Below are 57671 nucleotides of genomic sequence, written 5' to 3' on the forward strand. Positions count from 1 at the left end.
GATGGCACCAGTTTTTTTGTTAATTACCGGGTGGCACCTCTTATTGATGAAGGGCTGATCGCAGGTGCGGTTATTGCCTTCAGTGATATTACGAATGAGCGAGAAATCATTCGTGCCAAAGAATCAGCAGAGCAGGCAGCGCAAGCCAAATCTGATTTCTTAATGATGATGAGCCATGAAATTCGGACGCCGATGAACGGGATGATCGGAATGGCTGATCTATTGTTGGATACTGAGCTTGGAGAAGAGCAGCGAGGTTATGCCGAGATTTTACGCAGCAGTAGTTATACGTTATTGCAGATCTTGAATGACATTCTTGATTTCAGCAAAATGGAAGCAGGTAAAATGTCACTGCAATCCGAGAAGTTTGATCTCCGCGAAATGATCTCAGACGTCATTGATTTATTTGCACCGAAAGCGGAAGAGAAGAAGCTGGCATTACGGTGGTGGATGGATACTAGCGTTCCAACCATAATCATTGCTGATCCGATCCGCTTGCGGCAGATTGTCGTGAATCTGGTAGGCAATGCGCTGAAATTCACTGAACGTGGGAGCGTGACCCTATCGGTGAAGAACATTCCACTATCTGATGAACAAGAATTTTTGTTGGAATTTTCAGTGCGGGATACAGGTGTAGGAATTGCCGGTAACAAACTCAATCTGTTGTTTCAATCTTTCTCACAGCTGCATCCGTCCATAAACCGTAAATATGGAGGCACAGGTTTGGGACTGGCGATTTGCAAGCAGCTCGTTGAGCTGATGGGTGGGACGATCTTTGTAGAAAGTGAAGAGAATCAAGGTTCTACGTTTCGTTTTATGCTGCCTTGCAGAGCAGAAGATATAGAGCTGGAAGTAACTTCAAACTAGGGGGGGTTACACACAAATCTCCGGTCCATTTGCTTAAGAAGCAATGGCCGGAGATTTGTGTGTTATTAGTCCTGAAGCATATACATGAGACCTACAGTATGCGGCCCACAATGGCTGCCAATTACACAACCAGCATGGAGAATTGCTATTTCATTAACTTGAGTTTTCTCTCGTAGTGCTGACTCCAGATAGAGTGCATCTTCTTCCGCCAAGGTATGGACAACGATGAGCAACTCTTTATCCATTCGATCGATGTGAACCAAAGCGTTCTGGAGCATTTGTTCCACAGCTTTTTCCTTTTTGCCACGGATTTTGCTAGTAGGTATGATGCTTCCATCTACCAGTCTAAGAACAGGACGGATTTTGAGTAGACTACCGATGAAGTTCTGCATGCCTGAACAGCGTCCACCCATATATAAGTAATCTAGCGTATCCACAACGAATTCAGTTTCCACAAGGTTGCGGCTGTGCTCCAGCATGGCTGCAATCTCCACCGCAGTGTGGCCTTTTTTAGCAGCTCTGACAGCCTTCATAACAAGGAGGGCAATGCCTCCGCACAAGGTTTGCGAATCTATGACCTGTACGCGTCCCTCAGGAAATTCCCCGGCAGCCAAAAGTGCATTCTGATATGTAGAGGATAGTGAGGAGGAGAGACTGATATATACAATATCTTGTCCGCTACTAATCACGGGTTGAAATGCAGCAATGAAATCTGCTGGCGAAGGTGCTGCCGTTTTCGGCAATACTCCACTAGCGGCTACACGGCGATACACTTCCTCGGGTGTAATATCTTCACCATCTTTGTAGGTACCTTCTTCAAATACTACATAAAGAGGAACGATGCCGATGTCATAAGTATCCTTCCAGTTTTGAGGTAAATCGGAAGTGCTGTCTGAAAATATTTTTACAGTAGACATGAAATTCTCCTTCACCGATAATTCGGATGACAATAATCAATAATCATTATAGAACTATATAATCTATTTATTATACCAAGACTATGCCAATTCTCAAAATGAAATAGTAGGCAATCACAAGAAAAAAGACTATCGAGGTTTCGATAGTCTTTCTAGTTCTATTCTTTTTTCGTAACAGGGATCCATATCTCACAGCGATAGTCCTCTGCGTCTGGTCTCCCCGGAAGATATAGCTCAAACTCAGGCCGCCTGTATGCTCGTAGCCTGTGGAAGGGAACCACTCTTGGAAAATGCGTGCCCATACCTGCTGGATAGCATCAGGCATCGGCCCTACTGAGGTGAACACAGCCCAACTTGCAGCTGGGATTGTTGTAGAAGCAAAGCCCTGTGCATCAGTCTCTGGAGTAGCTTCGACAGCGATCCAATAGGAGAAGGTTTCTTTATCATGGTTCATGTCAGAGCAGATGCCTAATAAATCCTTATCTCCACCGAGCTCAATCAGCTTATCCGACGTACCATTTTCATTAGCTTCTATCCACAACTGAGGGATGCGGCGCAGATTCTCCCCATCTTTCGTTGTCATTTCCTCTACTAGTCCGATAACATTAAAGGCGTCTCTTTTCTCAATTCTGTAGTCCATTTCTTTATCTCCCTTCAGTGATAGATGGAAGGAGAGTCTAGGGAAAGCCTTGAGCTGTACCCCTGACTCCCGCGCAGCAGAAGGAGTAATTCCATGTGCCTTGCGGAATGCTTTGGCAAACGACTCGGGCGAGTCATATCCGTATTTCAGTGCAACATCCAGCACTTTAACTTTAGAAATAGCAAGCTCCTGTGCAGCCAGAGTTAATCTGCGCTTACGGATATAGTCTTTAATAGATACTCCGGTAAGCATATTGAACATGCGCTGGAAATGAAAGGGGGAGGAGTAAGCAACCTTGGCGATTTCTTCAATCGTCACAGATTCCTCCATCTTGCTCTCCATATAATCTAAAGCTTCTTTCATGCGGATAAGCCATTCCAAGTCCGTCATCTCCCTTTAAGTTCATACTATCAGGCTGCATTTGCAAAATCCTGTTATTCCGTGCTCTCTAATGACAGGTAGCAGGCAGAAGGATAATCTCATAAAAAATCATCCTAAATAGTATAACTCAGGAAGATAGACAAAGTTAGTCTTTCAATCGATACACTCTTGCTTCATAAGGTCGTAATAATTCCCGTGTGGGTGCATCATCAGGGTAATTTCCAATTATAAGTTCCGTAGCCTTACTTAGCTCTGCGGAAAGATCAACAGTCTGTGGAACCTCATTGAAATTGAGCAGCACCAGCCACTTCTCGTCATCCAGAGTACGCGTATAGGCATATATGTCCTCATGCTCTGGCAAAAGTAGCTTGTATTCGCCATAAGCCATGATCGGATTTTTTTTGCGCAAAGCAAGCAGCCTTTGGTAATAATAAAAGATAGAATCCGAATCAGCCAGCGCCTGCTCCACGTTAATTTCCTTGTAGTTCGGATTAACTTTGAGCCACGGCTCCCCTTCAGTAAAGCCGGCATTCGCAGAATCATCCCATTGCATCGGAGTGCGCGCATTATCACGGCCTTTGATATGAATAGCGTTTAGAACGCTGTTAGGATCAGCGCCGCCTTCGGTAACCTTTTCGCGATACATATTGAGGATTTCTATGTCTTTATAATGTTCAATGGCTGTGAACTTTACATTGGTCATCCCGATTTCTTCGCCTTGATAAATATAGGGCGTCCCTTTCAGCGTGTGCAGTAAGGTAGCGAGCATTTTGGCAGAGATCACGCGATACTTACCATCATCCCCGAATCTTGAGACCATACGTGGCTGGTCATGATTGTTAAGATAAAGACTATTCCAACCCTTATCCGCCAGACCCACTTGCCATTTATGAAGAATATCGCGCAGCTTCGACAACGTCCACGGGGCTACGTCCCATTTGCCGTCAGGACCCGAGTCCACATCCATATGCTCGAACTGGAATACCATTTGCAGCTCTTTGCGTTCCTCGTCCGTGTAAAGAATAGCATCTTCAACTGTAGCGCCAGGAGTTTCGCCGACAGTCATAATGTTATAGTTGGATAACACTTTGTCATTCATTTCATGTAAAAACTCATGAACACGTGGTCCATTCATATAATATTCGCCACCCCAGGCAAGTTCCCCGGGAGCGAGGCCGTCTCTATGGGAGGAAGGGAGACCTTCCACTTTGGAAATCATATTGATTACATCCATTCGTAGACCATCCACACCCTTGTCGAGCCAGAAGGTGATCATCTTGTATAACTCCTCACGCAGCTGCGGATTCTCCCAGTTGAGATCCGGTTGCTTGCGCGAAAACAGATGCAGATAGTATTCACCAGTAGTTTCATCCAGTTCCCAAGCCGGGCCGCTGAATACAGAACTCCAATTGTTGGGGCGCTCACCATCTGGTCCACCCGGACGCCAAATGTAGTAATCACGATATGGATTATCTTTTGAAGAACGGGATTCTACGAACCAAGGATGCTCATCTGAGGAATGATTGATTACAAGGTCCATCATCAGTTTTATGCCACGGGCGTGCAATCCAGTCAGTAATTCTTCCCAATCCTGCAATGTGCCGAACTCATCCATAATATCTTGATAATCGCTGATGTCATAACCGTTATCGTCATTTGGCGATTTATAGACAGGTGACAGCCAAACTACGTCGACACCTAGCTTTTGCAAATAATCCAGACGTGAAATGATTCCTTGCAGATCTCCAATCCCGTCACCATTGCTATCTTGAAAGCTGCGGGGATAGATTTGGTAGACAACGGCTTCTTTCCAAAAGGTTCTGTTCATTCATAATCACTCCTTTTATAAGTTAGCTTCCTAAAAAATAAAGAGACCCCAAAAGCTTTAAGCTTCAAGGGTCTCTTGGGTGTAAGTTTTATACTGTGACGGAATTGCTATCAGCAGTGATGCTGCTTAGTCCGTTTACGGTATATTCTTTGTCGTAGATAGTAATAGAAGCAGGGATATCAGTTTCATTCGTAACAGTAACTTGTGCATCCGTAACGCTTACTTTCAGACGGGAGCCGCGGAACATAATTTTAAAAGAGTAAGCAGTCCAGTGACCTGGGTTAGATGGGCTCAGTGTCAGTCTGCCGTCATGTACGCGGAGTCCGCCGAAACCATGTACGATCGACATCCAAGTACCAGCCATGCTAGTGCTGTGCAACCCGTCTTCTGTATCATTGTTATAGTTATCAAGATCCAGTCTTGAAGTACGCAAGTACATTTCATAGGCCTTATCCTTATATCCCAGCTCACTGGCTAGAATGGAGTGGATACAAGGGGAAAGGGAGGACTCATGAACAGTGATCGGTTCATAAAAGTCGAAGTTGCGTTTTTTTGTATCCAGATCGTAACGGTCACCCAGGAAATATAATCCCTGCAGAACGTCTGCTTGTTTAATGAAGCAAGAACGCAGGATACGGTCCCATGACCATTTTTGGTTAAGTGGCAGATGCTCACGTTCCAGATCTTTGACTTGAATGATCTCTTTGTCCAGGAAGCCATCTTGTTGTAAGAAGATACCCAGCTCTCCATCCGCAGGATAATACATCTTAGCAATGATGTCTTTCCATTTTGTAGTTTCGCTCTCTTGCAGCCCTAGTTTGTCAACTAGCTCTGCATAACGAGCAGGCTCATTCTCTTGCAAGTATGCCAGTGCTTCCATGGTGTATTCCATAGTCCACGAAGCCATACGGTTTGTATACCAGTTATTATTAACGTTATTCTCGTATTCATTCGGGCCCGTTACGCCGAGCATTACGTATTTGTCTTTACGTGATGCGTAGTGAACACGTTCTTCCCAGAAGCGGGAGATTTCCACGAGAACCTCTAGGCCATATTGTCCCAGATAAGCTTTGTCTCCGGTGTAGTTCACATAGTTGTAAATGGCGTAGGCAATGGCACCGTTCCGGTGAATTTCTTCAAATGTAATTTCCCACTCGTTGTGGCATTCTTCACCGTTCATGGTAACCATTGGGTACAGCGCACCTTTTTTGAATCCAAGCTTACGGGCATTTTCTTTAGCTTTCTCTAAGTGCTTGTAACGGTAGATCAACAAATTGCGGGCAATGGAGGAGTCCGCCGTACTGAGATAGAAGGGAACGCAATACGCCTCTGTATCCCAGTAGGTGCTGCCGCCGTATTTTTCACCGGTAAAGCCTTTAGGCCCAATGTTCAGGCGGTCATCTTCACCATTATAGGTTTGATTGAGTTGGAAAATATTAAAGCGAATCGCTTGCTGAGCCGAAACGTCACCTTCAATAATGATGTCGCTTTCTTTCCATTTTTCTCTCCAAGCTTCAATTTGTTCAGTCAAAAGGGTTACGAACCCAGCTTCCTTAGCAGCTTGCAGAGCAGTTTGGGCGGCGTCGACCAATTGTCCCAGACCGTGATTCCGAGAAGTAACATTGGCTACATATTTATAAATGACGATTTGATTGCCCGCTTGTGCGGTTACGTCCAGTTTGCTGGCTACATATTTCTCTTGTTCGATGACTTCTGCTTCGGCAGTTACCTTTTCACCATTGACAAGGATATCAAGAGCCATAGCAGAGGTGACATGGAAGTCGAGTTTCTTAGTCTTTAGGGTGAGATGTCCATGATCAGGTCCCGCTTGTTTCTCAACTTCATTCCAGAATTTCTCGTCATAGTTGGAATCCTTGTTCTTCACATCACCATCAAGATAAGGAGTAATCGTAATCTTGCCTGAGAAATTGACAGGAATGATGGAATAGCGAATCGCGCCGATTTCTTGACGAGTCATGCTTACGAACCGGATACTTTCTACTTTAACTTCCTTACCATCTTCGAGTGTTGCAGTGAAGCTACGGGAGAGCGTACCTTCTTTCATATTAAGTACACGGCGGAATTCGGAAACGGTGCACTTTGCCAGATCAAGGGGGGTACCCTCGATATCAATGTTAATACCGATCCAGTTCGTGCTGTTAAGTACTTTGGCAAAATATTCAGGATAGCCGTTTTTCCACCAGCCAACACGTGTTTTGTCAGGGTAGTAGACGCCAGCCATGTAGCTGCCTTGCAGGCTGTTACCGCTATATTGCTCTTCGAAATTGGCCCGGCCACCCATAAATCCGTTACCAAGACTAAATACGCTTTCAGAAATTTCTTGCGTCTGTGGATCAAAGGATTCCTCAATAATGGACCATTCATCAATTGTTAAATATTGTTTCACGATAACCGCTCCTTTAAATATGTTAGGGGGATATATAAAATGAACAAATCCCTTGTTAAACTTCCGGTGATATATAAGTGACTGCGCGGAATCTTTGGACTTTCGATCACATTTTGCGGATGAAATCTGATTATAAAGGCGAACGTTATGCTTCTATAGTTCCAAAATTCCTCTCCGTCACTTCATCACCAGAAGGCTAACGATTAATTATTAGTTCATTTAATCTTTGGTTGGAATGTCCACAACAACTCAAATCAGTACTATTTGAGTTAATTATGTTCAATAAACTTATGCAAAAGATTCTTTGAGCAGGGACACACTCATATGAGCAAGCGATGGGACAACAATATTCGCTGCACTCAGGGTTTCCGGCGAACCAATGCCAACACTGAACATACCGGCCCGGGTAGCGGCCTCAATTCCCGCTTCTGCATCTTCGAAGACTACACAATGTTCAGGTGCGGCATCCAGTGCTTTGGCTCCTAATAGGAACACTTCCGGATCTGGTTTAGCAGCACTAGTGTGTGTGCCGTCGATGATTGCATCAAAGTAAGGGGTTAATCCGGTATTATTCAAGATCGTCATAGCGTTTTTGCTGGCAGAACCGAGAGCAACTTTGATGCCATTCGCACGGCACTCTTTTAGGAAATCAAGCGCACCTGGCAGAATCTCAGAACTGTCCATTTTCGCAATATATTCGACATAACGATTATTTTTCTGTTCCGCAAGCTTAGCTTTCTCTTCTTCGTCAATCGTTAGTCCGCCGATTTCCAGCAAAATATTTAGTGAAGCCGTTCTGCTGACTCCCTTAAGGCGTTCGTTATCTTGTTCTGTGAATAGAAACCCCAGTCCATCTGCAAGCTCTTTCCAAGCAATATAATGGTATTTTGCTGTATCGACGATTACTCCGTCCAAGTCGAACAAGCAGGCTTTAATTTCCGACATTGTAGTACCTCCTAAAAGTTTTGACAGCGTCGTGATCCAGCGGATGCCGTATTAGAATCTTATTAAACCGTTTAAACTTTGATTAAGATGTGTAAGTTTATCCTAACCTAAGATCCTAGAAATCACCCATAAAGAACTGGATCAATAAGTATTGTATGATTTAGCGCAAACGTTTGTACAGATTTTCAAAAAATAAATGAAGCGGTTAAACGCTTCACTTATTCATTCGGTTTTATGCTTTGCCAGAGAGTGCATGGATGACTCTCTCACGATCAGACGATGGGGAATAACAAATCGGTTGGTATGACCTGAACCGTTATCCGGACTCTTGATATTTTGGATAAGTACTTGTGATGCGGTGTAGCCAAGATGATAAATTCCTATATCAATACTGCTGATCGGAGGACTAGATAATTCAGATAATGGAATATTGTTAAAGCTTACAATGGCGAGATCGTCTGGAACCTTGTATTTCAGTTCATTCAACCCGCGCAAAATTCCGAACGATACCATGTCATCCACCGCTACCAGCGCAGTGGGGCGATTCGGCAAATTCATGAAAAAGGACATCGCTCTATAGCCGCTATCCTGTAGAAATTCACCTTCTACAATCCATTCATCCCGCATTTCTAAACCGCTATTCTGCAATGCTTTACGATATCCGGCGAGACGGTCACGAGAAACGATTAGATTAGGTGGTCCACTTACGAAGCCAATACGTTTATGCCCCATGGAAATGAGGTGGTTCGTAGCATCGTACGCTGCCATCACATTATCATTATCGACTGATAAAATATTCTCATATTTATCACTTCGGCCAACAAGCACGAATGGATAATCGTTGCTCTCTAGAAAATCAATAACGGCATCATCCGTACGAGAGTAAAGCAGAATAACGCCGTCAACACGGCGACCCTTCAGAAGTCGTGAAACGGCTTCCAGTTCTTCTTTCTCGTTCGCTCCGGAGCTTATTAACACATCGTAACCGGAACGGCTGGCTTGTGTAACGATCCCGCGAATTAATTCCATAAAAAATAGATTAGAGAACAGCTCTTCAGCAGGTTTAGGAAGACTGAAGCAGATGCTGTTAGTAGTTTTCGACACCAAGCTCTTAGCCATCATGTTAGGGGTATAGCCCATATCCTCCATAATAGCTTTAACTTTGCGGGAAGTTTCCAGGCTGATTCTGGGATGGTTGGACAATACCCGGGATACCGTGGAGGGAGATACTCCCGCTTTCTTGGCCACATCCTTAATGGTAACTGTCATTGAAACCTCCTTATGGAACCGTTTGCTTTACACAGTAATATTAATCTAAGAGTTCTAAATTGTAAATAGATAAAGTCATTCAAAAGGGGGAAATTGCTACTTTTGGAAGGAACACAAGAAATTTCAATGTAATATTGTTGCTTTTCACCAAAAAAGTATGAATGATTCGGGAATTTTGATCTTAATATGTATAAATGCGGTCTGGATTTTGCGAAAAGAGTATTCGCTGAATGCAAACGTATGGCTTAAATGATGCAAGAACTTAGCTGAAAGGAAGGGAAGAACAAGTTTCGTTTTTATTGCGGCTTTAAATTGAGCTTTTATTTTAGAAAATACTGGTTGACAATACCGCAAATTCGGCATTAGTATGTAAATCAAAATACAGCAAGCGTTTTCATTGGGCGTTTTTAGGTTGAACCAGTTGCACTAACGAATGGGTTTTATGGACTAGTGTTTGTGCATAGCTTTTTGCAAACGATTGCACTAATTTCGACATGATGTATCAAGCTTTTACTTTGATAAAAGGATGGTGACAGCGTTGAATTGGCTTGACGAGCCATACATATAGACCTTCTCCAACTTTAGAAGGAATAGCATGATTTATAATCTCATAAATTGGTGGGGTTTGTGAAATCATGTATCCGCTTGCAAAAAGGGAATTCATAATTATGGGAGGTTTTGCAAAAATGAAAATAACTTTATGGGGGAAGAGGGCATTTGCGATCTTTATGATTATTGCTCTCGTGTTCTCTGGTCTTGGACTACATCCTGTTAATGTTACAGCAGCAACGACGAAGGTTGTATTGGTTGGGGATCTGCAGTCTAAATTTACATCGACAGGTGCGGAAACGCCGGGTAAGGATTGGGATGAGACATCAGTAGTTACCCAAATGACCTATTCAGATAATGGCCTATATTCTTTTACAGGCACTCTGCCGGCAGGAGAATATAACTACAAGGTTACTCTTAATGATTTATGGGACGAGAACTATGGATTCACAAGTTACACCAATCCTCAGGGAACAAATGATGGGGAGAATATCCATATCAAGCTGGAAACAGAGACTGCCGTAACCTTTTATTATAATGACTTAACTCATAAAATAGCTGATTCCACGTATTACACACCGATTGCTTCCGCTAAACTACCAAGATTGACAGGAAACCTGCCGGCAGAAGCACTTACCGTATTATCTGATCCTGATTTTGATGATGTTTACAGTACGGTGGCTACCCTTCCTAAGGGAGATTACACCTACCAAGTTTCTGTTCCAGGAGACGGTGAAGCCGGGGATCAATTGTATCCCGAAACTGCTAATAATCTGAGTCTTCCTTCAGATCTTCTGGTTACCTTTAAATTTAATCCACTGGATGGCAGTGTGACAGCAGAATATAAAATTCCTTCTGAACCTGTTGAGGTTACTCCTGTTCCGGCTGGACACATCCGTATTCACTACAATCGGACAGCTGGTGACTATGAAAATCAGGGATTATGGACATGGGATGATGCTCAATCCCCTTCCGCAAATTGGCCTACAGGTGCAACTCCATTTCCTGAAGGGCAAATCGATTCTTATGGTGCTTATGTTGACGTGCCAGTGAAGGATGGAGCTAAGAAAATTTCGTTCCTTGTGGTAAACCGAGTCACTCAGGCCAAGGATGAAGGGGATAAACTCTTTGCCATTAACACGCCTGAGGCGAATGAAATTTGGATCAAGCAGGGTTCAAATGATGTAACACCGTATGAACCAGTTACACTTGCTCCTAATACAGTGCGAATTCACTATACCAGAGCTGATACAAATCATGATCAATATGGACTGTGGCTGTGGGATGACGTCGTAGCCCCATCCGAAAATTGGCCGTCTGGAGCTACTCCTTTTGTAGCAGATCAAACAGATCGTTATGGTGCATATGTTGATGTTCCGCTTATTGAGAATGCGAAGAAAATCGGCTTTATTGTGATGAAACCTTCGAACGGTGATAAGGACGGTGACAATAAAACCTTTAGCCTGCTGGATCGATACAATCAGCTATGGGTTAAAGAAGGAGACAACAATGTTTATGTTTCTCCGTTTGGTGAGACACCTATTGGCTTAGTATCCGCAGAGGTGCTGTCGACGAGCAAAATCCTTCTCGGCTTCACACTGACTGACGGTTTGGATCCAGCAGCCTTAAAGACAGCAATTACAGTTAAGGATAAAGAGGGTGCTGCAATCCCGATTACTGCTGTAACCCTTACAAGTAAAACTTCAATCGAAGTGGATACAGAAGCATTTGATCTGGAAAAAGTTCCGCTTAGCGTTACCTATTCAGGTAAAACGGTCTCAGCCGCAAGTGGCTGGAGAATGCTTGATGAAATGTACAACTATACAGGAGACGATCTTGGAGCTACGTATAATGCTGACAAAACAGCCACATTGAAATTATGGGCACCTAAAGCAAGCTCGGTCGTTGTAAATCTTTACGATAAGAATGACTCTAACGTGCAAGTGGGCAGAGTTGCTTTAACGCTCGGCGAGCACGGGGTTTGGTCAGTCCAGCTGAAGCCAGCTGATTTGACAGGCACTACCACAAATGATGTAAGAGGATACTTTTATCAATACGAAGTAACGAATGACGGTGTAACCCATAAGGTTCTTGATCCTTATGCTAAATCAATGGCGGTATTTACTGTGGATACCACAGGTGCTGCTGGTGCTGGCGGGGATACAGTGGGCAAAGCGGCTATTGTTAATTTAAGCCAGACGAACCCAGATACCTTTGGGTATGCTGATATAAAAGGCTACGAAAAACGTGAGGACGCCATCATCTACGAAGTCCACGTGAGAGATTTTACATCGGATGTATCGATCGAGGATAGTCTGAGTGGGGAAAGATGGGGTTCTTATAGCGCTTTTGAAAAGAAACTTGATTATATTAAATCTCTTGGTGTAACGCATGTTCAGTTGCTTCCTGTGATGGCTTGGTATTACGGGGATGAGACGAAGATGGGGACTAGAGAGCCGGATTATTCCGCAAAAAACAATGAATACAACTGGGGTTATGATCCTCACAGCTATTTTTCACCGGACGGGGCCTATTCACAGAACCCTGCCGATCCAGAAGAGCGGATTAAAGAATTAAAAGGTTTGATTGATGCCGTGCATGAAGCTGGAATGGGTGTCATTCTGGACGTAGTGTATACTCATATGGCTAAAAAAGAATTTTTAAACGACATCGTACCTAATTACTATGCCTTCCAAGATGCAAACGGTAACTTTATCGGGGGGTTCGGCAACAATTTAGCCACCAACCATAAAATGGCTGAGAAGCTGATGGTTGATTCGGTAAAATACTGGTTTGAAGAGTACAAGATTGATGGAATGCGCTGGGATATGATGGGCGATGCGACAGCTGATGCTGTTCAGCATGCTTATGATGCCGCAGCAGCAGTGAATCCGAAGGCACTCTTTATTGGTGAAGGCTGGAGAACATTCGGCGGCGCCGCGGCTGATCCTTCTCTCGCTGGGCAAGGTGCAGATCAGGATTGGATGGACAAAACGGATAGTGTCGGTGTTTTCTCAGATGAATTCCGTAATGAATTGAAGTCTGGTTATGGTTCCGAAGGTCAGCCTAGATTTATTACAGGTGGAGCACGTCCGATCGCTACAATCCTAGACAATATCAAAGCTCAACCTTCGAATACACCAGCAGATGATCCGGGTGATATCGTCCCATATATCGAAGCTCATGATAATCTGACACTTCATGATGTCATAGTACAATCGATCAAGAAGGATCCGGATATTGCTGAGAATGAGCTTGAAATTCAGCAGCGGATCAGATTAGGAAATATGCTCGTATTAACTTCTCAAGGTACAGCCTTTATCCATGCCGGTCAGGAATATGGGCGGACTAAGCAGTGGAAGGGCACAACGGATCCTGAGGATAAATTCACAGAGATGTTCGACAACAACAACCAATCGTTTGGCTATTTCATTCATGATTCTTACGATTCATCGGATGCAGTTAACATGTTTGATTGGACCAAAGCAACAGATGAATCTAAGTTCCCAGTACAGAACACGACAAGAAAATATACGTCGGGTCTGATGGAGCTGAGAAAATCAACGGATGCCTTCCGATTGGGCGATAAGGATTTGGTTGACTCTAACATTAACCTGATCCCTGCTCCAGAAATGAAGGATAACGATCTTGTCATCGGCTATTCCAACAAAGCAACAGATGGCACTGGCATCTATTATGTCTTCATGAATGGTGACAGCACAACTAGAAAACTGACCTTATCTGAGGATTTGACGGGCGGTCAGGTGCTTGTGGACAACGATGAAGCTGGTGTTACAGCGATACCGGCTGCACAGCAGTCAGGTTTTATTTTGACAGCAAATTCAATTACACTAGAGCCTTTGACGGCCGTGATTATTCAAAAGGAAGCTGCACCAGTTACGCTGAACTCTTTGGAAACAGATAGTGCAAGCTACACGCTGGCAGCTGGAAATACGCATCAAACCGCTGTTTTTGCGAAATATGATGACAATAGCAGAAGTAATGTTACTAAGAAGGCTACTTACCTCTCCAATAAACCTGAAGTAGCTACAGTAACTGATAAAGGTCTAGTCAAAGCGGTTGGGCTAGGAACGGCAACCCTTACTATTTCTTATGAAGGTATTTCTACAACCGTCACTGTTAATGTTACTGACAAACGATATGTTCAATTCACTTATACCCGTAGCGATAAGGACTATAAGGATTGGAATATCTGGGTTTGGAACACTGGAGCTAAAAATGACCAGATTGATTTCACAACCTTTAAGAATGGCACAGCGAGCGTTCTGATTGAGGTTGCGGAGAATGCAACAAGCGTTGGATTTGTCCTGCGCAAAGGTACGGATTGGAACACGGGGAAACTAGACTACCCAGACGATCGTGTTATTCCGTTGACCCCTGGTGAACCGTTCACTAAGGTGTATGTAACCAGTATGGTTAAAGAGCTTGATATCAAACCAAGTATTAGCGGCCCTATTTTAAAAGATGGAACGATTACTTTCAGATACCGCGACGACGCTTTGTTCCGTAATGGAAATATGGACGCAATAACAGCTGCTAAAGTAAAAGTGAACGGCACTTCGTATCCAATGATCTATGATCCGGCTAACGAGTGGTTCACTTACACACTGGCTGATTTAAAAGAAGGTATGTATAAATATACTTTCTTGATTACAAAAGACGGCGTCACTACCGAAATTACAGATCCAAAGAATACGGTGAATGATGAATCTGTTATTGATTATCATCAACCTGTCGTTAAGATTGCGACATCCGTAAGTCCAGAGGCAGTCACATCCAATCAGAATGCTGTTGTAACCATCCACGCTTCCTCTTCGGAAGAAGTAACTTACTCTGAAGCATATATGGATTTAACTAATCTTGGGGGCCCTAGCAAAGTTAAGCTGGATACGGAACTCTTGCAACAAACGGTTGCTGTGGAAGACACGGTGTCAGCGGGCATCAAGGATATTCCGATTACGCTCGTAGACCAATACGGCAATGCACATAAGGAAAAGGCTACACTTGAGGTAAAAGCAAGAACCTATACAGGGGATAAGCTGGATTTTGATTGGGATGAGGCTCGAATTTATTTCGCGCTTACAGACCGATTTAAAGACGGTGACCCAACGAATAATGAGAATGTGAATAAAAATCATCTGGAAGCTTATCATGGTGGAGATTTCCGGGGGATGATCGACAATCTCGATTATTTGCAAGAGCTAGGAATTAACACGTTATGGATCACGCCAATCGTAGATAATATTGATTTTAACAAAGGCGTTGACTTTGGCAGCGAACAATATGGATACCATGGGTATTGGGCAAAAGATTTCACCAAGCTCGACGAGCATCTTGGCGATATGGCCACCTTCAAGGAGCTGATCGAAAAGGCGCATGACAAAGGGATCAAGATCATGGTTGACGTTGTACTCAATCATACGGGTTACGGTCTGAAAGCTGAGGATACCTATCCGACAATTACAGCTGAGGATAAAGCACGTTTCGAAGGGATGCTGCGCACGGATGGTGTATCCGCAGATACAGATCCAATTAAGGGTGAACTTGCCTTCCTGCCAGATTTCAAAACGGAAGATCCAGCCGTTCGTGAAAAAATTATCGCTTGGCAAACAGGCTGGTTAGACAACGCACGTACGGAACGTGGAGACACGATTGATTATTTCCGTGTGGATACGGTCAAACACGTGGACGATACGACTTGGAAAGCCTTTAAAAATGCACTGACAGCGATGGATCCAAACTTCAAAATGACCGGCGAATACTTCGGTGGAACCATTGATAACAATGGTGGAATGCTCGAAACTAGCCAGATGGATGGGCTGCTTGATTTTGGATTTAAAGATGCAGCCAGAGATTTTGCAAATGGTAAGGTAAACAGTGTGGATGCTTATCTGCAGGAACGTGAATTGAAGATCGACAATACGAAGATGATGGCTCAATTCCTGAGCAGTCATGATGAGAATGGTTTCTTGTCTGATTATGTGGGAGGCGATAAAGGCAAGCTGAAGATTGCTGCAGCTCTGCAAATTACCGCCAAAGGACAGCCAGTAATATACTACGGAGAAGAACTGGGTAATTCAGGCAGCAATGCTGGAAATATGTCTGAAGGTCAATTCAGTGAGAACCGTAAGGATATGCCTTGGGATCAATTGACGGCAGAGAAGCCACTACATGACCATTATCAAAAGCTGTTGAATATCCGTGCGAAGTACTCCAAAGTGTATTCCAAAGGTGCGCGCACGAAGCTCGCAGGTTCAGATGATTCAGGTTATTTGGCTTTCAACAAATCTTATGAAGATGAGAACGTAGTGACGGTAATCAATACTAAAACTAGTGAGAGTTCTGTAACGATTCCAGTACCGTTTGCTGCTAATTCATCGGTAACCGATGAATACAGCGGTAAAACATACATGGTTTCCGAGGATCAAAAGGTAAATATTGATCTGCCAGGTAGAGATGATGGAGGTACGGTTATTTTGGCTGAGGTATCGGATGTTATACCGACACCAACACCGACACCAACGTCGACACCAACACCAACGCCGACACCAACACCAACACCAACACCAACGTCGACACCAACACCAACGCCGACACCAACACCAACACCAACGCCGACACCAACACCAACACCGACACCAACACCAACGCCAACACCAACGTCGACGCCAACATCGACGCCAACATCGGCACCAGAAGTAACACCGTCGCCTGAGGTGACACCAACGCCAGAAGCCACAGCGGCACCAACCTCTGGAGTTGTTGTTAACCCTAGCCCTACACCGCCAGCGGATACTCAGGTTGTGAATGAGGATAGCTTGAAGAATGGTAAAGAAGGCAAGGTGCAAATTGATGTTGCTGCCGGTAAGACAGCGGTACGCTTACCTTTACAAGCTGCACAAATACTAGGAACTAATGATCTTGTATTTAAAATGGGAGATCTGTTAGTTACTATCCCTAGCCAGCTTTTAAGTACAATGCCAAGTTTAGCTTCAGGTATTGATGGGGTAGGTGCCCAAATCTTGCTTGAACTGAAGCCACTGGCGCAGTCTGCTGCGAAAGCCATAGTAGACGGTTTAAACAATGATAGTGCTCATGCTAGCTCTCTTTCCGATGTATTTGAATTCAGACTTAGCGTGCTGATGAAAGACGGTACTCGGATTGTAATTAAGCAGTTCGATGAGCCGATTACGATCTCATTTAAGATTAAAGGGCAATTCAACAAAGACTTAATCGGAATCTATTATTTAAGTGATAATGGCGGGTTAGAGTACGTGGGAGGACAGCTGAATGGAGAGGTGATCACGGCACAAGTCACACACTTCAGTAAGTATGCTGTGCTTGAAATCGATAAGTCGTTCAAAGATGTTCCTGCAACCTATTGGGCATTTAAGGCGATTCAATCACTTGCCGCCAAACAAATTGTGTCAGGGGTTACTACCTCTGAGTTTGATCCGAAAAGTAATGTTAGCCGTGCGGAATTTACAGCACTACTAGTACGTGCACTTGGCTTAAAAGCGGAAGGGCAGGTCCTGTTTACTGACATCAGGTCAGATGCATGGTATGCCTCATATGTAGCCACAGCTGCTAAGCTGGGTATTGTTAGTGGACGGAGTAATAATATTTTTGCGCCGAATGCATCAATTACCCGTGAGGAAATGGCTGTTATGGCGATCCGCGCACTTGAAGTGAAGTCTGGTAAGAAGCTTGAACCTGTAGCAGCCTCTACGGCATTTACTGACGCTTCAAGTATTAGCAAGTGGGCGGAAGCTTATGTGAAGACTGCAGCAGACTTAGGACTCCTGCAAGGCCGAGAGAACAATCGATTCGCTCCAAAAGCATGGATGACCCGCGCAGAAAGCGCACAGGTTATTTATACGCTGCTGAGCAAGTAGGCTAAACTAAGGTGTGCTGAACTCTGGCACCCTTTAGTTAGAGCAGCGGTTAGCATTTTAGTATTCTCCAAAAGAAAACAGGGTATCCCGAAGCGATTATCGCTTGCGAGATACCCTGTTTTGTTATGCTATATGGCTGAGCAGTGGGAAGAAAAGAAGTCTTTTAGATGATTGCCTTTAGGATTGCGAATCCATAGGCTGGCATCTTCACGTTCAGCTTGCTGCGTTCTGTGCGCAGTGTTTCGCCTGTAAACAAGTTCTCCCAATCCCGCTCGTCTACGTCAATACGGAAGGTCTGAGCGGTCTCTTCACTGTTGATTAGTACGACAATTGTCTGCAGATCCAGCCGGCGCTCATAGGCTAGCTTGCTGCCTTGTTGTCCTGCCTCAAGGAAGGTAAATGTACCTGTGCGGAGAGCAGGGTGATCGTTGCGTATTTGAATAAGCTGACGATAGAACTCGAAGAGCTCACGATCCTGCTTTTCAGGGTTCCACTCCATGCATTTGCGGCAACCAGGGTCACCTTCACCGTCCATGCCGATCTCGTCACCGTAATAGATGCAGGGAGTGCCCATAAAGGTGAATTGGAACAGTGCTGCTAATCGCATCTTGTTTTTGTCTCCAGCAGCCAGCGTAAGCAGTCGTGGAGTATCGTGGCTGTCCAGCAGATTAAAAGCAACTTCACTTGCCTGCAGCGGATAGCGCGATAACTGTTTGCCAATGGAATTAGCGAATTCTTCAGCATCAAGAGTGCCATGCACAAAGAAGTCAAGGACAGCGTCAGTGAAAGGATAGTTCATAACGGCATCAAATTTATCGCCTTCTAGCCAAGGTGCAGATTCATGCCAGATTTCTCCCAATATGTAAGCCTCAGGATTAGCACGTTTAACCACCTTGCGGAATTCCCGCCAGAAATCATGATCCACTTCATTGGCAACGTCCAGACGCCAGCCATCGATCCCAACTTCTTTGATCCAGTATTCTGCGACTTTCAGTAAGTATTGTTTAACTTCAGGATGTTCTGTGTTTAGCTTTGGCATTAGCGGTTCAAAAGCAAAGGTGTCATAAGTAGGGACACCGTTTTCAATTTGAAGTGGAAACTTGCGAATATGGAACCAATCTTTAAAGGCGGAAGCCTCTCCTTTTTCTTGAACATCCACAAAAGGGGCAAAGGTTCTGCCAGAATGATTGAATACGGCATCTAGCAGGACACGAATCCCACGTTTATGGCAGCTATCGACGAGCTTTTTTAAAGTCTCAATATCTCCAAAATGCGGATCGACTTTCATATAGTCTTCTGTATCGTATTTGTGATTAGTAGTTGCATCAAAGATAGGTGTGAAATAAATAGCAGTGATCCCAAGCTCGTTAAGATGATCTAAATGATCAATAACCCCTTGCAGGTCGCCGCCAAAAAAATTGGTTGGTGTTGGTTCGGAGCCCCATGGCTGAACATTTTCCGGATCAAGGCTCGGGTCACCATTTGCAAAGCGTTCTGGGAAGATCTGATAAAAAACAGCGTCCTTTACCCAGGCAGGCGGAGCAAATACATCAACGCGGTTAATGAAGGGGAATTCGAACAGCTTGTTTGGGTTTTCCGGCCGCACCGTTTGAAAGTCACTTTCGGTCATCCAAATTCGTTCGTTATCTTTTTGAAGTAAGAAGCCGTATTTCAAGCGGCGGTAGAGAGGTACTGAAGCACATTCCCAATAGTCAAACATAGCATCGGAGGTGAAGAGGGTCATGGGAATTAGCTCTTTTGTGGTATCCCAAGCATATTTATCTCCAGCAAAGGCGAACACTTCGGTTAAATCCCCTTTTTTAGCGCGTAGACGCAGGTGAATCGTACTTTCATTATAGGCATAAGACCAATTTAACCGCGGACGATGATACACTGCTTCCAGTAACATGATAAATCCTCCTAAAGTTTTGTTAGCGTTACTTCCTCGAACACTTCGGCAAAACCACATCGAAAGCATAGGCTAAGTTTTGTTAGCGTTACTTCCTCGAACACTTCGGCAAAACCACATCGAAAGCATAGGCTAAGTTTTGTTAGCGCTACTTCCTCGGACACTTCGGCAAAACCGCATCGAAAGCATAAACTATTCCCGGACGATACTCCACAGAGCGCGTGGAATGTAGAATGTCGCTATTGTTATTGGTTGCACAGTTTTTTATGCAACATGCACTAAATCAGTAGCAGAGTAGCACATAACAAAGAGGCACAGCCACCGCGAAATAGCTTGCCCGAGGTTGTACCTTTGATAAGTAACATTGCCTTTTAATTGTATAGAACAGGAGGCAGACAAGAGATGTTGTGCTTCATGCTGGACAGCCTCTTAACGTTTTGGATTATAGCATGGAATAAAAGGGCTTTCAATACTCTTGTTCAAACCATTGCACTAAATTTCACTAAAGTAAACGAGCATTGTGAACGTTAATTTATGAGAAATCTCTTGAAATAGAGAAAATGTGGCATATTAGGGGCAAATAAAATAGATATTCCAATATTAAACACATGAATTATCGACTAATTAAAAGATATCATGTGAAAAATGGAGATATATGCCTATAATGTATATCAATTAATGGAAAATGACCCAATACAGTATATGCAAACGTTTTTAAAAACAATCGTTACTGTTGTATGATGTACTCATGAATGAAGCGCTTTCGTACCTGTGAAATGCAGATACAGAAGGAGCAAGCTAAAAGAAGAACTTTTTTTTTAGCCTTTCTGAAATCGTTTGCGCAGATTGCAGCACTACTATTTTCCATCTTACGTTTTTAAAAATTGGGAGGGGTTAAAGTAATGAAATTGAAAAAAATGATGGTTATCACCGCAGCTTTCTCAATGGCTCTGTCCGTTACAGCATGCGGTTCGAACAACAACAGTACGAATAACGGGGGCAACAACGCAGCAAAAGCTACTAACAACGCTACTACAGAGACTGCAGCGCCAGAGAGCACAGATGCAGCAGTAACAGATGAAATCGTACCTGAAGATGGCGCAACTCTAGTGGTATGGGAAAGTAAAGAAGAAAGACCTTTTGCAGATGAGATTGCTAAACAGTTCACAGCAAAATATAACGTTCCAGTCAAGGTTGAAGAATTGGCACCCCCGGATCAAGTAACTAAGCTTACTCAAGATGGTCCTTCAGGATTAGCGGCAGACGTTATTCTTATCCCTCACGATAACTTAGGTAAAGCGGCAAGCGCGAGCTTGGTTCTTCCTAACGATGTCTTCGGTGAAGAAACAAAAGCTAACAATACTGAAGCTTCGATTATCGGATCTTCGTACGAAGGCGAATTGTATGGTTACCCAAGAGCAGCAGAAACTTATGCATTGTTCTACAATAAATCGCTTGTTAAAGAAGCACCTAAATCATTCGATGATGTTCTTGCATTCAGCAAAACATTCACGGATAAATCGAAAAATAGATATGGAATTATGTGGGAAGTAGGAAACGTGTACTTCAACTACATGTTTATCGCATCCGATGGCGGATACCTCTTCGGTAAGGATGGTACGGATAAAGATGATATCGGTCTTGCTAACGATGGCGCAATTGCAGGACTTAAAGAATTTGTGAAATTGAAGGAAGCATTGCCAATTAAGAGTGGTGATATCAACAGTGATATCAAACGCAGCTTGTTCAACTCTGGTGATGTAGCTATGGATATCACAGGTCCATGGGAGCTTGGAGGATACAAAGAAGCTCTTGGTGACAACCTTGGTATTGCTCCAATCCCTACAGTGAATGGCAAAACAGCAATTACATTCTCTGGTATTAAAATTTTCGCAGTTAACTCGTTTACTCAATATCCGAATGCTGCTAAATTGTATGCGAATTTTGCTTCAAGCAAAGACGCTCAGCTGTTACTGAACAAAACGATTGGTTCGGTTCCTACAAACAACGAGGCGCTTCTTGATCCACAGATCTCTAGCGATCCTTATGTGTCCGTTTTTGCAGAACAAGCTAAGAACTCCCAACCGATGCCTTCTATCCCTGAAATGGGTAACGTATGGAGTCCAGTAAATGCTGCCCTTCCAGAAATTTGGGATAAAAATGGGGATCCAAAAGCAGCAATGGACAAAGCTGTACAACAAATCAAAGATTTGAATAACAGTGCATCTCAATAAGGATCATAATTCACTGTCTTAACAGCATACAGTGAATCAAGCTGCCCGCCGCATGTTTAGCGGCTGGCAGCTTCTTATTTTCACTCGGAGAGGAGAACGGAAGCGAAATGCAACGACATCGCACGAGGGCCGCAATACTGTCGACGATTTTTATGGGATTGGGACAAATATATAACCGCCAATTCGTTAAAGGAATATTATATTTAGCCGTAGAAGCTGTAGCCGTTTTTTATTTTATTGAGAATCTTGCCAACTCCTTATGGGGCATTGTAACACTAGGAGAGAATCCGAGTCGTCTGGTTAAAGTGAAGGGGATCGCCAAGATGGTTACCGGTGATCACTCGATTTATATTATGATCCAAAGCTTGATCACCATCCTTATTCTTATTCTATTGATTATCGCGTGGTATTTGAATATCAGAGATGCTTACAAGATTGGAGAAAAACGTGATAACGGTCTTCAGGCAAACACTTTTAAACAAAGTGTTCGTTATATCCTGGATTACAAGTTTGCTCAAGCGTTTCTAGTCTTGCCGGGTATCGGTGTTCTATTCTTTACTATTATGCCTATTATCTTCATGATCCTGTTGGCCTTTACGAACTATTCCGCACCTGATCATCTTCCACCCGCCAAATTGGTGGACTGGGTTGGATTTCAGACCTTTCGTAATTTATTGGTCCTTAAGACATGGAGCCACACTTTTTATGGTGTATTAACATGGACAATTATATGGGCAGTTCTTTCAACCATTACTACATACTTCGGAGGACTGTTGGTCGCTTTGCTGGTGAGTCAGAAGGGCATTCGCTTCAAAGGAATGTGGAGAGTAATTCTGATTGTGCCTTACGCGGTGCCACAGTTAATCTCGCTTCTGCTCATGCGCAACTTATTTAACGGTCAATTCGGGCCTATCAATCAATACATGGGGTATTTTGGATTGGATGGATTACCGTGGCTGACTGACCCATTCTGGGCTAAGGTTACCGTAATTATCGTTAATATGTGGGTAGGTATTCCTGTTTCTATGCTGCTTATCATGGGCGTTCTGACTACTATCCCACGGGATATGTATGAAGCTGCTGAGGTGGATGGAGCATCGGGTTATCAGAAGTTCCGTATCGTAACGTTGCCGATGGTATTATTCTCCACAGCACCAACCTTGATTACGCAGTTTGCAGGTAACATCAACAACTTTAACGCAATCTTCCTATTAACTGGGGGTAGTCCGGTAAATGGTGACTATCAATATGCCGGTTCTACGGACTTGCTAGTAACCTGGTTATACAAATTAACGCTTGATCAGAATAAAAACAACATGGCTTCGGCAATAGGGATTATTATCTTTATCATTGTCGCTTCATTCTCCCTGTACAATTACCGCCGGACGAAGTCATTTAAAGAGGAGGATATGATCCAATGAGCAGAAAAGTCGCGAACATTATTCGCTTAGCAGGTAGTTATATTATCTTGATTGCTTTGTCGATAGCTGCACTCTATCCTGCCCTTTGGATTCTCTTAGCTTCCTTCCGACCTGGTAAATCATTGTACAGCAAAACGTTTATTCCCGAGCAATTCACTTTATCACATTACAGAGAATTGTTCACATCACCCAGCTATATGTTTGGGACTTGGTATGCCAATACCTTGAAAATAGCTGTGTTCTCGATGCTTATCGGGGTAGTTCTTACTTTGTTAACCAGTTATGCCGTATCCAGATTCCGGTTTAAAGCGCGTAAAACAGCGTTATCCACCGTATTGATTCTTGGTATGTTCCCTGGTTTTATGAGTATGATCGCTATTTATATGCTGCTTAAAGAGTTTAATTTGCTGGATACACATATTGCGTTAATTATCGTTTATGCGGCGGGGGCACCGCTGGGTGGGACCTTTATCGCTAAAGGGTTCCTGGATACGATTCCTCGTTCTTTGGATGAGGCGGCTCGAATAGATGGGGCGAGTAATTTCGGGATATTTATGCGGATCATCTTACCCTTGTCACGTCCTATGATCACTTACATGGCGCTGACTCAGTTTGTTGGTCCTTGGGTGGATTTCATTTTCGCCAGACTTATTTTGCGGACGAAGGAGAACTGGACGGTCGCAGTCGGAATGTGGGATATGGTTAACACGAACCAAAACACGAACTTTACCTTGTTCTCTGCGGGTGCGGTTTTGATCTCCATTCCAATTATGATTTTGTTTGTATTCTTGCAACGTCTGCTAGTAGATGGCTTGACAGCAGGAGCTAGTAAGGGGTAAACCCATTCGCTCGCTTCATGCTAATAAATGATCAGGGTACAGCCTTTATACAGAAATGGAGGGCTGTACCCTTATTTCGTCACGGGGAGTGAACTTAATGAAAAAGTCCTGGACTCTATATTTTAAATCTGTTGGAGTTAAACTGTTCGTTATTTTATTTAGTTCTATAGTTCTCTTATCCTCCGTGCTAGGATTGACTTCCTATTTTGCCGCTAAAAATATCATTACGAATGAGGTTGCTGCAGCCTCCACACAATCTGTAGTTCAGGCAGCGGACAAGCTGGATTTTGTGCTGGCAGAGTATGAGGCACTATCAAGGCAGTTTGCACTCGACTCTGTGTTAAAGGGTGATTTAGAAAAAATAAATAGTGGCGAGCTTACAACTGTGGACAAAGCCGGTGCTGAAGATCGGATTCGCAGAAAGCTGGACTTGGTAAAAGGGTCTGATGAGCGGATGTATGGCGTCAGGCTGGTATCCAAGAGCTTGGTAGACTCAGAATCTTATAAGTCTGCTGGCATAAGTGGGATTCGTAGTGATGAAGGCATTTCCGCAAGATTAGAGCAAATTGCCGCAGCTAAAGGAGAGCCAGTCTGGTTTCCCGTTCGTGAGAAAGGCTTTTTTGATGCTTATACTGAGCCATCCTTAACTATGGGGAGATTGCTACGTAATCTTTTACATCCCGAAGCGGAGTATTACATGCTAATCGAAGTGAAAGGGAAGGCCATGACTGAAATGCTGTCTAACCTTCAGATTGGGATGACCGGTGAAATTCGTATCTTGAGTGCGGATGGCAGCATTGTGTATGGTGCGGATCATGCCAAGCTGGGTCAATCCTCTTACATAAAAGTTTCAGAAGAACAAGGGAAAGAGCAAAATCATTCATTTACAGCGGAGGATGAGAACGGAAGTTCTCAGCTTGTTGTATACCAGCCCCTGGCGACTGCCAAGTGGATGCTTATGGGGTATGCTCCTGTCAGTGATTTTACTAAGTCTGCGGACAAGCTTTTATATATCACATTTTCTGTGGTGCTGGCGGCAGCCTTAATAGCACTGCTAATTGGTTATATTCTTGTTCGATTGGTAGGGCGCCCGCTGGGTAAGCTGGCAATCTTGATGGAGGAAGGAGAGCGTGGGAACCTACAGGTACGAACCAATTTCAAGGGCAAAGATGAGATTGGCCGCTTGGGTCAAAGCTTCAACAAAATGATGGAGCAGATCTCCTTACTTGCAAGGCAGAGCGGGAATTCGGCAGATGAGGTCCTCCTTACTTCGGAACAATTAGTACAAGCATCAAGTACAATCTCCCTCCATGCCAGAGAGGTTGCGACCGCTACCGGTGAGATTGCAGCGGGGTCAGCCAGCCTCGCTGTTGAAGCCGAACGCAGTTATCACAATGTTGAGATTATCGGCAACAAAATGAGTGAAGTGACGGAAATAAATACAGTGATGGACCATTCAGCAGAACGGGTCATTGAGGTTAGCAATCAAGGTACAGAGCTGATGAAGCTGCTGGTAGAGCAGAGTGAGTCTACGGTAGAGGTGATCAATCGAATTCAAGATAATTCTACTAAGCTCAGAGAAAGCACTCATTTAATTCGCAGTATACTCAGCCCTATGATTGCTGTGAATAAGCAGACCAATATTTTGGCACTAAATGCTACCATAGAAGCAGTTAGAGCAGGTGCGGCAGGTAGAGGGTTCATAGTGATTGCTGATGAAATCAGGCAGCTCGCTAACCAGTCGAATGAATCGATTCAATCGGTCTCCAAGATCACGGAAGAGATTGGTCTACATATCGAGAACACCGTTAAGGATATCAATGAAGCCGCTCCTAAGTTCCGTGAACAAATCTCTTCTGTAAGAGAGTCGTCAACGATATTCGCGAGTGTCAAAGAGGAAATGGAACATTTCATGAAACATATTAGTGAATCTTCTGCTTCTGTCCTCGAACTGATTGAGTTCCAGCGTCAACTCGGTGAATCCATGGCCAGCGTAAGCTCCATCGTCCAGCAAACCACTGCTTCGACGGAGGAGGTAGCTTCTATGTCATCTCAGCAATTCACGGTTAGTGAGGAATTGGTTGCCCTATCGGAAAAGCTGGAGGGCTTGGCAGCCGATCTTAAGCACTCTTTGGTTTCTTTTCAAGTATGACAATATTATTCTAATAGAGACGGGCAATTTTCCAATATAATGGAGAGTTGCTCGTTTTTGTTGATTTGATTGCTATCGGACGTTATCTTGTCTTCGAAGTGGCTAAAGAGATACACTTGTATTAAGTAATAAATGAAGAAAGTAGTGATCCATTGACGAACTTAAATCTGAGCCCCAGCGGGAGTCTTTTTCAGCAGGTTTTAATCGAGGGAGATTATAGTCCTCATTTTTTTGCTTACTATTATAAACAGTGGAATAACTACAATATGTCTTACCATCAGCATAATTCAACGGAAATCATGTATTTGATCTCAGGAAGTTGTATCGTAGATGTCCGTCCAAGCTCAGGAGGAGAAGAGAGAGTTCGGCTGAAGCGGGGAGAATTGATCATCCTAGACGCGAATGTTCCGCATAGGCTGATTGTTGAAGAGGGGGCACCTTGTCGGATGCTAAATGTGGAATTTGGCTTCATGGAATATAGAGGGGTTGCACCCTCTGTCGGCAAGCTAGCCCGTGAAGAAACGGCGCTCGCAGAAATGCTGCAGCTTCCTTTTTCCAGTTTAGTAATGCCTGATCCGGAGGAAATCTATCATGTTCTAAAGGGACTTGTGTTAGAGCTTGATCAGAGCGGCGGGAAGGGGGGGAGTATGGTTGATTTATTATTTTGTGAGCTTCTGTTGCGATTATCCAGACTTCGGCAAGAGCAGCTTCATACCAGCCAACAGCCCTCGCAGCTTTATGTGCGCCGGAGCATCGAATTTCTGCATCAGAACTATGACCAGAACATTCAGGTTAAGGACATCGCTGCCGCAGTAAATCTGCATCCCGGATATTTGCATCGAATTTTTAAGAGCCATACGGGTCGGACACTCAGCGATTACTTGAATATGCTGCGAATGGAGAAGGCGAAGATGCTGCTTGGGCAGAGCGACATCCCGATTGCTGAAATTGCAGATTACGTAGGAATTAGCAGCAGGCAATATTTTCACCTTCTTTTTAAAAAATACGCCGATTGCACGCCTGTAGAATTCCGCAATTCCATTGAGCGTCACGCCTGGAGTTATGAAGAGCATGATTTTTAGTAGATAGGTTAGGATTTTTGACACCTTCTTTCAAAAGAGGTCATGATATTGGTTACGCTTTCCTCAGGTCCCTTGCTACAATGGACAGGAACAACCAATTCATTACCGGAGGATGATAACCATGTCATTTAAAGTGTCTTTTATAGGGGCAGGCAGCATTGGATTTACCCGTGGATTGTTGCGGGACTTACTAACTGTACCGGAATTTAAAAATATCGAAGTCTCATTTATGGATATTAACAGCCACAATCTGGAGATGGTCACGGAGCTATGCCAGCGTGATATTAAGGAGAATGGTTTAAATATACAAATTCAGGCGACAACGGATCGCAGAGAAGCACTGAAGGATGCTAAGTACGTATTTTGTACTATTCGGATGGGTGGGCTTGAAGCCTTTGCTACGGATGTGGACATTCCCTTAAAATACGGAGTCGATCAGTGTGTGGGAGATACTCTGTGTGCGGGAGGTATCATGTACGGGCAACGCGGAATTGCGGAGATGCTGAATATTTGCCGTGATATTAGGGAGATGGCAGCACCGGATGTGCTTTTGCTTAACTATTCGAACCCGATGGCTATGCTGACCTGGGCCTGCAATAAATATGGTGGTGTTCGGACCATCGGTCTATGTCATGGTGTACAGCATGGGCACCAACAAATTGCGGATGTGTATGGGCTTAAGAAATCCGAAGTTGATATTATCTGTGCGGGCATCAATCACCAGACCTGGTATATTTCAGCAAGTCATGAGGGGAAGGATCTGACCGAAGGTCTTTTAGAGGCTTTTGAGAAACATCCGGAATTCAGCCGTACGGAAAAAGTGCGCATCGATATGCTTCGTCGCTTTGGATACTATAGTACAGAATCCAATGGACACTTAAGTGAGTACGTGCCATGGTATCGTAAACGCAGTGATGAAATTATGGATTGGATCGATCTGGGGAGCTGGATTAACGGAGAAACAGGCGGTTATCTGCGTGTCTGCACGGAAGGTCGGAATTGGTTCGAGACCGATTTTCCAAACTGGATGAAAGACCCGGCATTGGAGTATACGAAGGAGAATCGCGGGGAAGAGCACGGCTCTTATATTATAGAAGGATTGGAAACGGGACGAGTGTACCGGGGGCACTTTAATACAGTGAACAATGGCGTAATCTCTAATTTACCAGAGGACGCCATTATCGAAGCACCGGGATATGTAGACCGGAACGGGATCTCCATGCCATTGGTAGGTGAATTGCCGCTTGGGCCTGCCGCCGTATGTAACGTGAGCATTTCAGTGCAACGTCTGGCGGTTGAAGCAGCTGTACACGGCGATGATAAGCTGTTGCGTCAGGCATTTATGATGGACCCACTCGTTGGTGCTGTATGTAATCCAAAAGAAATCTGGCAGATGGTCGATGAGATGCTCGTCGCAGGGGAACAGTGGCTGCCTCAATACAGCGAAGCTATTGCTAGGGCCAAGGAACGTTTGGCTTCAGGAGAGCTTATCCCAACGAACGCTAACAACGAGGGCGCTGCTCGCCTGAAGGTGAAGACGGTGGATGAGATGATGCAGGACCGGGAAGCAGCGAACAAAAATGCTGGTGAGTCTGATAAAGGCAAGGATAGAGAGAAGGTTCATTAGGCTGTAGCGTTGAAAGCTTTTTAACTATAAATAACCTCCGCATTCCAGAGTTTGAGATTGGAGGTTATTTGCATGGTGGAAATCTAAGCGGGGAAAAACAAAACAGCAGTCATAGCTTACGATAACAAGCTGACATGGGTGGGGAGTACAAGTTTATCGGTGCCGATCCAAATTGTGAAATTAGGTGTATAGTAGGAGTTATTATGTAACTGAAAAAAGAAAGTTAGTTTAATTTCACTGGCTTATTTTTTAATCTATACCGTAGCGCCGAGCGCTACAGTAATCCCACACAGTTGCCCTACATACTATTCTGACGCATTCTTTGATATTTACGGACTCAGATGAGCAATTTGCCCATCCCCGATACTTACGGACCCAGATGACACTATTTAGCAATTTATCGCCTTTGGAGCATGATTTCGGACCCCAGTGCAGCTATTGCTCAGAATGAAGCTCGTTTTTGGTGTTTTTCATGCTAATAGTAGCTATGGGGTCCGATAGCAATCCAAATGTGCGCTAAAGCTACTTATAAGGTCATCTGTGTCCGAATGCGCCGATCCCCCAGTAATCCCAAAGTTGCCCTACATACTATTCTGCGTATCCCCTGATCTTGCGGACCCAGATGACGCTATTTGCCCATCCCCGATGCCTACGGACCCAGATGACGCAATTTACGAAGTTTGTTGTTTTGTTCAAGAAGGAGCAACGCCAAAAACGCGGATGTCCCATCAGCCATTCTTGGCTTTTGGGACACCCGCGTTTTGGAGTGGGGCATTAAGAATTAACCGTACCCTTTGGACTAAAGAAGGTCTTCAGCGCCTGATACACTTCTTTTTTGTCTTTAATGACATAATGCATGAATTGTTCATGTTTCAGGTGGCGATAAGCTGACATTAAGGTACTGCTACGATTGTATTGATTCACCTCACCGTAGCCGAACATATTGCTTCGTTTCAGCAGTTCTCCGATCAGCTTCACACAACGTTCGTTGTCGGAGGTGAGATTATCACCATCGGAGAAGTGAAATGGATAAATATTGTACTGTGCTGGCGGGTAGCGGCTATCGATAATTTCAATCGCTCGCTGATATGCTGAGGAACAAATCGTTCCCCCGCTTTCGCCACGGGTGAAGAAATCATGCTCACTGACTTCCTTAGCCTCCGTATGGTGGGCGAGAAAGACAATCTCTACCTTCTCATACTGGCGGCGCAGAAAACGGGTCATCCAGAAGAAGAAGCTGCGGGCGCAGTATTTTTCAAAAGAACCCATCGAACCTGACGTATCCATCATGGCAATAATGACCGCATTGGAATGAGGGGTTCTAATATCATCCCATGTTTTGTAGCGCAGATCATCTGGGCTGATACTGTGGATGCCGGGATTGCCGCTGCTTGCATTGCGCCGAAGATTCTCCAGCAGCGTACGTTTTTTATCGATGTTGGACATCATCCCTTTTTTACGAATATCGTTAAAAATAATGGATTTGACCTCGATCTCTTCCTTATTCTTAGGCTTCAAATGTGGTAATTCCATATCCTGAAATAGAATGTCCTCCAGGTCTTCCAGATTGACCTCTGCTTCCACGGTGTCTTGACCGGGCTGATCGCCTGCTTTTTCTCCTTTGCCTGGCTGTGCCGATTGTGAATCGCGCCCAAGCACATCTCCGACCTGGCTTTCTCCGTCCCCCTGTCCTACATGCTTCTGTTTACGGAAGTTATAAATAATCCGGTATTCATCCAGACTGCGAATCGGAACCTTCACAATCTGCTTACCGCCTGACAAAATAATATTCTCTTCGGTAACGAGGTCAGGCAAATTATCCTTGATGGCTTCTCTGACCTTTTGCTGATGGCGTTCCTGATCCTGATGACCTTTACGATGAAGGGACCAATCTTCTTTTGAGACTACGAAGGAAAAGGGACCGGATGATTGCGACAGGATGACCACCTCCCATGGAATATGAATGTTGATTGAAGGAATCTTTTGCAAAGTATATATTTGGATCCCCCGCAAAGTACCTGAGTACGCATAGAGAGCAAAGCCTCACCTTGTGGGGATGTTTTGGGGTTGTAACTAAAGTATATTCATGGGGATGAGGGATATGTGATTTCTTATTCACTGATCTCATCTACGGTCAGCACATAACTGTTAGATTGACTTTCGCCAGAGTAGTCACGTCCATCCATATTGAAAGAGTATTGAGCATTCACGGAGCCCTTAAGGAAACGACCCATTACCTGTTCACTCACCTGGATAAAATAATGAATGTTAACCATAGATGCAGCATTAACTATTCCCAGCGGCAAGGTGCCGGTAAATGAAGATTGTGGATTCGGAACTCCATCAATTACAATGCTGTTGGGATCAAGAAAACATTTTTCCGGGGTTAGACGATTCAGAGATATTTCCGCAGGCCAATTTCCGTTATTGGTTAGTGAGATCCAGCATTGGACTCGCTCACCTGCTTCTACAATAGTTGGTTTTGCATGGACTACCAGTGAAATGACAGGTGTGACTACTAGGGTGGTAACTGTATTGGAACGAGAGGTTTGTCGTACGGTCCGTCCGTCTGGAAGCACAAAGGTATACTGAACGCTAGCATGGTTTTGTACGGCTGCGATTTCATGTATGTTAATGGCTGCAGGTATACTCACTTGAAAAACTACAACTGCTGTAGTTCCGCCTCTTAAAGAACCTAACTGGATGCCTTCCGCTGGTCGTGCACCTTTTTGAAACACTCCATTTAAGAGAACACTATCCCATACGAAAAGAGCACCTGAAGGTATAGCATCTGTTAGGACTGCATTTACAGCCAGATTCCCGTTGTTGGTTACCGTAAGCTCATATCTCAAATTGTCGCCCGGAGCTGCTGTAACATGATCCACTTTTTTACTAATGGTGACCCCCGCTTGGACAAGTGAGACAACCGCAGTGTTACTTTCGGTCGTAATTGTATGCTCATCAACTGAATAGGTGACAATTGCACTATTGGTCAAGGCTAACGAGGGAGAAAACTCTGTTACCCGGACACGAAAAGTAATATCAACGCTTAGGTCTGTGTCCAGCGAACCGAGTAATATTCCTTTCGCCGGGTCTGCTTCTGGGTAATAAATCCCACCTGCAATGACACTGCCTGGAATAAACACTGTCCCGTCCGGAATAGAAATTGTTGCACTGATTTGAGTTAAGAGGCTGTTGCCTTCATTTGTAAGTCGCAAGGTGTAAGTTACTACATCCCCAATAAAAGAAGTCGGAGTACTTGCAGACAAAGAGGTCGAGAGCTGGTAGGAGCGTAAAGAAACCAGTACAGAGTTAGACGCAAGCTCACCCTTAACGGTTCTTCCCTCCGGAGTGGAAAAAGAAAAACGGCCTAGCGCTTTATTTTGCAGCACTAGGGAAGACGGCAGCGAAATGATGACGACTTGAAAGGCGATGCTCACTTGACTCTGCGGTGCAATAGAACCAAGGGGGATGCCTGAAGACGGTGTAGCCCCCGGAAGAGGCACACCGTCTCTGAGTACACTGTTGGAAATAAAGGATACACCTTCTGGAAGAATGTCAAACACCGTCAAAAAAGCATCTGTATTTCCATTATTACTGGCTTTAATGGTATACACCAAAGTGTCGCCTAAAGAGGCGTGGAGTTTATCTGTACTCTTCAGCAATGAAAGCACGGGGCCCACGACCGGGGTGTTAACGGTATTGGAATAGACAATTCCATCAACACCCGCTGCCGAATTGAAGAGTACCATGGATTGATTGGTTACGACAGGTTGGGTACGTGAGCCGGGAATCATAACGCTACTACCTGAACCTGGAAGGTAATGGTTGAAGAAGCACCTGCAGCAATTGTACCAATTGCGATTCCCGAAGCCGGACTGCCACTAGGACGAGGGGCTCCATCTACGGTAATGCTTCCCGTTACGAACTGGCTGCCAGCTGGAATAGGGTCAACCATGATGACGTTATTGACTGGTGAAATCCCTAAGTTGGTGACAACTATCGTATAGGTAATGATATCGCCAACAACCGCATCAATAGAAGTAGTGCTCTTAACAACACTTACGTCCGGAGAAGATACAGGGATAATGAGGACGTTTGAGACAGAGGAGCCCGTGAGTGAACGTCCATCTGGCGGTGTGAATGTGAAATTTGCTGTAGCTTGATTGACCAACTGCTGCGGTGAAGGCAGGGACGCAATAGTAACCTGTAAGGTAATCGTTACTGTTACTGTACTTCCCGGAGCTACCGACCCAATACTTAAGCCTGTAGACGGATCTGATCCTGGTTGTGGTACCCCATTCACGAGCACGCTGTTTGGAACAAAGACAGCTCCGTTAGGGATGGTATCGGTGATAACTACATTTGCGATGAGGTTACCAGTATTCGTCACATTCAAGGAGTAAGTAATCGTATCTCCGACAGTTGCGGCGGTTCTGTCCGCCCCTTTGACAACTACAATAATAGGTTGATATACCGGAATTACTAGTGTATTTGAGAATGAGGAGCCTGAAAATGCGCCAGAGGTGAAACTGACAGAAGCCTGATTACTAAGCGTTGCAGGATTAGGGAGCACATTGACAATTGTGTTGAATGAGACTTGGAAAGATGCGCCTGGCGCAAGCGTGCCGAGCGAGATGCCGCTCGCTGGATTGGCGCTAGGGCGTGGAGTGCCATCTACGGTCACACTGCCAGCGACAAAGGTAGAGCCCGCAGGTATTGGATCACTGAGGTTAACGTTACTGATATTTGCTATTCCGCTGTTGGTAACAGTGAGATTATAAGTGATGGTATCGCCAACAACGGCATCGGTAGCTGTCGAAGATTTAGTGATGACAACGTTCGGTGAGGATACTGATATTGTTGTCGTATTGGAATTGATCGAACTGTTAAATGTCCGTCCATCCGGAAGCGTATATGCAAACGCGACCGAAGCTTGATTGAGCAGCTGTTGGCTTGCCGGCAATGTTGTGATAAGAACTGAGAAGATCACAGACAGGCTTCCGTTCGCGGAGATTACACCCAGTGGTATGCCAGCAGCCGGGTCTGCTCCTGGAGCAGGAGCGCCTTGAATGAGTACACTGTTTGGAATAAACGTTGTACCCGCAGGAATGGTATCACTCAGGGTTGCTAAAGCACCGTAGTTACCTGTGTTGGTCACATTGATAGTATAAGTAATCGTATCCCCAACGGTAGCATTGACTGAATTGGAGCTTTTTACTGCTGCAAGGATAGGCAGATAGACAGGTGTGGAGACGATATTTGAGAAAGCTACATTCGAGACAACACCTGAGGTGAAACTGACCGTTGACTGATTGTTTAACAATCCGGTAGCCGGCAGTGAAACTACATTTACGGTAAAAGCAACAGTTACGGTTACACCAGGTGCTATGCTGCCTAAGGTTACTCCAGTAGATGGGCTAACTCCTGTACGAGGCACACCGTCCACAAGCACGCTGCCTGTCACAAATGTAGTACCAGCAGGAAGTGCGTCTGTGAAGACCACATTATTTACAGTGGCAATACCGTTATTAGTTAAAGCTATGGAATAGGTGATAGTGTCACCGACCGTAGTTGATGTTGTGGTTGTAGTTTTAACTACAGCAATATTAGGTGAGGAGACAGGAATAGTGACGGTGTTAGAGAGTGCAGACCCATTAAGTGTACGTCCGTCGGGTAAGGTGAAGCTGAATGCTGCGGTTCCTTGATTGACCAGTTGCTGAGGACTAGGCAATGAAGTGATGTCAACCGTGAAAATGACTACGGTGGTTCCTCCAGGCTGTATTATTCCAGCTGCAATTCCGGTGGAAGGATCCGCTTGCGCTAAAGGGAGGCCGTTGATGAGCACACTATTCGGAACGAAAGTGGTACCTGCAGGAATATTATCCGTCAGTGTTAAATTAGCAGCATAGTTTCCTGTGTTACTCACTGTCAGTGTGTAGCTAACTGAATCGCCAACCGTGGCATTGGCTGTACTAGCACTCTTGACTACGGCAATGTTCGGCTGGAACACAGGGACTGTAACAGTATTAGAAAAAGTGGAGCTTGAAATAACGCCTGAAGTGAAGGTAACGGATGCCTGATTGATGAGTGAAGCTGTAGGAGGGACAGAGGTAACAGTAACACTGTAAGTAACCAGCGCTGAAGCACCGGCTGCTAGAGTGCCGATAGATATCCCCGAAGCAGGACTCAAGTTCGGGAATGGAACTCCGTTGACCGATACGCTGCCTGTTACAAAAGTACTCCCTGCCGGTGTAGGATCACTCAGCAAGACGCTAGTAACAGATTCTATACCATTATTAGTTATATTGACGTTGTAAGTGACCGTTTCACCAACAGCAACTGATGTTGAAGTGGTGCTCTTGGTAACGACAATGTTAGGAGCAGAGACTTGTAATGTGACAGTGTTAGACACAGCAGTCCCAGATAACGGTCTACCGTCAGGCGGAGTAAAGGTAAAGCTTGCGGAAGCCTGATTACTAATCTGCTGAGGTGTAGGTAAGGAGATGATATCAACGGTGAAGCTGACAGCAATACTGGCACCAGGAGCGACATTTCCTACAGCTATCCCTGTATCTGGGGCTGAACCAGGTTGAGGCATACCACCCACTATGACACTATTAGGAACGAAGACAGTACCTGCTGGGATGTTATCAGTTAGTGTTAAATTTGCAGCCAAATTACCTGCGTTGCTAACAATCACTGTGTAGATGACAGAATCACCGACGACTAGAGCATCGAAATCGCCGTCTCCATCAGCGGCACTTTTTACTAAGGAGATTTGGGGCTGAATAACTGGTGTAGTTGTGATATTAGATGAAGAAGAACCGGAGAATACACCGGATGTAAAACTGACAGACGTCTGATTGTTAATCTGTGATGGTATCGGCATTGTTATCCTCACCTCGAATGTTACGGTAGCTGTGGCGCCAGGGCTCAAACTACCGATTGGAATGCCGGCGGACGGAACTGCTAGCGGCAGGGGAGTGCCACTTACAATTACGGTTCCGGGAATAAAAGCTACATTCTCAGGCAGAGGATCGCTGAGAATGATATTGCTTACTGTTGCAATACTGTTGTTGGTCAATACAGAGGTAAAGGTAAGGATATCACCAGTAACAGCAGTAGCAGCGTTTACGCTTTTTACAACACTGACGTTAGGGGCAGACACTGGGACAGAGAGCGTATTGGACACTACATTTCCACCGAGCTGACGCCCGTCTGGAAGGGTGAAATTATATGTCGCTGAAGCAGAGTTCAGCAATACTTGTGATGGAGGCAGGGCTGTGATTGTGACCAGAAAACTTACGGTGACACTGTCACCAGGAGCGAGCGGTCCAACTGGAATGCCAGTTGCCGGATTATATCCGGGCAAAGGCGTTCCTCCAATAATTACACTATTCGTGTCAAACACGGCTTGGGGTGGCAGGATATCAGTTACTAATAGAGTAGCTGCAATATTCCCGGTGTTGCTGATCAGGATGGAGTATGAGAGAGATCCCCCTACAGATGCCTGTGCTGCATTGGCGCTTTTGACCATACTAAGGATGGGCTGAAATACAGGTGTTACTATCGTGTTTGAGAGCGAAGAACCGGTGAACGCCCCAGAGGTGAAGGAGGCGCTGGCTCTGTTTGTAAACTGTGCTGGACTTGGCAAGGTAGCGACATTCACTCTAAAAGACACCGTGACAGAGCTGCCCGCGGCGATACTTCCGATTGCTATACCTGTACTTGGGTTAGCCGCTGCTACCGTCGAACCGTTGACAGTCACACTGCCTGCTACAAATGCTCCCCCCGTAGGAATAGGGTCAGAGACAACAACGTTAGTGACAGTGACGCTGCTTGGGTTGGACACTACGACTGAATAAGTCAGATTTTCTCCAACTGCTATATTAGTTAGATTTGCAGTTTTGGTTAGTGTAATGTTTGGAGCGGAGACCGGAATGGTTAGGGTATTGGATAGACTGGTCCCGGAGAATGATCTTCCACTTGGCAGTTGGTAGGTGTAATTGCTGCTGCCTTGGTTATTCAGAACAGGTGGAGCAGGCAGAGATTGCACAGAGACAAGGAAGGTCACAGGAACAGCTGCCCCTGAAGCTAAAGTACCTAAGTTAATTCCTGTAAGTGGAGAGTCAGCAGGTCTAGCAACACCGTTAACAGTTACACTTCCCGAGACAAAGGTGCTTCCTGAAGGAATATTGTCGCTCAGGGTTACAGCCGCCCCGATATTTCCAGAATTCTGCACATTTAACGTATAAAGAATATTGCCGCCTACAGTTGCACTGGAAACGTTCGAGCTTTTTGCAATTTGGATTACAGGCTGATACACGGGAGTTGTCGTCGTGTTTGAGACTGAAATGCCAGTAAAAGCACCCGAGCTAAAAGAGGCACTAGATTTATTCAATAGCTGAGCGGGACTGGGTAATGAGATAACGTTGACCTGAAAAGTGACGGCGACGGAGCTTCCTGGAGCGATGGTACCGACAGAAATCCCTGTTCCAGGATTAGCTGAGGGTTGCGACACACCGGCGACAGTGACACTTCCGGGGACCAGCGATGTACCCGCAGGGATGGTATCTGAGAGTGACACGTTGGTAACTGCTGCAATTCCGTTGTTGCTGATTACAGAGGTATAGAGTAGTATATCTCCGACAGTTACGTCGGCGAATCCAGCGCTTTTGACTACGGTAACATTAGGTGTTCTAACTGGAATAGACAAAATGTTGGACGAGGCAGATCCAGCTACTGTTCGCCCATCTGGAACTTGAAACGTATAAGCGGCGCTTGCTTGGTCGACCAGCTGTGGCGGAGAAGGTAGGCTATTCACGATGACCCGAAATTGAACAGTAGAACTGCCACCGGCGGCAACCGTACCGATAGCAATCCCTGTGGCAGGGTTACCGGCGATAGGATTTCCATTGACGGTGAAGCTACCTGCGACATAAGAGCTGCCTGAAGGAATATTATCTGTAAGTGTTGTTACCGCGCCGATATTTCCTGTGTTAGTGATTTGAAGGGTATAGGTGATCTGATCTCCAACCGTAGCATTGGTAGTACTGGCTGATTTCACAATGTTAAGGACGGGTGAATATACAGGTAAGGTTACTGTATTAGATGGAATGACCCCGGTCATGATAGGGCCTCCGGCTACACTTTGAAATGTAAAGGCAGCATTAGCGGTATTAGCGATATTTTGCGGACTTGGTGGTAATGAAGTGACTTTGGCTTGATATGTAACAGTTATTGAACTGCTTAAAGCTAATGAGCCTAGTGAGATTCCTGCTGTAATATCAAAAGTAGGTCTGGAGACACCAGCAACAACTACGCTTCCAGGTACAAAAGTGGATCCTGCCGGCAGCGCATCTGATAAAACGACACTTGCTGCTCCCGCTGTTCCTGTATTACTGACAGTCACCGTATAAGTTACCGTATCACCGACTATGGGGCCGGCTACATTAGCGCTTTTAGTGAGGTTTATTTTTGGAGCATTGATATCAACCTGTATGGCATTACCGTTGAGTACATAAGCATCGCCTGAGGTGGTTAATTGTAATACGGCTGAAGATTGATTGTTTATCAGCCGTGCGGAGACGTCAACATTGGTAATATCCCAGCCTTGGCGACCACCGATAATGTTGGTTCCTGGATTTCCGTTTATTTGGTTGCGGTTTCCAAAGGTACCCGTTGTGTTTAGGTTACCTGCATCATTGTTAATCTGCGATGCAAAAAAGTTGTTGGCAAAGTTATTAGGTCCCGATAAAGCAACAAGTGTAGCAGAGGTTGGACCAAATAATGCCTGATCCCCCGAACGGTTGGCATCCCCCTCCTGCGCGCTGAATAACGCTCTGCCGCCAAGCGCACCAGTAATGGGTGTGGCAAATCCAGTTATTGTAGTGGATACCGGAGCTGAGTTTGCCTGTACAAGTATTGCACCTGCCCGAAGGGACATATTGCGAAAAGGTAAGGCTGTATTTTGGTAGATTACACCCAGCGTCCAGCCCGCATGGTTGGCTGTAGAATCACTAGGGATAACAATCGTACCCACTACACCGCCAGTGGTGTAGGTGCCGGCACCGCCTTGTTGGATAATGCTGGTCACGTTGGCGGAACGAACATATGCTGATGCACCACCTCCCAAATCGACTACGTTGCTCGTTGCTGAATCAGGAGTAACACTGAATGTAGTGCCGGCAGGGGTTATGAAGGAGACAGGGTTGTTAATGGCCGAACTAAGGTTTACATTTCCGTTAATATAGGTACCGCCCCAGATTAGCTCCGCATACAGTACGGTACTGCCTGAGGGTAGGACCAGTATGGCTGCTGAACTGTTGCTTGTATAAAGACTAGTAGTTCCGCTAGGATAGGTACCAAATGTTGATGAAGTATTAACAGTAGTAAAGCCACCGATGCTGTCTAGTGTCCCTGGCACTCCGATCGTATCGGAGCGGCTAAGTCCAAGCGTGTTGCCGGTAAATGTGATAGCACCGGTCGCATTGATCGTTGCCCGTACGACTAGTGGAATGATTCTCACCTCCTTCGAGGTTGGTTTTGATCAAAAGTGTGCCGTCCTATAACTAGGACGGCACAGTTAATACCTGTATGTTAGCCTATGACACAAAATGGGTATTAGTGTATGTCCCATCTTAAAATTATAGAAAAAAATGTCTGTTTTGTGATTTAAGTCTTCGTTCGACAAGAACATGAGGTTCAGGATAATGGCTTCTGCTCATCAGCTCTAACTCCTGATCGTTGATATTGTGCTTGACTACGACAAAATGGTACATGATTTCATGCACTACATTTGCTTGAAGGGTCTTTAGTATTTCTAGTTCTTCAGTTTCGTAAAGCGGATCTTCATAAGGATGCTGATAGAATAACTCCATCCGCAGCAACCGATAATCGAAGGGTGGTGCGGGTACAGGGTAGTCTGGAATAGCTGGGCAAACTGGACCGGATGGAGGCTGGAAGAAGGATCCTGTAAAATGCCGGGGGGTATATTCGTCAAACTTCTGCTTGAAGGCAGGGTTGGACATATGGGCAAAGCTGTGGGCATAGGGTGCTAGGATGCAAACAACTGCTTTATGGATGCTAATTCTGTGAATTTCCGACAGGGCTGCGAATAAATTGTCCACATAAGGCAGTACACGGCTAGCCATAACAAACTCAGCACTATTGTCAGGGAGAGGAATCTCTTGGCAAATGTCACAGACAATATCTACATCAGGACCCGCGATCCGATCGATCCCGAGATAACCTGCTTCCTTATTAGATCCACAGCCGATATCGATTCTCAAGGGGCTCACTCCTTTGGGATAAATCAGGCTCACACTATTGTATTAATACCGCTGTAGCCTGCATCCGACGGATGCCTAATAGAAGCTGGAAGTTATCTAAAATTACTTCATATGAAACTTTCATAGAGTGGTTAACGTTATAGGAGTATACTTATGAAGATGACTTTGAAAATAATCGCCACATAGAGGAGGCACTCAACATGAAAAAACAACGTTCATTACCCGCCATAGCAGCGATTGCTGCCTTAACATTTGCCTTAACCGCTTGCGGTGGGAATAATTCGGCACAGACTTCAGGAGAACCGACTGCAACACCTTCTCCAACACCAACCGAGAGCGCAAGCACTGCTGAGCCTACAGAAGCTCCAAGCACTCCCGTACCCACTGAGAACCCAAGTACAGCCACACCAACCGAAAATCCGAGCACAGCTAAACCTAGTTCTACTCCAAAAGCTGAAGGTAAAACAATAAAAATGACAGCCGTTTATATCGGACAAATTGATAGTCATTCCGTTGAGATTGCGACAAAAGAAGGTCCAACCGCTTTTGAGATTTCAGCTGGAATGGAGAGCATACTCGACACTTTGAATTCGGATGATTCCGTAGTTATTGAATATGTGGAAAAAGCAGTGGAGGGCGATCCGTCCATCAAGCAGCGTGTGCTGACAAAGCTGGCTCTAGCAAAATAATTGAATGTATTGATTTGCAAATTAATAGAGGGTGTCTCAGCAATCATATAGTGGTTGCTGGGACGCCCTCGTATTTGTTAAGCATAGTTCTTGCTCAAAACACTAAACTTTGTTTGGTCGATCACAGTACGCATACCTAGCTGCACCACTATGGATCTAGTAGCACCATTATGGATCTAGCAGCCCCACTAACGGAACTGGTAGCCCCACTAACGGATCTAGTAGCACCACTAACGGAACTAGTAGCCCCACTAACGGATCTAGCAGCCCCACTAACGGATCTAGTAGCACACTAACGGAACTGGTAGCCCCTATATTGGACTCAGCATCATCGGACCCAGCGGCCCTTATACGCAGCTTTTTCCGATATTTGAATTACTATCGGACCCCATAGCAGCTATTGCCATGAAAAGCGCCCAATAGGATCCTTTTTCGATGCAATAGCGTCACTGGGGTCCGAAACTGTGCTCCAAAGGCGTAAAAAACGTAAATAACGCCATCTGAGTCCGCAAGCCGCGGATGAGGGATAGGATCCAGCATTATCGGAATTAGCATTATCGGAATTAGCATCATCGGAATTAGTATCATAGGAATTAGTATCATCGGACCCAGCGGCCCTTATACGCAGCTTTTTCCGATATTTGAATTACTATCGGACCCCATCGCAGCTATTGCCATAAAAAGCGCCCAATATGAACCTTTTTCGATGCAATAGCGTCACTGGGGTCCGAAACTCTGCTCCAAAGGGCGAAAATCCGTAAATAACGTCATCTGAGTCCGCAAGCCGCGGATGACGATGAGGACTCCCCGATGCAGATTTTAGCTTCATACATAAAATGAGGGTATCCCCACAACAGCTCAAAGTTGTTGGGATACCCTTTTTAATGAAGTTAGCATGTTTAAAAGAAGCTTAAAGCGTTCCTGCATTGACTAGAAAGGTTGTAATAAGCAGCATAAAGAGTAAGATAATAACACCATTGACTATCGTGCCAATAATGCCAAACACCTTGCGGCGTTTCCGAATGGAAAGCCCAATGATGCCGATGACTACACCGATTACATTAAGAGCAGCCAGAATAATAACCGTTAATCCTAGAAGCATTATGAATTGCGAGGACTGGCTTAATAGTTCGGAATTCTCATTAACCAATGAAGAAGACTTCATTATAATAGAGATAAAGATGGCTGCGTAGCCGATGATCGACACGAGACAGATAATGAATGAAGCAATACCAGGTCCAGAATGTTGAAGATCATGTTCTACTTTTTGATGCGTAGACGATAAATCAGCGCTTGGGTAATCCGGATGAGGGCTGGGATTTCCTACCTCTGCCGCAGGTACGTCTGATTTTGACAGAGAATTTAAGTCCATGGTTTGCACTCCTTGAGAGATTAGAATGAAAATGTTGTTAATATCCACTTTTTCATATTGATGCTAAAAAAGCAACCCCTGAATGAGGCAAATTAAAAAATGACTGCTGGAAATAGGAGCTGGCATTACGTTATGATAGAATGAGTCTAAAATTAAGGGGGTGTAATCATTTGCAACGGAAATTTATGGCCTGGGGGGCTGTGCTAGCAATGCTGGCAGTAGGAATTGGTGCTTTCGGTGCCCATCTACTAAAACCAGTTATCAGTGAAGACTATATGAAGGTATATGAGACTGGCGTGCAGTATCACTTGGTACATGCGCTGGGGGTAATTCTCATCGCACTGGCTGTGGGCCAATGGGGCGAAAGTGCCCGATTACGTTGGGCGGGTCGATTGTTAATTGCAGGTACCATTTTGTTCTCTGGCAGTTTGTATGTTCTGAGTATCTCCGGAATTAAGGTGCTAGGAGCGATTACACCTATCGGTGGGGTATGCTTTATAATTGGCTGGTTATGCCTTGCGATAGAAGGATTTTCACGTAAAACGTCGTCTTAGTTGTTAGGAAAAGAAAGACCAATAAGCACCTATTCCCAAAGAGGGAGGGTGCTTATTTGCTTGTAACGCATGCGCTTACAGAAACTCGTCGATTTCATTTAGATTAAAGCTGTACACCTGCTTCTCATCCACATGGTAGACACTTATAGAGTTGGCTGCTTCATCAAAGTTTAAAATACGACAGGGCATGGACACTTGTTTCCCGTACCGGTTCGCTCGTAAACGTACCAATTGATTATTCTGAATATACTGACGAATCTTCCCGTATGCATCAGCTGGCGTCTCAATGGCCGTTTGCTGTGCAGGCGTTTCTGCCTGTTTTTTTATCGGTGTATCCAGCTGCTTCTTCGTAGATTTTGGAGGCAGCTTTAATGAAATGGGAGGAGCAGAGTTTTGATTCAAAGCTAGTTTAGCGGAGCGTAGCAAGCTGTCAATGGTTCTCCCTAATTCAAGACCGGAGTTAATGTTGAAATCTGTGATATGGTCATTATTGTTCAACATTTCGAGCAGAAATTGCAGTGCAAGCGGGTTGGTACGGGCATTAATCAGGATGTCGACGTTAAATAAATAATTGCCGTCTGTGCGTTGTAGTTTCTCGTCCATAAATCCCCCAGCTTTTCGTTTAGAACATCTCTGAATGGTTACAGGAATGTAATTAACTATAACATTAAACATGCAATATTCATATACCCAGGACTACTGGAATAGGGACTATTATACTGCATTTTATACTAGGCATAGGACTACCGTCAGCACACCCACAGGAAAATTAGCATACATATACAACGTGGATAGTGAAAAAAAGGAGGTGCTGCTATTGGTTACTATGGAGCCTATTACAGTAGGTGAACATACGCTGATCGGGGTAGAGGTTAAGCTTCCCAAAACTACACTGCTCTCCATCAGCACGAACCGAGGTTATATTATGTGCGGTGCACTGGATGTCGGTCTCCTCAATGAAACACTTAGTGACCGGCATATCATCGCAGCTCGTGCGGTGGGTGTACGGACGCTTGCCCAGCTTTTAGCTGCCCCGTTGGAGTCTGTAACGATAGAAGCAGAGAGTCTTGGCATCGTACCAGGTATGACGGGTGCGGAAGCGTTACTTCTTATGGTCTGACCGGAAAATTTAACAATTCCAAACAAACGGGGCTTAGGCCCTTTTTGTTTGTGTGCAAGTATTCACATTTAAGCATAATCGGGTGTGTCTATGCTAATGCTAGAACAAATAAAGGTGTTATGGAAGGCTTCTCCTTGTTTCGTATTACAGGTAAAAGGGTAAATTAAGAATAGACAAGTTACTACCGGACGAAGGAAATAGTAACCGGTAAATATAATGGATAAGGTAGGGATCATCTCATGGCTAAAGCATCGAATAAAGTAAATACAACTTCACTGGAACAGATCATGAATCGTCAGGTTGCTAACTTAAATGTCTTGTACGTAAAAATTCATAACTTTCATTGGTATGTCAAAGGAGAACAGTTTTTCTCCCTTCATGTGAAATTTGAGGAATTATATAATGAGGTAACCCTTCACATGGATGAAGTAGCAGAACGCTTGCTAACCATCAAAGGCAGTCCGGCAGCAACATTGAAAGAATATTTGGAATTAGCTACAATTCAAGAAGCTACAGGTAAGGAAGATACACGGGGAATGGTTCAGTCTCTGATTGAAGACTTCGCCACCATCTCTGAAGAGCTGACAGAAGGCATCGAGCTTGCCGAAGAAACCAAGGATCAGCCAACCTCAGATATGTTCATTAAAATCCGTAGTGATCTGGAGAAACACCAATGGATGCTACGTTCATTTCTTAGCTAATCATTAAGCAGTTTGAATAAGGCTTCCTGCGGGAAGTCTTATTTTTGCGTTAGTCTTATACTTAATGAAAATCTTCTCTGAGTCACAAGTGATTAGCTAAAGAGAAATTTGTAAAAAAACAAGGTTTGATATAAAATTAGTGAGAATCATTGATAATCATTGTGATTCAATTTATAATAATTATAATGTGATAGAAAATCTAATTGTGCTGGGAATCAGGATTATCCTGTTTCAATACAACTTTTGATTTCGCAAATCGATCAATGGAGGGAATAATATTATGGCAGCAGAATTTGTCATTGAGGGTCTTAAAGCGACGATTGAGGGAAAAGAAATTTTGAAGGGGATTAACCTTCAAATGAAAGGTGGCGAAATTCACGCCATCATGGGACCAAACGGTACAGGTAAAAGTACTTTGGCTTCGGCGCTAATGGGTCATCCTAAATACGAAGTAACTGATGGAACTGCAACTCTTGATGGTGAAGATCTTCTGGAGATGGCTGTTGATGAACGCGCACGTGCAGGTCTTTTCCTTGCAATGCAATATCCAAGCGAAATCTCTGGAGTAACTAACTCCGACTTCTTGCGTTCTGCCATTAATTCCCGTCGTGAAGAGGGAAGCGAAATCTCGTTGATTCGTTTTATTCGCCAAATGGAAGCAAAGATGAAAGAACTAGATATGAACCCTGAGTTTTTACACCGTTACTTGAACGAAGGCTTCTCCGGTGGTGAGAAGAAACGTAATGAAATTCTACAAATGATGATGCTGGATCCAAAAATCGTGATCTTGGACGAAATTGACTCCGGTCTTGATATTGATGCTTTGAAAATTGTAGCTGAAGGCGTAAACTCCATGCGGAGCGAAGAACGCGGCTTCTTAGTTATTACCCACTATCAACGTCTTTTGAACTACATCAAACCTGATTATGTTCACGTTATGATGCAAGGTAGAATCGTGAAATCCGGTGGTCCAGAGCTTGCACAGCGTCTGGAAGCAGAGGGTTATGAATGGATTAAAGAAGAACTTGGAATTGAAGATGAAACTGTAGGGCAAGAAGCGTAAGAAACGCCAGGAAGGAGGAGACCACTATGACGACACAGACCATTCTTCCGGTGGATGCCGAACGCTTGAGCGAATTATCGCACAGCAGCGGCGAACCGGGTTGGCTGAAAGAAAGCCGCTTGAAGGCACTAGAATTGGCAGCTACTCTGACACTGCCTAAATTAGAGAAGACACGGATTGATCGTTGGAATGTCAATAATTATGGTAGCTATAAAGCAAGTGAACCTTTTGCTTCGCTAAGTGATGCACCTGCATCTATTTCTTCCTTGATCAAGGATCAGGAGGAAGGCAGCCTGATTATTCAACGCAACTCTGGTGCAGTATATACACGTATCGCTCCTGAGCTTGCAGAACAGGGTGTTATTTTTACAGATCTACAGACAGCTGTTAAAGAACACGGAGATTTGGTTCAACGTTACCTGCATAAAGCCATTCAGCCAGACGAGCATTCTATCGCAGCGCTTCATGCTGCATTGTGGAATGGTGGAGTATTCCTCTATGTTCCTAAGAATGTTGTTATTGAAACTCCGCTTCAAGCAGTGCTGTTAACGGATGATGCGGAAGCTACTTTTGTTCCACACATTCTGGTCGTAGCTGATACTAACAGTTCCGTAACCTATGTAGACAACTACGTATCGGATAAAGAAGAAGCTGGACTACACAATGGTGCGGTAGAGGTATTCGTGGGCGCTGGCGCTAAAGTTCGGTATGCTACAGTGCATCAGCTTGGTGTAGATACTACAGATGTAACTTATCGCCGGGCTGTTGTTGAGAATGACGGAGTCATCGAATGGATCGTTGGTGAGATGAACTACGGAGATACTGCGAGTGATACCAAGTCTGTGCTTAAAGGCAACGGTTCTAGCTCCGACGCTAAAGTAATTGCAGTAGGTACGGGATCACAGAAACTGAATTACACCACTCAAGCTCAGCATTTTGGCAAAAGCACACCAAGTGATATGATCACTCGTGCAGTTATGCGTGATTCTGCTACTTCTATCATCAACGGAATCACCAAGATTGAGAAAGGTGCTACTAGAGCGGATGGCCAGCAAACGGAAAAAGTATTGATGCTGAGTCCAAAAGCCCGTGGTGACGCCAATCCGATCCTGCTTATTGATGAAGATGATGTTACAGCCGGCCATGCCGCTTCCGTAGGACAGGTCAATCACGAGCAAGTCTTTTACCTAATGTCCCGCGGAATTACACGGCATGATGCAGAGACTCTGATCATCTACGGCTTCTTGGCTCCTGTTGTGTCACAAATTCCACTGGAGGGACTGCGCAATCAGCTCCAATCTCTTGTGGAAAGGAAGTTAGTGCAATGATTAGCAACGCCATCCGGGAGCAATTTCCCATACTGAACCAAAATGTGAACGGACATCCACTAGTCTATCTGGACAGTGCTGCTACTTCACAGAAGCCTCGGAAAGTGATTGAGGCGGTCAAGTCGTATTATGAGTGGGATAACGCCAACGTACACCGTGGCGTCCATACTTTAGGCAGCCGAGCAACCGATGCCTACGAGGGAGCCCGGGAGAAGCTAGCTAATTTTATTAACGCCCGCAGCACTAAAGAAATTATCTTTACACGCGGAACGACTACAGCATTAAATATTGTGGCCTCTTCTTACGGACCCTCTGCTGTGGGTGAAGGCGACGAAATCGTCATCACATTAATGGAGCATCATAGTAATCTGATTCCATGGCAGCAGCTCGCTAAGAAGACAGGTGCTACATTAAAATATATACCGTTGCAACCTGATGGAACGGTTACGTTGGAAGCTGCCGAGCAGACGATTACGGATAAAACCAAGATCGTTGCTATCGCTTATGTATCCAACGTTATGGGAGTAACTCATCCTATTAAAGAGCTTGCGGCTATTGCTCATCGTCATGGTGCAGTAATTGTCGTAGATGGTGCACAAAGCACACCACATATGAAGGTCGATGTGCAGGATCTGGATTGTGATTTCTATGCACTATCTGGTCATAAAATGCTTGCACCAACCGGAATTGGCGCTTTGTATGGCAAGAGAGCACTTCTCGAAGCCATGGAGCCCGTCGAATTCGGTGGCGAGATGATTGATGATGTGGGTCTTTATGAATCCACATGGAAAGAACTGCCTTGGAAGTTTGAAGGCGGTACGCCGATCATAGCTGGTGCTGTTGGTTTAGGTGCAGCCATTGATTTCTTACAAGAAATCGGATTGGATGAGATACACCGCCATGAGAAAGCTCTTGCAGCGTATGCAGAGCAACGTCTGTCAGAGATCGAGGGTCTGAACATTTATGGTCCTCGGAATCGTGAAGTCGGCGTTGTCACCTTTAATCTGGGTGACGTTCACCCGCATGATGTCGCTACAGTGCTAGATGCGGAAGGTATTGCCATCCGCGCTGGTCATCACTGCTGTCAGCCGCTGATGCGCTGGCTGGAAGCCAGCTCTACAGCACGTGCAAGCTTTTATCTGTATAATACTGAGCAGGATGTAGATCGACTGGTGGACGCTTTAATCAAGACAAAGGAGTACTTCAGCTATGAACTTGGATGACTTATACAGACGCGTAATTATGGATCATTATAAAAGTCCTCGAAATCGCGGTTCATTTGAAGATGATGCTCTAAAAATTGAACTGAATAACCCAACCTGTGGTGACCGTATTACTCTTCAGCTTAAGGTAGAGGATGGAATCGTAAAGGATGCCCGTTATAATGGTGAAGGCTGTTCGATCAGTATGTCGTCGGCTTCGATGATGACTGAGGCGATCAAAGGACAAACGGTTGAACGTGCGCTTGAACTGGCCGATAACTTCTCCTTACTGATGAAGGGTGAAGACGTGGATTTTGGAGATTACGAAGACATTGAAGCCCTTTCGGGTGTGAATAAATTCCCTGCGCGGATCAAATGCGCAACACTGGCTTGGAACGCACTTCGTAAAGGAATTGACGAAGAAGAGCAACATAAATAACAGTAGAACAAGGAGGCTGACACCATGGCTAAGAAAGCGCCTGATATGGAAGAATACCAGTACGGGTTCCGTGATGAGCATAAGTCGATATTCCAGTCTGGTAAAGGTTTGACGGCCGAAATTGTTAAAGAAATTTCAGCGATCAAAAATGAACCACAGTGGATGCTTGACTTCCGCTTGAAATCTTTGGAGCAGTTCCGTAAAATGCCAATGCCTACATGGGGCGGCAATATGGATGATTTGGACTTCGAGGATATTCAATATTATGTAAGACCTTCAGAGAAGCAAGGGAAGACTTGGGAAGAAGTTCCTTCCGAAATCAAAGAAACCTTTGACAAGCTGGGGATTCCGGAAGCGGAACAGAAGTTCCTCGCCGGCGTATCGGCACAATATGAATCTGAGGTAGTCTATCACAGCATGCAGAAGAGCCTTGAAGATCAAGGGGTTATTTTTACAGATACCGACACTGCATTGCGTGAGCACCCAGAGCTTCTGAAAAAATATTTCGGGACGATCATCCCTCCAACCGATAATAAGTTTGCCGCACTTAACAGTGCAGTTTGGTCAGGCGGCAGCTTCATCTATGTTCCTAAAGGTGTGAAATGTGAAGTTCCTTTGCAGGCTTACTTCCGTATTAACTCCGAGAACATGGGACAATTCGAACGTACTTTGATCCTTGCTGATGAAGACAGCTTCGTGCACTACGTAGAAGGATGTACTGCTCCAATCTATAGCACGAACTCTCTGCACAGTGCGGTTGTTGAAATCTTGTGTATGAAGAACGCCCGCGTTCGTTATACCACAATCCAGAACTGGGCTCCAAACATCTACAACCTCGTTACCAAACGTGCGGTTGCAGAAGAGAATGCTACCATGGAATGGGTCGATGGTAACATCGGTTCCAAGCTGACCATGAAATATCCTGCGGTTGTTCTTAAAGGACGTGGTGCTAAAGGTTCAGTACTATCCATCGCGGTAGCAGGTAAAGACCAGCATCAGGATGCGGGTGCCAAGATGATCCATTTGGCTCCAGATACAACATCCACCATTGTATCGAAATCCATCAGTAAACATGGCGGTAAAGTAACTTACCGTGGTCTAGCTTCCTTCGGCCGTCAAGCAGAAGGTGCGAAATCGAACATTAAATGTGATACGCTGATTTTGGATAATGAGTCCACTTCGGATACTATTCCTTACAATGAAATCATGAACGATAACATCGTTCTTGAACATGAAGCAACCGTGTCTAAAGTTTCTGAGGAGCAACTGTTCTACCTGATGAGCCGTGGCCTCACAGAAGCTGAAGCGACTCAAATGATCATCATGGGCTTCATCGAGCCGTTCACAAAAGAACTGCCGATGGAATATGCGGTCGAAATGAACCGTCTGATCAAGTTCGAGATGGAAGGTTCAATCGGTTAATAAGAGCGCTTATGAATGGAGGCCCGTCCTCCTAACGCTTATATTTCTTCAAAGCATCCGTAGATATTTTTCTGCGGATGCTTTTTTATGGGCACAATTGAAAAAATCCCCGAATGCTCCGGGGACTTACCTTTAATATTTTCAATTATCCATTTCCGGCAACGGCAATTCCACTGAAGGATCTGGCTCCCAGAGATGCCGTTCTAATCGCTGATGCTACAATGGTGTATTGGATCTGGCCAGTAAGCACATCGGTCGAAGGCGGATAGTCGACAGCGGTGATTCCAACCATTTCATATTGGGTCGTTGTATTATTAATGGTTCCGGGGTAGGTTGTACTGAAAATTAATACATTATTGCGGTAAATACTAAAAGTAACATCATTCTGAACTATAATGCTGACATCAACACTAAGTCTGGCAAAAGCATTCAATGTGACTCTCACTAAGCCTGCATTGGCAGGGGTAACATTTACTGTCTGAAGTCCAATGTCACCGAAAACTGCACCTGAACGAACCAAATTAAGACTTTGTGCATCCATAGTGCTGCCCTGTGAAATCCGCATATCAAGAAACTGTATACTCATCCTATTCACCTAACCTCTCATTGTTGATTTTATATTTTATGAGAGAAAGAATAGAATGGCACCAAATCATTGGCGGGGTTTTTTATATAGTAAAGGCTACTGTTTTGCCAGATCATTCACTTCTTTATTAAAAGCCTCTGAATATTGATTAAATTTACCTGCATCAAGTGTTAAGCTGTCATCGTTTGCTTTTGGAGGTGTCTCCTGGATCTGCTTATATAAAAGATCAATTTCTGGTGAAAGCTTGGCCCATATTTTCTTAATAGAATCATACTTAGTATCTAACTTGTTCATATATGTATCGTATTCTTTTTTCTCTTCCATGGCTTTGCCAAGCTGTTCGACCGTAAAGTCTATGTCCATGCTCGCTCCTGTACTGCTTGTACCACTTCTAGTGTATGAGATAACATCTACAAACCCTACATTCCAAATGTCGGCAATAACAAAATTGCTTATTTCTCTTAGCGTTTTTTCAGGTGAGGGTGCTGCTGTATCTGCTTTTGAGGAAATTTCCCCGAAATTAAACAAGTTTTTAGATTCGTTGATCGCTGTGTTTGCGTCCGTAGGGTTATTGTTATTTGTATTGCTACACCCTGAGAGAAGGATAATGGCGATAATACAATATAAAATAAGCTGCTTTTTCAATATAGTTCCCCTCCATAATATAAGTAAAAAGTGTTGTATTACTATATTACGGTAAATTGTGGTAAAAGTTTTACATCTGAGGCAAATTTAAGACGGCGAAAAAGTGAACTCTTCGAAACCCGAAATAAATTCCAATAATTATGCAAAAAACCGAATAAAGGTCCTCCTAATATTACACGATGATTACAATATTCATGTAGATTCTTTATTCATCAGGATTAAGGAGGAAACACGAGCATTTTAAGATAACGAGGGTCCTTTATATCATGTAGATGCTGCTTTTTTCCGAAATAACCGCAAAAACGCGCAATTCTCCCCTTTGCCGCATTAAATTATGGATGATACACTGCATAAAGTCACTAAATTGTAAGCGCTAAAAAAAGCTAGCTTACGATGTAACATTTGCTTTATACAAAAAAACGCTTACTAGGTAAGCCTTAAGGAGGAGAGATATGGATGTTCTCAGGCAACTGCGCGGTTATTATCGAGAGAAGCTGCATTTTCTGATTCTTTCGATTATATGTTTGGCCGCTGCAACTGCAGTGGGGCTGATTACCCCCAATTTGTTAAGAAAGCTGATCGATGATGTTATTGTGCCACTTAAGTTTACAGAGGTGCCAGTGCTCGCATTGAGCGTGTTAGCTGTAGTAATAGTAAAAGCATGCCTGCAGTTTGCACATGGTTTTTTTGGAGGACGGCTAGGTAACTTTCTTGCATACCGGCTGCGTAATGCTTGTTATGAGAAGCTGCAATTCCTATCTTTCCGTTATTATGATACCGCGAAAACTGGGGATTTGATGTCCCGACTAACCGGAGATTTGGAAGCGATTCGTAACTTTATCGGTTTCGGTTTTGCTCAGTTGCTTAATGTCTTTTTTATGGTCATTTTTGGTTCGATTATGATGTTCTCACTCAATTGGCAGCTTACTCTAGTAACTTTGATTACGATGCCAATCCTGGCGTTTATTGCGCTAAAATTTGAGTCTAAGATTCACCCGGCCTTTCAAGAGATGCGCCTTGCGCTCAGTTCTCTGACTACGGCTGTACAGGAGAATATCACGGGTGTGCGCACCGTCAAATCGTTTGCGAGAGAGGCTCATGAAGTAGAGAAATTCTCGCACCGTAACGAACGTTATAAGAATAACCAGATTTTTGCTGCTGAGCTCTGGAGTAAGTTTTTTCCAGCGATGGAGTTTTTAGCATCGATCAGTGCAGCTATTCTGCTTGGAGTAGGCGGAACGTTAGTTATTAAGGGGAAAATGTCACTGGGCGAACTGGTTGCTTTTTTCAGCTTAATTTGGTACATCATTGGACCGATTTGGGGTCTTGGATTCCATATTAATAACTATACACAGTCCAAAGCATCGGGAGAACGTGTATTGGAAGTACTTAATCAGAATATTGATGTGAAGGATAAAGAGAACGCCCGTGAACTGGTACCTTCTGAGGTTAAGGGAGATGTAGCGTTTAATCACGTCACATTTGCTTATGGAAACAAAATGCCTGCGGTTACAGACATTGATTTTGAGGCTAAATCTGGTGCGGTTATAGGGTTCCTTGGAGGAACGGGCTCTGGTAAATCGACCATTACACAGCTGATGATGCGTGCTTATGACGTTAATGAAGGCAGCATCACACTGGATGGGATGGACATCAGAGAATACAATGTTCGCAGCTTGCGTTCACAGATCGCGACGGTCTTTCAGGAGACCTTCCTGTTCTCCTCCTCAATTCGCAACAACATCTCCTATGGGTTGAAAAATGTAAGCATGGAAGAAATTATCCGAGCTGCACAACTTGCCAAAGCCCATGATTTCATCATGGAGATGGAAGATGGTTATGACACTGTGGTGGGTGAGCGCGGAATGGGTCTTTCCGGTGGACAAAAGCAACGGATTGCCATCGCTAGAGCCCTGCTTAAGAATCCGCGGATTCTTATCCTCGATGATGCGACCAGCGCTGTCGATATGGAGACGGAGCACGAGATTCAAGCCGGATTCCAAGAGGTCATGAAGGGGCGCACTACACTTATTATTGCCCATCGGATCTCCTCCTTGCGCCATGCGGATCAGATTATCGTCATGAACGAAGGTCATGTACAGCAGCGTGGTACCCATAAAGAGCTAATTGAAGTGCCGGGTCCTTATCAGGATGTATACCGGATACAGTATGCTGATTATCTGGCCAGAGCGACCGGAAGAGGGGAGGAGTGAGGCATATGAAACTTGAAGCCAAACCAATGACCGCTACGGGAGCAAAAAATAAAGCAGCCGAGCAGCAAGAGCTGGATGAACGTTTTGTATATAAAGATGATGATGTCATCGATAAGGCTTTTGACTGGAAGCAATTTACCAGACTGTTCGGGTACATGAAGCCTTATGCAAAGCAGATGCTTCCATTGGTGTCCATCATGATGATTCTGGGAACTATCACGAAGTTGACCGTCCCGTTCCTAACAAGTTTAGCTATTGACCGTGCGATTGCACCAAAGGTGGGGAATCCCAGCTTATCTCTGCTATATTCGCTTACAGCAGGGGTAATCGTCTTATATCTGATTCAATGGATTGCGGGAGTATACCGGATTAAATACACGAACATCATAGGCCAAAGAGTGATTTATGATTTGCGCTCAGATTTGTTCAAGCATATTCAGAAGCTCTCCTTTAACTTCTTTGATAAACGTCCGGCAGGTTCGGTATTAGTGCGGGTAACCAATGATATCAACTCTTTGCAGGATTTGTTCACAAACGGGGTTGTCAATCTGATGATCGACTGCGTGCAGCTTATGGGGATTACCATTATTCTGCTAGTGATCAACTGGAAGCTAGGTCTTGCAGTAATGGTTACGGTTCCGATTATGTTCTTTGTTTCAACTAAGCTGCGCCAAAAGATTCGGATCGCTTGGCAGGATGTGCGGATGAAGAACTCCAGAATTAATTCTCATTTAAATGAATCGATTCAGGGAATCAGAGTCACACAAGCCTACACCCAAGAACAAGAAAATATGAATTATTTCGATGTTATGAATACCGACAGCAAAAAATCCTGGAACAAAGCCTCTGCGATGAACCAGGCGTTCGGTCCGATTATTGAGGTCACAGGTGGTTTTGGGACAATGATCCTCTTTTGGCTGGGGGCTTATCTGATCCAATCTGGAGAACTCACAGTAGGTATGCTGGTAGCATTCAGTTCTTATGTCAGCAACTTCTGGGACCCGATTAATCGCCTTGGGCAGATGTACAATCAGCTGCTTGTGGCAATGGCTTCCTCGGAACGGATCTTTGAATATTTGGATGAGCAACCTGCGGTTCAAGATAATCCTGGTGCTAAGCCAATGGGAACGATTCGTGGGGATATTAACTTTGAGAAGGTCATTTTTGAATATGAAAAAGGCCGGGCTGCATTAAAAGGTATTGATCTGGATGTAAAAGCAGGACAGTCGATCGCGCTCGTAGGTCATACAGGTTCTGGTAAAAGTACGATCATTAACCTGATTGGCCGGTTTTATGATATCAAAAGCGGCCGAATCACGATAGACGGTGAAGATATCCGCGGGGTTACGTTAGACAGCCTGCGAAGGCAGATCGGAATCGTGCTGCAAGATACCTTTATTTTCTCGGGAACGATTCGGGATAATATCCGTTTTGGCCGTCTGGAGGCTACAGATGAAGAAGTGGAAAATGCTGCAAAAGCCGTGGATGCCCACGACTTCATCATGAAGCTGCCCGGTGGGTATGAGACAGAGGTGGAAGAGCGCGGCAGCGCGTTGTCGATGGGACAACGTCAGCTTCTCTCCTTCGCCCGGGCGCTCTTGGCAAATCCGCGTATTCTAATCCTGGATGAGGCAACTGCCAGCATTGATACGGAGACAGAGCTGAAGATCCAGGAGGCACTCAAAATCCTGCTTCAAGGCCGAACCTCCTTTATCGTAGCGCACAGACTTTCTACCATCCGCCATGCGGATAAAATAGTCGTTCTCGATCACGGAGAGATTAAAGAAGAAGGAAACCATCATGAGTTGACATCCCGTGATGGGGTATACAACGGTCTGATCGAAGCGCAATTCCGCTTCCTATAGACCGACAGAACGGAACAGAACAGAACAACAGCTCATTCCCGTTGCTTAGGCAAATGCGGGGTGGGCTGTTTTTTATAGGGATATAGTGATTAATGTGGCCGGGGCTTGGTGGATCAGAGTAGAGTGGAATATGGCAGAGGTATTACGGGACAAGGTAACCGAAGAACGGCAGAACGGAAGAACGGAAGAAGGGCAAAACGGAAGATTGGAAGAACGGCAGAACAGCAGAACGTAAGAATGCAAGAACAGCAGAACGGCAGAACAGCAGAACGTAAGAATGCAAGAACAGCAGAACGGCAGAACGGTAGAATGGAAGAATGGAAGAATGGAAGAATGGAAGAATGGAAGAACAGCAGAACAGCAGAACAGCAGAACGGCAGAATGGAAGAACAGCAGAACGTAAGAATGCAAGAACAGCAGAACATAATACAGCAGGGTTAGATTTCTATTCAGTTACTTAGGACGTTTGGATACCCTGCCCGTCACACGCAGCTCAAACATTTGTGCACAAATATCTTGATGCCATTGTAGATCAGCTGTCTGTTCCGCTAATTGGATTTCATTTTGCAATCGGGCCATCTCATAGCAGTAGGTAGCGTTTATTTGCAGGCACTGCTGTTGTTCCGTTTCCTCAGCAGCAGTAAGCTGCCGTCTACGGCTCAGGGTGAACAACTCGGCAAGGCGTTCATGGACAGGAAGCATGCTTTTTTCCTCCTACAGCAATTTAAAACCACATATTAGTCTCGCCATGAGAAGAGAAATTTAAACGTTACGTCAGATAATTAAATTGAGGGGCCTTACTATGTTGAGGGTAGGAGGAACTATCTTCGAAGTCAGAAGGAAACAAGTAGAGGTGAAAATCGAGGGAAGTTTAGGAGTAATCAGGAAACGAATCGTTTAGTTGCAGTTTGTACAATAGTAACCGCCATTCTCGTTATAAAAATACTGTTAATTGCACTTTGTGCAGCTATTTTCGAGAAATGTGCTTATTAAGGGCATTTTCCTTAATTCTAGTTGCACAAAGTACAACTAAATCAGAAATCGGCTCGCTAGACGTGGATTTAGTTGCACAAAGTACAACTAAATCACAATTCAGCTCGCTAGACGTGGATTTAGTTGCAAAAGTACAACTAAATCACAATTCAGCTCGCTAGACGTGGATACTGTTGCACAAAGTACAACTAAATCACAATTCAGCTCGCTAGACGTGGATACTGTTGCACAAAGTACAACTAAATCAGAAATCGGCTCGCTAGACGTGGATTTAGTTGCACAAAGTACAACTAAATCACAATTCAGCTCGTTAGATGTGGATTCTAGTTGCACAAAGTACAACAAAATCAGAAATCGGCTCGGTAGACATGAATTTTGTTGCACAAAGTACAACTAAAAAATCCCCCGTAGTCAAACCGGGGGATTTAGTGTACAAACAGCAGCTCTGAACCTTTTGCTAAGCAACGCAGGACCTCAAGAAACGCCCTAGTCCATGTAGATTTCCACAATCGTAACGTTACGTTCGCGGGCTAGATCGACAAATAATCCATCGATCTTTACCAGCGGACGGAAAATATCAACTGGATTGTTCATGATAATCACACCTGTATCCCCCGTGTTCAGTAATACTCGCTTGCCGATAAAGTTAGGCATTAAATGCTGTATAAAGGCTTGAACCGTTCTACCGTTCAGCTTACCAAAGCTGAGGTCATTTAGTTCACGTAGGACAGAAATAAGCTCTTGCTTGGACTGATAGACGCGTTTAGAAGTCATCGCACTATAGATGTCAGCTACAGCAGCAATTTGCGCATAAGGATGAATATCGGATTTGGTTAGCTTATTAGGATAGCCAGAGCCGTCCTCACGTTCATGATGCTGCAAGGCTGCCAAGGCTGTATGTGAGTCATCCATAGAATTGCGGATAATTTCGTAGCCGTACTTAGTATGTAGTTTAACTTCTTCGAATTCTTCCGCGGTTAATTTCCCAGGCTTATTTAATAGTGCAGGTGAGATTCTACATTTTCCAATATCAATTAAATATCCAGCTCGTCCAATCTCATAGCATTCTTGTTTGGAATACCCAAGCCAGATTGCAATATAATAAGAGAGCATACCTACCTGCAAAGAGTGATTGTAGGTATAATTATCTTCGCGATCGAGCAGAAGCAGCAGGGAGACTACATCCTTTTGCTTGTCCAACG

General features: G+C 44.6%; 36 protein-coding genes and 1 pseudogene (2 of these 37 only partly in view). 20 read left to right on the forward strand and 17 right to left on the reverse strand.

All coding sequences use genetic code 11. The annotated features are described in order from the left end of the window. Positions 1–867: the 3' portion of an ATP-binding protein gene (locus NYE72_RS08485; RefSeq protein WP_051491336.1), read on the forward strand. The gene continues 771 nt to the left of window position 1, outside the view; the window shows 867 of its 1638 coding nt (coding positions 772–1638); its start codon lies off the left edge, out of view; its stop codon occupies positions 865–867. A gap of 65 nt (positions 868–932) precedes the next feature. On the opposite strand, the gene NYE72_RS08490 is transcribed toward NYE72_RS08485, so the two are convergent. The 6 genes and pseudogenes from NYE72_RS08490 to NYE72_RS08515 all read right to left on the reverse strand — a co-directional run bounded on the left by NYE72_RS08490 (position 933) and on the right by NYE72_RS08515 (position 9254). After that, a complete protein-coding gene (locus NYE72_RS08490) occupies positions 933–1784 on the reverse strand; it encodes a DegV family protein (protein WP_036684402.1) in 852 nt (283 codons plus the stop codon). Positions 1785–1942: 158 nt separating this feature from the next. Beyond that, positions 1943–2805: pseudogene (locus NYE72_RS08495) on the reverse strand (AraC family transcriptional regulator). Between the two features lie 145 nt (positions 2806–2950). Continuing rightward, a complete protein-coding gene (locus tag NYE72_RS08500; protein WP_036684397.1) occupies positions 2951–4633 on the reverse strand; it encodes an alpha-glucosidase in 1683 nt (560 codons plus the stop codon). A gap of 88 nt (positions 4634–4721) precedes the next feature. Beyond that, complete coding sequence (locus tag NYE72_RS08505) at positions 4722–7040, reverse strand: glycoside hydrolase family 65 protein (RefSeq protein ID WP_076224109.1); 2319 nt, start codon at positions 7038–7040, stop codon at positions 4722–4724. Between the two features lie 288 nt (positions 7041–7328). Beyond that, positions 7329–7985 (reverse strand): beta-phosphoglucomutase, encoded by a 657-nt coding sequence (gene pgmB, locus NYE72_RS08510; RefSeq protein WP_036684390.1) that lies wholly within the window; start codon positions 7983–7985, stop codon positions 7329–7331. A 222-nt stretch (positions 7986–8207) separates the two neighbouring features. Continuing rightward, positions 8208–9254 carry a LacI family DNA-binding transcriptional regulator gene (locus NYE72_RS08515; protein WP_036684387.1) on the reverse strand — a complete coding sequence of 349 codons (1047 nt, stop codon included), beginning with the start codon at positions 9252–9254 and terminating at the stop codon, positions 8208–8210. 686 nt (positions 9255–9940) lie between these two features. Between NYE72_RS08515 and NYE72_RS08520 the strand changes: the two genes are divergently transcribed. Further along, positions 9941–17719, forward strand: coding sequence for a pullulanase (locus NYE72_RS08520; protein WP_339211710.1), 7779 nt, complete (start codon positions 9941–9943; stop codon positions 17717–17719). A 163-nt stretch (positions 17720–17882) separates the two neighbouring features. Here NYE72_RS08520 and NYE72_RS08525 read toward each other — a convergent pair whose 3' ends face one another. Beyond that, entirely contained in the window at positions 17883–19628 is a 1746-nt protein-coding gene (locus NYE72_RS08525; RefSeq protein WP_036684381.1) for an alpha-glycosidase, read from the reverse strand. A gap of 902 nt (positions 19629–20530) precedes the next feature. On the opposite strand from NYE72_RS08525, the gene NYE72_RS08530 reads away from it, so the two are divergent. From NYE72_RS08530 to NYE72_RS08555, 6 genes are all read left to right on the forward strand, one after another. Continuing rightward, positions 20531–21862 carry a maltose ABC transporter substrate-binding protein gene (locus tag NYE72_RS08530; RefSeq protein ID WP_036684378.1) on the forward strand — a complete coding sequence of 444 codons (1332 nt, stop codon included), beginning with the start codon at positions 20531–20533 and terminating at the stop codon, positions 21860–21862. 107 nt (positions 21863–21969) lie between these two features. Next, entirely contained in the window at positions 21970–23283 is a 1314-nt protein-coding gene (locus NYE72_RS08535) for a sugar ABC transporter permease (protein ID WP_036684375.1), read from the forward strand. Further along, positions 23280–24122, forward strand: coding sequence for a sugar ABC transporter permease (locus NYE72_RS08540; RefSeq protein ID WP_036684372.1), 843 nt, complete (start codon positions 23280–23282; stop codon positions 24120–24122). Before NYE72_RS08535 ends, NYE72_RS08540 begins: the two co-directional genes overlap by 4 nt. Positions 24123–24219: 97 nt before the next feature. Further along, complete coding sequence (locus tag NYE72_RS08545; protein ID WP_051491335.1) at positions 24220–26274, forward strand: methyl-accepting chemotaxis protein; 2055 nt, start codon at positions 24220–24222, stop codon at positions 26272–26274. 167 nt (positions 26275–26441) lie between these two features. Further along, on the forward strand, positions 26442–27356 hold the full coding sequence (locus NYE72_RS08550) for an AraC family transcriptional regulator (RefSeq protein ID WP_036684557.1): 915 nt from the start codon (positions 26442–26444) through the stop codon (positions 27354–27356). 121 nt (positions 27357–27477) lie between these two features. Then, positions 27478–28983: an alpha-glucosidase/alpha-galactosidase gene (locus NYE72_RS08555; protein ID WP_038569578.1), complete on the forward strand. Its 1506-nt coding sequence runs from the start codon at positions 27478–27480 to the stop codon at positions 28981–28983. A 774-nt stretch (positions 28984–29757) separates the two neighbouring features. On the opposite strand, the gene yhbH is transcribed toward NYE72_RS08555, so the two are convergent. The 4 genes from yhbH to NYE72_RS08575 all read right to left on the reverse strand — a co-directional run bounded on the left by yhbH (position 29758) and on the right by NYE72_RS08575 (position 40277). Next, positions 29758–30921, reverse strand: coding sequence for a sporulation protein YhbH (gene yhbH, locus NYE72_RS08560; protein ID WP_036684553.1), 1164 nt, complete (start codon positions 30919–30921; stop codon positions 29758–29760). Between the two features lie 173 nt (positions 30922–31094). Then, positions 31095–32780 (reverse strand): hypothetical protein, encoded by a 1686-nt coding sequence (locus tag NYE72_RS08565; RefSeq protein WP_339211711.1) that lies wholly within the window; start codon positions 32778–32780, stop codon positions 31095–31097. Further along, positions 32777–39514, reverse strand: coding sequence for a hypothetical protein (locus NYE72_RS08570; RefSeq protein WP_339211712.1), 6738 nt, complete (start codon positions 39512–39514; stop codon positions 32777–32779). Before NYE72_RS08570 ends, NYE72_RS08565 begins: the two co-directional genes overlap by 4 nt. 118 nt (positions 39515–39632) lie before the next feature. After that, a complete protein-coding gene (locus NYE72_RS08575) occupies positions 39633–40277 on the reverse strand; it encodes a methyltransferase domain-containing protein (protein ID WP_051491334.1) in 645 nt (214 codons plus the stop codon). Positions 40278–40477: 200 nt separating this feature from the next. Between NYE72_RS08575 and NYE72_RS08580 the strand changes: the two genes are divergently transcribed. Then, positions 40478–40966, forward strand: a complete 489-nt coding sequence (locus NYE72_RS08580) for a hypothetical protein (RefSeq protein WP_076271949.1) — start codon at positions 40478–40480, stop codon at positions 40964–40966. Between the two features lie 910 nt (positions 40967–41876). Here NYE72_RS08580 and NYE72_RS08585 read toward each other — a convergent pair. Then, positions 41877–42338, reverse strand: coding sequence for a hypothetical protein (locus NYE72_RS08585; RefSeq protein WP_051491333.1), 462 nt, complete (start codon positions 42336–42338; stop codon positions 41877–41879). Positions 42339–42508: 170 nt separating this feature from the next. Here NYE72_RS08585 and NYE72_RS08590 point away from each other — a divergent pair, with 170 nt between their 5' ends. Beyond that, a complete protein-coding gene (locus NYE72_RS08590) occupies positions 42509–42892 on the forward strand; it encodes a DUF423 domain-containing protein (RefSeq protein WP_036684358.1) in 384 nt (127 codons plus the stop codon). A gap of 75 nt (positions 42893–42967) precedes the next feature. Here NYE72_RS08590 and NYE72_RS08595 read toward each other — a convergent pair whose 3' ends face one another. After that, a complete protein-coding gene (locus tag NYE72_RS08595) occupies positions 42968–43495 on the reverse strand; it encodes a hypothetical protein (protein WP_036684355.1) in 528 nt (175 codons plus the stop codon). A 214-nt stretch (positions 43496–43709) separates the two neighbouring features. Here NYE72_RS08595 and NYE72_RS08600 point away from each other — a divergent pair, with 214 nt between their 5' ends. The 7 genes from NYE72_RS08600 to sufB all read left to right on the forward strand — a co-directional run bounded on the left by NYE72_RS08600 (position 43710) and on the right by sufB (position 50167). After that, entirely contained in the window at positions 43710–44012 is a 303-nt protein-coding gene (locus NYE72_RS08600) for a DUF1805 domain-containing protein (RefSeq protein ID WP_036684352.1), read from the forward strand. A gap of 239 nt (positions 44013–44251) precedes the next feature. After that, complete coding sequence (locus NYE72_RS08605; RefSeq protein ID WP_036684350.1) at positions 44252–44713, forward strand: Dps family protein; 462 nt, start codon at positions 44252–44254, stop codon at positions 44711–44713. Positions 44714–44993: 280 nt separating this feature from the next. Further along, a complete protein-coding gene (gene sufC / locus NYE72_RS08610; protein ID WP_036684347.1) occupies positions 44994–45776 on the forward strand; it encodes a Fe-S cluster assembly ATPase SufC in 783 nt (260 codons plus the stop codon). Positions 45777–45802: 26 nt separating this feature from the next. Continuing rightward, positions 45803–47104: a Fe-S cluster assembly protein SufD gene (gene sufD, locus NYE72_RS08615; protein WP_036684344.1), complete on the forward strand. Its 1302-nt coding sequence runs from the start codon at positions 45803–45805 to the stop codon at positions 47102–47104. Further along, positions 47101–48327 (forward strand): cysteine desulfurase, encoded by a 1227-nt coding sequence (locus tag NYE72_RS08620; RefSeq protein WP_339211713.1) that lies wholly within the window; start codon positions 47101–47103, stop codon positions 48325–48327. The genes sufD and NYE72_RS08620 overlap by 4 nt, the downstream gene beginning before the upstream one ends. Then, positions 48314–48745 carry a Fe-S cluster assembly sulfur transfer protein SufU gene (gene sufU / locus NYE72_RS08625; RefSeq protein WP_036684339.1) on the forward strand — a complete coding sequence of 144 codons (432 nt, stop codon included), beginning with the start codon at positions 48314–48316 and terminating at the stop codon, positions 48743–48745. Before NYE72_RS08620 ends, sufU begins: the two co-directional genes overlap by 14 nt. 24 nt (positions 48746–48769) lie before the next feature. Next, the gene (gene sufB, locus NYE72_RS08630; RefSeq protein WP_036684335.1) at positions 48770–50167 is read left to right on the forward strand and encodes a Fe-S cluster assembly protein SufB; all 1398 of its coding nucleotides are present in this window, start codon (positions 48770–48772) and stop codon (positions 50165–50167) included. 145 nt (positions 50168–50312) lie between these two features. Here sufB and NYE72_RS08635 read toward each other — a convergent pair whose 3' ends face one another. Both NYE72_RS08635 and NYE72_RS08640 read right to left on the reverse strand, forming a co-directional pair. Continuing rightward, entirely contained in the window at positions 50313–50753 is a 441-nt protein-coding gene (locus NYE72_RS08635; RefSeq protein WP_076274899.1) for a hypothetical protein, read from the reverse strand. Between the two features lie 96 nt (positions 50754–50849). After that, entirely contained in the window at positions 50850–51398 is a 549-nt protein-coding gene (locus NYE72_RS08640) for a hypothetical protein (protein ID WP_249267783.1), read from the reverse strand. Positions 51399–51850: 452 nt separating this feature from the next. Here NYE72_RS08640 and NYE72_RS08645 point away from each other — a divergent pair, with 452 nt between their 5' ends. The 3 genes from NYE72_RS08645 (at position 51851) to NYE72_RS08655 (ending at position 55917) form a co-directional block, all read left to right on the forward strand. After that, the gene (locus NYE72_RS08645) at positions 51851–53611 is read left to right on the forward strand and encodes an ABC transporter ATP-binding protein (RefSeq protein ID WP_036684103.1); all 1761 of its coding nucleotides are present in this window, start codon (positions 51851–51853) and stop codon (positions 53609–53611) included. 26 nt (positions 53612–53637) lie between these two features. Then, on the forward strand, positions 53638–55476 hold the full coding sequence (locus tag NYE72_RS08650) for an ABC transporter ATP-binding protein (RefSeq protein WP_036684176.1): 1839 nt from the start codon (positions 53638–53640) through the stop codon (positions 55474–55476). A 108-nt stretch (positions 55477–55584) separates the two neighbouring features. Further along, positions 55585–55917, forward strand: a complete 333-nt coding sequence (locus NYE72_RS08655) for a hypothetical protein (protein WP_339211714.1) — start codon at positions 55585–55587, stop codon at positions 55915–55917. Between the two features lie 12 nt (positions 55918–55929). On the opposite strand, the gene NYE72_RS08660 is transcribed toward NYE72_RS08655, so the two are convergent. Both NYE72_RS08660 and NYE72_RS08665 read right to left on the reverse strand, forming a co-directional pair. After that, the gene (locus NYE72_RS08660) at positions 55930–56178 is read right to left on the reverse strand and encodes a hypothetical protein (protein ID WP_052096900.1); all 249 of its coding nucleotides are present in this window, start codon (positions 56176–56178) and stop codon (positions 55930–55932) included. A 777-nt stretch (positions 56179–56955) separates the two neighbouring features. Then, positions 56956–57671, reverse strand: partial view of an HD-GYP domain-containing protein gene (locus NYE72_RS08665; protein ID WP_036684091.1) — the 3' portion only. The gene runs 325 nt beyond the window's last position; 716 of the gene's 1041 nt are visible here — the last part of the coding sequence; its start codon lies beyond the right edge, outside the window — the gene reads right to left on this strand; the stop codon is at positions 56956–56958.

Source organism: Paenibacillus sp. FSL L8-0333 (genome assembly GCF_037965665.1).
GTDB classification, from domain to species: Bacteria; Bacillota; Bacilli; order Paenibacillales; family Paenibacillaceae; genus Paenibacillus_AQ; species Paenibacillus_AQ odorifer.

Bases quoted from the DNA above. Each gene is read 5' to 3' on its own strand.
- NYE72_RS08490 (WP_036684402.1), bottom strand. From the start codon at position 1,784: ATGTCTACTGTAAAAATATTTTCAGACAGCACTTCCGATTTACCTCAA.
- NYE72_RS08500 (WP_036684397.1), bottom strand. From the start codon at position 4,633: ATGAACAGAACCTTTTGGAAAGAAGCCGTTGTCTACCAAATCTATCCC.
- pgmB (WP_036684390.1), bottom strand. From the start codon at position 7,985: ATGTCGGAAATTAAAGCCTGCTTGTTCGACTTGGACGGAGTAATCGTC.
- NYE72_RS08515 (WP_036684387.1), bottom strand. From the start codon at position 9,254: ATGACAGTTACCATTAAGGATGTGGCCAAGAAAGCGGGAGTATCTCCC.
- NYE72_RS08520 (WP_339211710.1), top strand. From the start codon at position 9,941: ATGAAAATAACTTTATGGGGGAAGAGGGCATTTGCGATCTTTATGATT.
- NYE72_RS08525 (WP_036684381.1), bottom strand. From the start codon at position 19,628: ATGTTACTGGAAGCAGTGTATCATCGTCCGCGGTTAAATTGGTCTTAT.
- NYE72_RS08530 (WP_036684378.1), top strand. From the start codon at position 20,531: ATGAAATTGAAAAAAATGATGGTTATCACCGCAGCTTTCTCAATGGCT.
- NYE72_RS08535 (WP_036684375.1), top strand. From the start codon at position 21,970: ATGCAACGACATCGCACGAGGGCCGCAATACTGTCGACGATTTTTATG.
- NYE72_RS08540 (WP_036684372.1), top strand. From the start codon at position 23,280: ATGAGCAGAAAAGTCGCGAACATTATTCGCTTAGCAGGTAGTTATATT.
- NYE72_RS08545 (WP_051491335.1), top strand. From the start codon at position 24,220: ATGAAAAAGTCCTGGACTCTATATTTTAAATCTGTTGGAGTTAAACTG.
- NYE72_RS08555 (WP_038569578.1), top strand. From the start codon at position 27,478: ATGTCATTTAAAGTGTCTTTTATAGGGGCAGGCAGCATTGGATTTACC.
- NYE72_RS08565 (WP_339211711.1), bottom strand. From the start codon at position 32,780: ATGATTCCCGGCTCACGTACCCAACCTGTCGTAACCAATCAATCCATG.
- NYE72_RS08580 (WP_076271949.1), top strand. From the start codon at position 40,478: ATGAAAAAACAACGTTCATTACCCGCCATAGCAGCGATTGCTGCCTTA.
- NYE72_RS08585 (WP_051491333.1), bottom strand. From the start codon at position 42,338: ATGGACTTAAATTCTCTGTCAAAATCAGACGTACCTGCGGCAGAGGTA.
- NYE72_RS08595 (WP_036684355.1), bottom strand. From the start codon at position 43,495: ATGGACGAGAAACTACAACGCACAGACGGCAATTATTTATTTAACGTC.
- NYE72_RS08605 (WP_036684350.1), top strand. From the start codon at position 44,252: ATGGCTAAAGCATCGAATAAAGTAAATACAACTTCACTGGAACAGATC.
- sufC (WP_036684347.1), top strand. From the start codon at position 44,994: ATGGCAGCAGAATTTGTCATTGAGGGTCTTAAAGCGACGATTGAGGGA.
- sufD (WP_036684344.1), top strand. From the start codon at position 45,803: ATGACGACACAGACCATTCTTCCGGTGGATGCCGAACGCTTGAGCGAA.
- NYE72_RS08620 (WP_339211713.1), top strand. From the start codon at position 47,101: ATGATTAGCAACGCCATCCGGGAGCAATTTCCCATACTGAACCAAAAT.
- sufU (WP_036684339.1), top strand. From the start codon at position 48,314: ATGAACTTGGATGACTTATACAGACGCGTAATTATGGATCATTATAAA.
- sufB (WP_036684335.1), top strand. From the start codon at position 48,770: ATGGCTAAGAAAGCGCCTGATATGGAAGAATACCAGTACGGGTTCCGT.
- NYE72_RS08635 (WP_076274899.1), bottom strand. From the start codon at position 50,753: ATGAGTATACAGTTTCTTGATATGCGGATTTCACAGGGCAGCACTATG.
- NYE72_RS08645 (WP_036684103.1), top strand. From the start codon at position 51,851: ATGGATGTTCTCAGGCAACTGCGCGGTTATTATCGAGAGAAGCTGCAT.
- NYE72_RS08650 (WP_036684176.1), top strand. From the start codon at position 53,638: ATGACCGCTACGGGAGCAAAAAATAAAGCAGCCGAGCAGCAAGAGCTG.
- NYE72_RS08660 (WP_052096900.1), bottom strand. From the start codon at position 56,178: ATGCTTCCTGTCCATGAACGCCTTGCCGAGTTGTTCACCCTGAGCCGT.